The 50,397-nt window shown below is 68.8% G+C and carries 48 protein-coding genes and 3 pseudogenes; 33 read left to right on the top strand and 18 right to left on the bottom strand.

The window, feature by feature from the left end; all coding sequences use genetic code 11:
- Positions 1–63, top strand: a pseudogene (locus NT132_RS13395) (cold-shock protein); the annotation flags it as partial.
- A gap of 56 nt (positions 64–119) precedes the next feature.
- Here the strand turns inward: NT132_RS13395 and NT132_RS13390 are convergent.
- Genes NT132_RS13390 through NT132_RS13375 form a run of 4 tightly spaced genes read right to left on the bottom strand, consistent with a single transcriptional unit; the run spans position 120 to position 4,901 of the window.
- Complete coding sequence (locus NT132_RS13390) at positions 120–2,210, bottom strand: bifunctional lysylphosphatidylglycerol flippase/synthetase MprF (RefSeq protein ID WP_297789871.1); 2,091 nt, start codon at positions 2,208–2,210, stop codon at positions 120–122.
- A gap of 40 nt (positions 2,211–2,250) precedes the next feature.
- The gene (locus tag NT132_RS13385; RefSeq protein WP_297789869.1) at positions 2,251–2,931 is read right to left on the bottom strand and encodes an HAD hydrolase-like protein; all 681 of its coding nucleotides are present in this window, start codon (positions 2,929–2,931) and stop codon (positions 2,251–2,253) included.
- A gap of 19 nt (positions 2,932–2,950) precedes the next feature.
- A complete protein-coding gene (nucS, locus tag NT132_RS13380; protein WP_297789867.1) occupies positions 2,951–3,646 on the bottom strand; it encodes an endonuclease NucS in 696 nt (231 codons plus the stop codon).
- Positions 3,647–3,677: 31 nt separating this feature from the next.
- Positions 3,678–4,901 (bottom strand): MFS transporter, encoded by a 1,224-nt coding sequence (locus NT132_RS13375; RefSeq protein ID WP_297789865.1) that lies wholly within the window; start codon positions 4,899–4,901, stop codon positions 3,678–3,680.
- A 79-nt stretch (positions 4,902–4,980) separates the two neighbouring features.
- Here NT132_RS13375 and NT132_RS13370 point away from each other — a divergent pair, with 79 nt between their 5' ends.
- The 7 genes from NT132_RS13370 (at position 4,981) to mnhG (ending at position 12,309) form a co-directional block, all read left to right on the top strand.
- Positions 4,981–6,033, top strand: a complete 1,053-nt coding sequence (locus tag NT132_RS13370) for a LacI family DNA-binding transcriptional regulator (protein WP_297789863.1) — start codon at positions 4,981–4,983, stop codon at positions 6,031–6,033.
- An 87-nt stretch (positions 6,034–6,120) separates the two neighbouring features.
- Entirely contained in the window at positions 6,121–9,024 is a 2,904-nt protein-coding gene (locus NT132_RS13365; protein ID WP_297789861.1) for a Na+/H+ antiporter subunit A, read from the top strand.
- Positions 9,021–9,545, top strand: a complete 525-nt coding sequence (locus tag NT132_RS13360) for a Na(+)/H(+) antiporter subunit C (protein WP_297789859.1) — start codon at positions 9,021–9,023, stop codon at positions 9,543–9,545. Before NT132_RS13365 ends, NT132_RS13360 begins: the two co-directional genes overlap by 4 nt.
- Positions 9,542–11,101 (top strand): Na+/H+ antiporter subunit D, encoded by a 1,560-nt coding sequence (locus NT132_RS13355; protein ID WP_297789857.1) that lies wholly within the window; start codon positions 9,542–9,544, stop codon positions 11,099–11,101. The genes NT132_RS13360 and NT132_RS13355 overlap by 4 nt, the downstream gene beginning before the upstream one ends.
- Complete coding sequence (locus NT132_RS13350) at positions 11,098–11,652, top strand: Na+/H+ antiporter subunit E (protein WP_297789855.1); 555 nt, start codon at positions 11,098–11,100, stop codon at positions 11,650–11,652. Before NT132_RS13355 ends, NT132_RS13350 begins: the two co-directional genes overlap by 4 nt.
- Positions 11,649–11,909: a monovalent cation/H+ antiporter complex subunit F gene (locus NT132_RS13345; RefSeq protein ID WP_297789853.1), complete on the top strand. Its 261-nt coding sequence runs from the start codon at positions 11,649–11,651 to the stop codon at positions 11,907–11,909. The genes NT132_RS13350 and NT132_RS13345 overlap by 4 nt, the downstream gene beginning before the upstream one ends.
- Before the next feature lie 4 nt (positions 11,910–11,913).
- Complete coding sequence (gene mnhG / locus NT132_RS13340; protein ID WP_297789851.1) at positions 11,914–12,309, top strand: monovalent cation/H(+) antiporter subunit G; 396 nt, start codon at positions 11,914–11,916, stop codon at positions 12,307–12,309.
- 59 nt (positions 12,310–12,368) lie between these two features.
- Here mnhG and NT132_RS13335 read toward each other — a convergent pair whose 3' ends face one another.
- From NT132_RS13335 to NT132_RS13310, 6 genes are all read right to left on the bottom strand, one after another.
- A complete protein-coding gene (locus NT132_RS13335; protein WP_297789848.1) occupies positions 12,369–13,106 on the bottom strand; it encodes a phospholipase in 738 nt (245 codons plus the stop codon).
- A 306-nt stretch (positions 13,107–13,412) separates the two neighbouring features.
- The gene (locus NT132_RS13330) at positions 13,413–15,308 is read right to left on the bottom strand and encodes a YhgE/Pip family protein (RefSeq protein WP_297789846.1); all 1,896 of its coding nucleotides are present in this window, start codon (positions 15,306–15,308) and stop codon (positions 13,413–13,415) included.
- Positions 15,305–15,937 (bottom strand): hypothetical protein, encoded by a 633-nt coding sequence (locus tag NT132_RS13325; protein WP_297789844.1) that lies wholly within the window; start codon positions 15,935–15,937, stop codon positions 15,305–15,307. Before NT132_RS13325 ends, NT132_RS13330 begins: the two co-directional genes overlap by 4 nt.
- Positions 15,937–16,605, bottom strand: coding sequence for a TetR/AcrR family transcriptional regulator (locus NT132_RS13320; RefSeq protein ID WP_297789843.1), 669 nt, complete (start codon positions 16,603–16,605; stop codon positions 15,937–15,939). The genes NT132_RS13325 and NT132_RS13320 overlap by 1 nt, the downstream gene beginning before the upstream one ends.
- 167 nt (positions 16,606–16,772) lie before the next feature.
- Positions 16,773–18,215 (bottom strand): argininosuccinate synthase, encoded by a 1,443-nt coding sequence (gene argG / locus NT132_RS13315; protein WP_297789841.1) that lies wholly within the window; start codon positions 18,213–18,215, stop codon positions 16,773–16,775.
- 149 nt (positions 18,216–18,364) lie between these two features.
- Entirely contained in the window at positions 18,365–19,051 is a 687-nt protein-coding gene (locus NT132_RS13310; protein ID WP_297789839.1) for a DUF1684 domain-containing protein, read from the bottom strand.
- Between the two features lie 150 nt (positions 19,052–19,201).
- Between NT132_RS13310 and NT132_RS13305 the strand changes: the two genes are divergently transcribed.
- Together NT132_RS13305 and NT132_RS13300 are read left to right on the top strand one after the other, a co-directional pair.
- A complete protein-coding gene (locus NT132_RS13305) occupies positions 19,202–20,488 on the top strand; it encodes an adenylosuccinate synthase (protein ID WP_297789838.1) in 1,287 nt (428 codons plus the stop codon).
- Positions 20,488–21,672, top strand: coding sequence for a beta-propeller fold lactonase family protein (locus tag NT132_RS13300; RefSeq protein WP_297789836.1), 1,185 nt, complete (start codon positions 20,488–20,490; stop codon positions 21,670–21,672). Before NT132_RS13305 ends, NT132_RS13300 begins: the two co-directional genes overlap by 1 nt.
- A gap of 42 nt (positions 21,673–21,714) precedes the next feature.
- Here the strand turns inward: NT132_RS13300 and NT132_RS13295 are convergent, their stop codons facing one another.
- Positions 21,715–22,836, bottom strand: a complete 1,122-nt coding sequence (locus NT132_RS13295; protein WP_297789834.1) for an AI-2E family transporter — start codon at positions 22,834–22,836, stop codon at positions 21,715–21,717.
- A gap of 57 nt (positions 22,837–22,893) precedes the next feature.
- Between NT132_RS13295 and NT132_RS13290 the strand changes: the two genes are divergently transcribed.
- Complete coding sequence (locus NT132_RS13290; RefSeq protein WP_297789832.1) at positions 22,894–23,190, top strand: chorismate mutase; 297 nt, start codon at positions 22,894–22,896, stop codon at positions 23,188–23,190.
- 139 nt (positions 23,191–23,329) lie between these two features.
- On the opposite strand, the gene NT132_RS13285 is transcribed toward NT132_RS13290, so the two are convergent.
- The 7 genes and pseudogenes from NT132_RS13285 to purL form a co-directional block, all read right to left on the bottom strand.
- Positions 23,330–24,025, bottom strand: coding sequence for a hypothetical protein (locus NT132_RS13285; RefSeq protein WP_297789830.1), 696 nt, complete (start codon positions 24,023–24,025; stop codon positions 23,330–23,332).
- Positions 24,022–24,930, bottom strand: a pseudogene (locus NT132_RS13280) (ABC transporter ATP-binding protein). The gene NT132_RS13285 and the pseudogene NT132_RS13280 overlap by 4 nt, the downstream one beginning before the upstream one ends.
- Entirely contained in the window at positions 24,927–25,325 is a 399-nt protein-coding gene (locus NT132_RS13275; RefSeq protein ID WP_297789828.1) for a GntR family transcriptional regulator, read from the bottom strand. Before NT132_RS13275 ends, NT132_RS13280 begins: the two are co-directional and overlap by 4 nt.
- A gap of 113 nt (positions 25,326–25,438) precedes the next feature.
- Positions 25,439–26,185, bottom strand: coding sequence for a hypothetical protein (locus tag NT132_RS13270; RefSeq protein WP_297789826.1), 747 nt, complete (start codon positions 26,183–26,185; stop codon positions 25,439–25,441).
- Positions 26,186–26,204: 19 nt separating this feature from the next.
- Positions 26,205–27,008, bottom strand: coding sequence for a hypothetical protein (locus NT132_RS13265; RefSeq protein WP_297789824.1), 804 nt, complete (start codon positions 27,006–27,008; stop codon positions 26,205–26,207).
- Positions 27,009–27,049: 41 nt separating this feature from the next.
- Entirely contained in the window at positions 27,050–27,175 is a 126-nt protein-coding gene (locus NT132_RS13260; protein ID WP_297789822.1) for a hypothetical protein, read from the bottom strand.
- 4 nt (positions 27,176–27,179) lie between these two features.
- Positions 27,180–29,531 carry a phosphoribosylformylglycinamidine synthase subunit PurL gene (gene purL, locus NT132_RS13255; RefSeq protein ID WP_297789820.1) on the bottom strand — a complete coding sequence of 784 codons (2,352 nt, stop codon included), beginning with the start codon at positions 29,529–29,531 and terminating at the stop codon, positions 27,180–27,182.
- A gap of 104 nt (positions 29,532–29,635) precedes the next feature.
- Here purL and NT132_RS13250 point away from each other — a divergent pair, with 104 nt between their 5' ends.
- The 22 genes and pseudogenes from NT132_RS13250 to NT132_RS13145 form a co-directional block, all read left to right on the top strand.
- Entirely contained in the window at positions 29,636–29,989 is a 354-nt protein-coding gene (locus NT132_RS13250; RefSeq protein WP_297789818.1) for a TraR/DksA C4-type zinc finger protein, read from the top strand.
- A 527-nt stretch (positions 29,990–30,516) separates the two neighbouring features.
- Entirely contained in the window at positions 30,517–30,852 is a 336-nt protein-coding gene (locus NT132_RS13245) for a metalloregulator ArsR/SmtB family transcription factor (protein WP_282836805.1), read from the top strand.
- Positions 30,853–30,892: 40 nt separating this feature from the next.
- Complete coding sequence (locus NT132_RS13240; RefSeq protein ID WP_215487091.1) at positions 30,893–33,031, top strand: cation-translocating P-type ATPase; 2,139 nt, start codon at positions 30,893–30,895, stop codon at positions 33,029–33,031.
- Positions 33,032–33,055: 24 nt separating this feature from the next.
- Positions 33,056–33,493, top strand: a complete 438-nt coding sequence (locus NT132_RS13235) for a hypothetical protein (protein ID WP_215487092.1) — start codon at positions 33,056–33,058, stop codon at positions 33,491–33,493.
- Between the two features lie 98 nt (positions 33,494–33,591).
- Positions 33,592–34,254, top strand: coding sequence for a thioredoxin domain-containing protein (locus NT132_RS13230; protein WP_215487093.1), 663 nt, complete (start codon positions 33,592–33,594; stop codon positions 34,252–34,254).
- Positions 34,254–35,273, top strand: a complete 1,020-nt coding sequence (locus NT132_RS13225; protein WP_215487160.1) for an NAD(P)-binding domain-containing protein — start codon at positions 34,254–34,256, stop codon at positions 35,271–35,273. Before NT132_RS13230 ends, NT132_RS13225 begins: the two co-directional genes overlap by 1 nt.
- A gap of 13 nt (positions 35,274–35,286) precedes the next feature.
- On the top strand, positions 35,287–36,198 hold the full coding sequence (locus NT132_RS13220) for a cation diffusion facilitator family transporter (protein WP_215487094.1): 912 nt from the start codon (positions 35,287–35,289) through the stop codon (positions 36,196–36,198).
- The gene (locus NT132_RS13215; RefSeq protein ID WP_215487095.1) at positions 36,191–36,868 is read left to right on the top strand and encodes a copper resistance CopC family protein; all 678 of its coding nucleotides are present in this window, start codon (positions 36,191–36,193) and stop codon (positions 36,866–36,868) included. Before NT132_RS13220 ends, NT132_RS13215 begins: the two co-directional genes overlap by 8 nt.
- Positions 36,858–37,394, top strand: a complete 537-nt coding sequence (locus NT132_RS13210) for a signal peptidase II (protein ID WP_215487096.1) — start codon at positions 36,858–36,860, stop codon at positions 37,392–37,394. The genes NT132_RS13215 and NT132_RS13210 overlap by 11 nt, the downstream gene beginning before the upstream one ends.
- Entirely contained in the window at positions 37,391–37,726 is a 336-nt protein-coding gene (locus NT132_RS13205) for a DUF6804 family protein (protein WP_215487097.1), read from the top strand. The genes NT132_RS13210 and NT132_RS13205 overlap by 4 nt, the downstream gene beginning before the upstream one ends.
- Positions 37,723–38,331 carry a TlpA disulfide reductase family protein gene (locus NT132_RS13200; RefSeq protein ID WP_282836804.1) on the top strand — a complete coding sequence of 203 codons (609 nt, stop codon included), beginning with the start codon at positions 37,723–37,725 and terminating at the stop codon, positions 38,329–38,331. Before NT132_RS13205 ends, NT132_RS13200 begins: the two co-directional genes overlap by 4 nt.
- Positions 38,328–39,095 carry a cytochrome c biogenesis CcdA family protein gene (locus NT132_RS13195; RefSeq protein ID WP_282836803.1) on the top strand — a complete coding sequence of 256 codons (768 nt, stop codon included), beginning with the start codon at positions 38,328–38,330 and terminating at the stop codon, positions 39,093–39,095. Before NT132_RS13200 ends, NT132_RS13195 begins: the two co-directional genes overlap by 4 nt.
- Positions 39,076–40,794 (top strand): cytochrome c biogenesis protein ResB, encoded by a 1,719-nt coding sequence (locus NT132_RS13190; RefSeq protein ID WP_215487099.1) that lies wholly within the window; start codon positions 39,076–39,078, stop codon positions 40,792–40,794. The genes NT132_RS13195 and NT132_RS13190 overlap by 20 nt, the downstream gene beginning before the upstream one ends.
- Positions 40,791–41,072, top strand: a complete 282-nt coding sequence (locus NT132_RS13185; protein WP_215487100.1) for a zf-TFIIB domain-containing protein — start codon at positions 40,791–40,793, stop codon at positions 41,070–41,072. The genes NT132_RS13190 and NT132_RS13185 overlap by 4 nt, the downstream gene beginning before the upstream one ends.
- Positions 41,073–41,093: 21 nt before the next feature.
- Positions 41,094–42,032 carry a cytochrome c oxidase assembly protein gene (locus tag NT132_RS13180; protein WP_282836801.1) on the top strand — a complete coding sequence of 313 codons (939 nt, stop codon included), beginning with the start codon at positions 41,094–41,096 and terminating at the stop codon, positions 42,030–42,032.
- Positions 42,033–42,035: 3 nt separating this feature from the next.
- The gene (gene lnt / locus NT132_RS13175) at positions 42,036–43,652 is read left to right on the top strand and encodes an apolipoprotein N-acyltransferase (protein WP_215487101.1); all 1,617 of its coding nucleotides are present in this window, start codon (positions 42,036–42,038) and stop codon (positions 43,650–43,652) included.
- Positions 43,649–45,055, top strand: coding sequence for a M23 family metallopeptidase (locus NT132_RS13170; RefSeq protein WP_215487102.1), 1,407 nt, complete (start codon positions 43,649–43,651; stop codon positions 45,053–45,055). The genes lnt and NT132_RS13170 overlap by 4 nt, the downstream gene beginning before the upstream one ends.
- Before the next feature lie 192 nt (positions 45,056–45,247).
- Entirely contained in the window at positions 45,248–45,955 is a 708-nt protein-coding gene (locus NT132_RS13165) for a M23 family metallopeptidase (protein WP_215487103.1), read from the top strand.
- Between the two features lie 76 nt (positions 45,956–46,031).
- Entirely contained in the window at positions 46,032–47,045 is a 1,014-nt protein-coding gene (ccsB, locus tag NT132_RS13160) for a c-type cytochrome biogenesis protein CcsB (protein ID WP_215487104.1), read from the top strand.
- 45 nt (positions 47,046–47,090) lie between these two features.
- Positions 47,091–47,783: a DUF3105 domain-containing protein gene (locus NT132_RS13155; protein ID WP_215487105.1), complete on the top strand. Its 693-nt coding sequence runs from the start codon at positions 47,091–47,093 to the stop codon at positions 47,781–47,783.
- A complete protein-coding gene (locus tag NT132_RS13150; RefSeq protein ID WP_246539920.1) occupies positions 47,780–48,466 on the top strand; it encodes a DUF305 domain-containing protein in 687 nt (228 codons plus the stop codon). Before NT132_RS13155 ends, NT132_RS13150 begins: the two co-directional genes overlap by 4 nt.
- A 147-nt stretch (positions 48,467–48,613) precedes the next feature.
- Positions 48,614–50,257, top strand: a pseudogene (locus tag NT132_RS13145) (cytochrome c oxidase assembly protein); the annotation flags it as partial.
- Between the last annotated feature and the right edge of the window lie 140 nt (positions 50,258–50,397).

Below are 50,397 nucleotides of genomic sequence, written 5' to 3'. Positions count from 1 at the left end.
GTGGAGTTCGAGGTCGAGCAGGGCCCCAAGGGTCTGCAGGCCGCGAGCATTCGCCCGCTCTAAAGCCTCCTCACACGAAGGGCCGGGACGCTTCGTCCCGGCCCTTCGTCGCGCCCGGGTCAGTCCGGCGAGCCGCCGCCGCGGACGAGCTCCAGCCCCGCGCCGGCCAGCTGGCCGAGCGTCGCGGTGGGAAGGAACGCCCGGGTCAGCGCGAGCCCGATGCGGGTGAGGTCGCTCTCGTCGCGGTACAGGAGGTACATGGTCTCGTACCGCGGGTGGAACTTCTCCTTGAACCGGTGGAGAGACCGGAACCCGTAGACCGGTTCGAGCGCCTCGGCGAGCTTGCCGCTCAGCCCGGCGATGACGCCGGCGTCCGCCGGATATTCGTGGGTGAGCGGGGCCCCCGAGAGCGACATGATCTCGGCCCCTTCCTCCGAGAACGCCTTCGCCGATGACCCGATGAGGTACTCCATCACCGGCGGGAAGCCGCCGTCGCGACGGCGCATGAGATCCAGCGTCCACCCGCGAACGGTGCCGGCCTCGCCGTAGACCGGCAACCACGACAGGAACCCGTCGACGTCGCCGTTGGGGGCGAGGGCGACCGCGACGCGCACCGCGGGGTCGTCGGCCTCAGCGAGCGTCCCGAGGGTGAACCCCATCTCGGGTAGCCCCTTGTCCCCGACCCAGCCCTCCGAGATGGTGCGCAGCTGCGCACGCACGCCCCAGCTGACATCGCGCAGGTGCGTGAGCAGGAACGTCTCGCCCTCCCGCTCGGCACGGTTGAGGGAGGTGCGGATGCTGGCCCACGCCTTGCCGGTGAACTGCAGGCCCGGGAGGTCCACGATGGTGTCGTCCGCGACGATGAGGCTGCGCCAGCTCTCCGGCACCGCATCCCGGGTCGTCTCACCCGCGCTGAAGAAGCAGGGGACGAGTCCCGCACGCTCGGCGTCCGCGATGAATGCCTGCACCGACTCCGCACGGGTCCCCTCGGGTCCGAGCGGGTCGGCCAGGGCCAGCGCGACGCCGGACCGCCGGGCATACGCCACGATCCCCGCTCCGGTGCGCGCGTACCGGAGGCCGTCCCACGTGGTCATCCACGACAGCGTGCCGCCGCCGTGCCGGCGGAGCAGCTCGCGCACCTCGTCGCGGGTGGGCTCGGGCGCGGTGCCGAGCGCGGCACCCCGATGGGCGCGGAACGCCCGCCGCACCCAGATCAGATAGACCAGCAACGGAACCCACAGGGCGCTCGTCGCGAGGGTCAGCGAGACGTCGCCGTCGATGCCATCCTCGATCGCGGCGACGCCGAGGGTGTTCATCAGCACGATGAGGGTGACGAACGCCGTGATGTTCAGCGCCGTGAGCACCACGGCGAGCACCCAGGCCCACCGGCGACCGCCCCGCAGGCCGTGGGCGAGCAGGGCGATCACGGCGACGTCGATCGCGACGTCCCAGAACGACCCGGAGACGGGGGCGGACGACCCGAAGGGGCCATCGGTGGGCACGAGCAGCACGATGACCTCCATCACGCCCAGGGTCACCAGGACGATGAAGGCGACGAGGCGCTGCTCACGCACGGTGGTGCGCTGGATGCGCAGCGACCGGTCGACGAAGAGGACGAGGAGGACGGCGAGAAGGTGCTCGATGTCGTCGAGGTTCCCCCAGAACACCATCATGACGGTGACGAAGGCCAGCAGCACCAGCCATCCGCGCACCCGCCAGGGCTGCGCGAACAGGGTGATCGCCGCCGCGATGCACGCCATCGCCCCGCCGGAGGGGCCGACGTCCAGCATCGCCGCCTGTGCGACGGCCCACGGCCAGCCGGTCATCGACAGCAGCCACACGCCGAGCGCCGCGGCCAGCACCGCGAACAGCTGCCCGACGGCGTAGTACGCCAGCGCGACGCGGGTGCCGCGGCGGTATTCCAGGTAGGCCATCCCCCAGAATCCCGCGACGACGATGGGGTAGATCCACGGCTTCGCGGCGAGGAACGTCCCGGTGATCGGCGTCCACCAGCGCCCCGCATCGAAGGCCGGCAGGCCGTAGGCGAGGATGTCCCACAGCGGGTTCTGATCGAACGGCGACCACAGCGCGGTCGTGACGACGCCGACCACGAGCAGGAGTGCGACGAGCGACAGCGTCGCCGGGATGCGTCGGATCACGGCGAGCGCGGTCGGGCGCGTGGTGGGGCGCGGGCGCACGGCATCCGTCATGGGCTTCACCCTAGCGACGGGTGTTTTCCGCGATCGTGGGTCAGGCGGGGTCGTCGACGAGGAGGAGCGCGCGCAGCTGGTCGACGTCGTCGACCGCGGCCTGCGCCCCGTCGGCCTCGTAGGGCCAGCTGAACCCCCAGCGCACGAAGATGACGGGCACGTCGTTCGCGGCGCCGCCGTCCACGTCATGGTGACGGTCGCCGATGAGCACCGGCCGGGACACATCGACGCCGGCAGCTTCGAGCCGGCGCAGCGCTTCGGCGACGATGTCGGCCTTGTTCGCCAGCGTCTTCTCGTCCATGGTCGCGCCAGTAATGGCGGTGAGGTGCTCGGCGAGGCCGAAATGCTCCATCAGGGCCGTCACCTGGATCTCCGGCTTCGAGCTCGCGGTGCCCTGCGGCACCCCCGCCGCATCGAGGTCGGCCACCAGCTGTGCGAGGCCCGGGTACATCTTCACGTCGGTGGTGTACCCGTCGGCCTTCCCCAGCACGCGGTAGAAGGCCACCGCCTCGGTCGCCTGCTCCGGGGTCATCCCCGCCTGCCGCTGGAACGACTCGTGCATCGGCGGGCCGATCCAGTGCACCAGCTCGGCGCGGGTCGGTGCCGGCAGGCCGTAGTGGCCGAGTGTGATGGTGAGGCGGCGGAGGATTCCGTCGGAGGCGTCGACGAGAGTGCCGTCCACGTCCCAGAGGATGCAGGAGAAGGGGGAGCGGAGGGTCACTGCTCCACGGTATCGCGAGTCAGAACAGCCGCGGTGCGCCCGAGGCGGTGCCCTTCATGTCGTCGTAGTCGAGCGTGACGCACCGGATGCCGCGGTCGGTGGCCAGCACCTTCGCCTGCGGCTTGATCTCCTGCGCGGCGAACACCCCGCGCACCGGCGCCAGGTGCGGGTCGCGACCGAGCAGCTCGAGGTAGCGGGTCAACTGCTCTACGCCGTCGATGTCGCCGCGGCGCTTCACCTCGACGGCGATCGTGCCGCCGGCCGGGTCGCGCAGCAACAGGTCGACCGGGCCGATCGCGGTGGGGAACTCGCGGCGCACCAGGCTCAGGCCGTCGCCGATGAGCTCCACCTGCCCGGCGAGCAGCCGCTGCAGGTCGGCTTCGACACCGTCCTTCACGAGACCCGGGTCGACGCCGAGTTCGTGGGCCGAGTCGTGCAGGATCTCGTGCAGGTGGACGAGCAGTGCGTCACCGGTCTTCGTGTGCGTCACCCGCCATTGCTCGATGACGCCGATGCTCGCCGCATCCTCGTCCGGCTGCTGCACCTCGAGGCGGCAGGGCGGGCTCATCCAGTTCAGCGGCTTGTACGAACCGCCGTCGGAGTGGACGAGCAGGCTGCCGTCGGCCTTGTGTACCAGGAGTCGTGTCGCGAGGGGGAGGTGCGCGGTGAGTCGACCGGTGTAATCGACGGAGCAACGGGCAATGACAAGACGCACTCGTCGAGCCTACCCGCGCCGGGGGCGCCGCTCAGTGGTGGCCGCTGCCGACGGTCGTGCCGGGCAGCGGGCGTGCGGCGGCGGAGAAGAACCCGGATGCGGCGACCAGCGCGACGACGATGAACAGCGTGTTCAGCAGGCCGATGTGCTCGCTGATGAGCCCGAGGATCGGAGGGCCGGCGAGGAAGGCGACGTAGCCGATGGTTGCGGCGGCGCTGACGCGCGCAGCGGCTCGGGCCGGGTCGTCGCCGGCAGCCGACATGCCGAGGGGGAAGCCGAGCGATGCGCCGATGCCCCACAGCGCCGCGCCGACGCAGACGAGCGGAAGGGTCGGGGCGAGGATGAACAACAGGATGCCGGCGGTCGCGGCGACCGACAGCACGCGCAGCACCGCGACGCGCCCGAAGCGGTCGACGAGCGGCCCGCCAAAGACGCGGACCACCGTCATCGCGACCGAGAACACGGTGAGGCCGAGCGCGCCGAGCTCCTCCGGGGCGGCGTGACCCTCGACCACACCGAGAGCGAGCCAGTCGTTGGCACCGCCTTCGGCGAATGCCATCCCCAGCATGACGACGCCGAGGGCGTAGGTGCGAGGCTCTTTCCAGGCCGACAGGGCGACCGACAAGCGTTCACGCCAGCCGGCATGGGCGACCGGCTCATCCTGAGCGGCCTCCCGCACCGGGACGTGAGCGACGGCGACCACGGCGACCACGGCCATGACGGCGGCGACGATCACGAGGTGGGTGACGACCGAGAGTCCGGCCGAGATGAGCACGACGCCGAGGCCCGCACCCAGGACCGTGCCGAAGCTGAAGAAGGCGTGGAACAGCGGCAGGATCGTCTTCCCCGACTGCGCCTCGATCGCCGCGCCCTCCACGTTCATCATGACGTCGAGGCAGCCGTTGCCGAAGCCCCAGAGGACGAGGCCGAGGAGCACGAGCGGCAGCGACCCGAGCAGGTCCGTGCCGATGCCGATGAGCGCGATGCCGATCGCGAACGTGATCATCATCACGAGCATGCCGCGGCGGGCGCCGAGCCGGGCGAGCACGAGGGAGCTGACCGACAGGCCGAGGATCGAGGCGATGCCGCCGATGAGCAGCAGCACGCCGATCTCGGACCGGTTGATGTCGAGTGCATCCTTGATCGCGGGCACGCGGGAGGCCCAGGTGGCGATGCTGAGCCCGCTCGTCAGGAAGATCGCGAAGATCGCCGAGCGCCAGCGGACGTACTGGGAGCGGGTCAGGGTGGTATCCACCCGACCACTGTACCGAATCGATTCGATTGCACCACCGAAGGCCGAATCGATTCGAGTCGATCCCGGCTACCATCGGACCATGAGCGTGCGCAGAGCCACCATCGCCGACGTGGCGCGCGAGGCAGGCGTCGCGGCCTCGACGGCGTCGGTCGTGTTCAGCGGCAAGACACCGGTGTCGGAGCAGACCCGGCAGCGGGTGATCGAGGCGGCAGCATCCCTCGGGTACACCGGGCCCGACCCGCGGGCGGCGTCCCTGCGCCGCGGTCGATCGGGCATCGTGGGTGTCGTGTTCGGCGACCGGCTCGGCACGGCGTTCCTCGACCCGGTTACCACCGTGATGATGGATGGCCTCGCGGACGCCCTGGCCGACCTCGGCTCCGGGTTGCTCCTCCTGCGCGATGACGCCGCGGAGGGCGAACTGACGCTGAACTCCGCCCCCGTCGACGCCGTCGTCCTCATCGGATGCAGCACCCGGATGCGGGACGCCCTCGATGTGGTCCGTTCGCGCGGCCTCCCGGTCGTCGTCATCGAGGGCGATGCGGGGGAGGGCGTGCCGCAGATCCGCCTCGACAACCGCGAGGGACAGGCGGCCATCGCCCATCACCTCCGCGAGCTCGGACACGAGGACGTCGTGACCGTGACCCTCGCCCTCGACGCCCGGCGCGAGGCGGGCTGGGCGGAGGGCGTCACGGCGGGGGAGATCACCGTGGACGTGACGCGCGACCGGCTCGCGGGGGTCCGCGACGTCTTCCCCGACGCGCGGATCTACGTCACCCGCAGCAGCCTCGTCGACGAGGGCTACGCCGCGGGACAGGCCGTGCTCGCCCAGCAGCCGCGGCCGACCGCCGTCATCGCGCAGAGCGATCTGCTCGCTGTCGGCGTGGTCCGTGCGATCCGCGACGCAGGTCTCCGCGTGCCCGAAGACATCTCGGTGACCGGCTTCGACGGCATCTCGGCCGACGGCATCGCGCCGCTGACTCTCACCACCATGGTGCAGCCGGCGGCGGCGAAGGGGCGCGCCGCGGGCGCCGCGATCACGGCCATGCTGGCCGATGCAATGCCCGCATCCATCCACCTCACCACCACGTTCCGGCGCGGGGACACCTCTGCCCCGCCGCCGCCCCGCTCATAGCCGTCACGTAGACTGGGCCCCGACACCCCGATCGCCTGAGTCCGGTTCGCGCCGCACGTAACCGGCCGACGACCCCGAGGAGGCCCGATGCTGGCCCTCCTCGCCGCGTTCGCCCTCGTCCCGCTGATCGTGCCGTGGCTGGTCGGGCGCCTCGGCTCCCGCGCCTTCCTCGTCGCGGCGATCCTGCCGACGGTCGCGTTCGGCTACACCGCCGCGCAGGGACCCGCCGTCATCGCCGGTGAGACGCCGTTCGAGAGCTTCGCGTGGATCCCCGGCCTCGACATCTCGTTGTCGATGCGGATGGACACGCTCGGATGGGTCCTCGCGCTGATCGTCACCGGCGTCGGTGCCCTCGTCATGATCTACTGCCGCTGGTACTTCGCGGGAAAGAAGACCGGGCTCGGCCAGTTCGCCGCCGTACTGCTCGCCTTCGCCGGGGCGATGTACGGGCTCGTCCTCACCGATGACATCGTGGTGCTGGTCATGTTCTGGGAGATCACGAGCGTGCTCTCGTACCTCCTCATCGGCTTCTACCATGCCCGTGGTGCGAGCAGGCGTGCCGCCCTGCAGGCCCTACTCGTGACGTCGCTCGGCGGGCTCGTCATGCTCATCGGCGTGGTGCTGCTCGTCGTGGAGTCCGGCACGACGAGCCTGTCGACGATCCTCGCCGAGGCGCCGACCGGCCCGGTCGTGGATGCGGCACTGGTGCTGCTCCTCGTGGGGGCGCTCAGCAAGTCCGCCATCTTCCCGTTCCACTTCTGGCTGCCCGGCGCCATGGCAGCCCCCACCCCGGTGAGCGCGTACCTGCACGCGGCGGCCATGGTGAAGGCCGGGATCTACCTCATCGCCCGATTCGCGCCCGTGTACGCGGTGGCCGCGCCCTGGCGCCCGGTCGTCATCACGCTGGGCGTGCTCACGATGCTTCTCGGCGGCATCCAGGCGCTGCGCGAATCCGACCTGAAACGCATTCTCGCCTTCGGCACGGTGAGCCAGCTGGGCCTGCTCACGGTCGTCCTCGGCTTCGGCACCCGCGACGCGGCGCTCGCGGGCCTGGCGCTGCTCCTCAGCCATGCCCTCTTCAAGTCGTCGCTCTTCCTCGTCGTCGGCATCATCGACCACCAGCTCTCCACCCGCAACGTGGGCGAACTGTCGGGCATCGGTCGTCAGGCTCCCGTGCTCGCGGCGTTCGCCATGGTCGCCGTCGCCTCGATGGCCGGGATCCTCCCCACGATCGGTTTCGTCGCGAAAGAAGGCGCGCTCACCGCGCTCCTCGACGAGGGGTCGGCGTGGGGGATCGTCGCGCTCGTCGGCGTCGCCCTGGGGTCGGCTCTCACCGTGGCCTACGGCATCCGGTTCGTCTGGGGAGCCTTCTGGACCAAGCGGGACGCGGACGGCGCGCGCCGCGAGCCCACGCCGTGGCCCCGCCCGCCGAAGGGCTTCGTGGCGGTGCCGGTGCTGCTCGCCGCCCTCACCCTGGTCAGCGGACTCGCTGCGCCGTGGCTCGACACCGCGCTCGCCGGCTACGCCGACACGATCCCCGTTCACGGCGACCACGTCGCGCATCTGGCGCTGTGGCATGGTCTCGAACCCGCGCTCGGCATCTCGGTGCTGACGATCCTGCTCGGGGCCCTCGTCTTCTGGCTCGCCCTGCGGGTGCGCTGGGTCGACCGCGCCCGGATGCTGCCGTTCACCGCGGTCGACGCCTACAACGTCACCATCCGCGGCGTCCTTCGCGCGGCGGTCGCGACGACGAGTTTCACCCAGCGCGGATCGCTGCCGCTGTACGTCGGCACCATCTTCATCGTGTTCGTGGCGTCGCAGGGCACCGCACTGCTCGCCGGCGGTGACTGGCGGACCGACCTCGACGCCTGGCAGTCACCCACGCAGCTCGCGATCGCGCCCATCATGATCATCGCGGGCATCGTCGCGGTGCAGGCCCGGAAGCGGTACACCGGCGTGGTGCTCGTCGCCGTCACCGGCAGCGGCATGGTGCTGCTGTTCGCCACCAGCGGCGCCCCCGACCTCGCTCTCACGCAGATCCTCGTCGAGACGGTCACCCTGGTCGCCTTCGCCCTGGTGCTGCGCCGCATCCCGGCGCGCATGGGGGAGCACAACGAATCGGTGGCCCCGATCGCCCGCGCGGTGCTCGCCGTCGGCGTCGGCCTGACCATGGCGCTGGTCGCGATCGTGGCCACCGGCGCCCGCGTCGCAGAACCCATCTCGGTCGCGTTCCCGGAGCTCGCCTACGACCTCGGTCACGGCAAGAACGTCGTCAACGTCGCCCTCGTGGACCTGCGCGGCTGGGACACCATGGGCGAGCTCTCCGTGCTCATCCTCGCCGCGACCGGCGTCGCCTCGCTCGTGTTCGTCACCCACCGCTCCGACACGCTCTCCGACCTCACCCGGCCGCTGCAGCAGGTGCGGTCCCGTCGGCTGCTCCTGGAGACCGACGACGGCATCCGGCCGCAGGGTGCCGGCGTCACCGGGCAGCGCGCGTGGCTCCTCGGCGGTCAGCGGGTGCGCCCGGAGAACAGATCCATCCTGCTCGAGATCATCGTGCGGGTGCTGTTCCACTCGATCATCATCGTGTCGCTGTACGTGCTGTTCGCCGGACACAACCTGCCCGGCGGCGGGTTCGCCGGCGGGCTCATCGCCGGCATGGCACTGGTCATGCGTTACGTCGCCGGTGGGCGACATGAACTGGGCGCGGCGGCGCCCGCCGATCCGGGGCGCCTCCTGGGCGTCGGGATGATCCTCGCCGTCGGGTGCGCCCTCGTGCCGCTGCTGTTCGGTGCGCCGCCACTCACGAGTGCCTTCTTCGAGGCGGACATCCCGGTGCTCGGTCACATCGAGTTCGTCAGTTCGACGATCTTCGATATCGGCGTGTACCTCGTCGTCATCGGACTCGTCCTCGACGTGCTCCGCAGCCTCGGCGCCGAGGTCGACCGGCAGACGCAGGAACTGCGCGACGAGGGGGTGAGGGTGCCGTGAACGTCTCGCTCGTCCTCATCATCGTCATGGCCGTCCTCTTCGCCTGCGGCGTGTACGCGATGCTGGAACGCAGCCTCACCCGCGTCCTCATCGGCTTCCTGCTGCTCGGGAACGCGGCGAACCTGCTGCTGCTCATCGTCATGGGCCGCCCCGGCCTCGCCCCGTTCTTCGGCGCCGGGGAGAAGGATGCGTTCTCCGACCCGCTGCCGCAGGCGCTCACCCTCACCGCGATCGTCATCACGTTCGCCGTCTCGGCCTTCCTCCTCGCCCTCATCTACCGGTCCTGGCAGCTCGGCCAGGCCGACACCGTCGAGGACGATGTCGAGGACATGGCCGTCCGCGCCCGCGGTGCCGAGGCGGACGAGGCGATCGACGAGGAGATCACCGACGAGGACGACGACGCCACGACCGACTTCGTCGATGTCGACACGTCCCCGATCACCGTGCTCGGCAGCGCGGACGTCGCGGGCATCCGTGACGATGCGCCGACCGATCGCGGCCCCGAGGGAGGCCAGGCATGACCGCCCTCGTCCCGCTGCTGGTCACGCTGCCGCTGCTCGGCGCGGCCGCAACCCTCATCTTCGGCCGCCACCGCCGCATCCAGGTGGGGGTGTCGATCACCACGCTGACCGCCGTCTCGGTCATCGCGGCCGTGCTGCTGGTCACGGTGGACGCCGGCGCGCCGCTCGCCGTGGCGGTCGGCGGCTGGCCGGTGCCGTTCGGGATCGTCCTCTATGTCGACCGGCTCGCCGCTCTCCTCGTGCTCGTCTCGAGCATCGTGCTGCTCGCGGTGCTCCTCTTCTCGGTGGGCCAGGGCGCGGCCGACGGCGACGACGACACTCCGGTCTCGATCTTCCACCCGTCGTACCTGATCCTGTCGGCCGGCATCTTCACCGCCTTCATCGCCGGCGACCTGTTCAACCTGTACGTCGGGTTCGAGATCCTCCTCGTGGCCTCGTACGTGCTCATCACTCTCGGGGGCACGGAAGCGCGCATCCGCTCCGGCATCGTCTACATCGTCGTCTCGCTGGTGTCGTCGGTGCTCTTCCTCGCCGCGATCGCGATGATCTACGGTGCTCTCGGCACCGTCAACATGGCGCAGATCGCCGAGCGGATGACGGAGATCCCGCAGGACGTGCAGCTCGTGCTGCATCTCATGCTGCTGCTCGCTTTCAGCATCAAGGCGGCCGTGTTCCCGCTGTCGTTCTGGCTACCCGACTCGTACCCGACGGCGCCCGCGCCGGTCACCGCGGTGTTCGCGGGGTTGCTGACCAAAGTCGGCGTGTACGCGATGATCCGTACTGAGACGCAGCTGTTCGCCGACAACGACGTGAACACGTTGCTGCTGATCGTCGCGCTCGCGACCATGATCGTCGGCGTCCTCGGTGCGGTCGCGCAGGCCGAACTCAAACGCATCCTGTCGTTCACGCTCGTCAGCCACATCGGCTACATGGTGTTCGGGATCGCGATCGCGACGCCCGCTGCCATCGGCGCCACGATCTACTACATGGTCCACCACATCGTGGTGCAGACCACCCTGTTCCTCGCGGTGGGACTCGTCGAGCGCCGGGCCGGGACCACCTCCATCACGAAGCTCAGGGGTTTGATGCGGACGGCCCCGGTGATCGCCGTGCTGTACTTCATCCCGGCCGTGAACCTCGGCGGGCTGCCGCCGTTCTCCGGCTTCATCGGCAAGTACGCGCTGTTCGACGCCGCCGCGGCCGAAGGCACGCCGCTCATGATCGTGCTGATCGTGGCCGGTGTCATCACCTCCCTCCTCACCCTGTACGCCCTCATGCGGGCCTGGAACATGGGCTTCTGGCGGGAGGACGACGCCCCCGACGAGACGGAGGCCGAGGCGCGGGTCGCCTACCTGCACGACGCTCCGGAGGCTTCGGTGCAGACCGAGCGCCGCGCCATCCCTCGGGTCATGACCGCCGCAACGGCGGGCATGGTCGCGGTGACCGTCGCGCTGACCGTGTTCGCCGGACCCCTCTACGACGTATGCGTGCGCATCGGCGACGCGCTGCAGGACCCCGTCCGCCTCGTGCAGGTGGAAGACGCGGTGGACTCATGAGCCCCACCAAGAAGCGCTTTCTCGTCCAGACCTGGCGACAGCTGCCGTTCTTCCTGTGGCTGATCGCGTTGTGGATGCTGCTGTGGGGGCAATTCACCCTCATCGCCTTCCTCACCGGCCTGATCGCGGCGGTCGTGGTGACACGGGTCTTCCGGCTGCCGCCGGTGGAGTTGTCGGGCCGGGTGAACCTGTGGTTCGGAATCGTCTTCGTCGTCACGTTCCTCGCCGCGGTGGTGCGGGGCTCGCTGACGGTGGCGTGGCAGGTGCTGGATCCGCGCCGCTACCCGGGCACCGCGGTGATCGCGGTTCCGCTGCTCGTCGACGACGACCTGATCCTCGCGCACACTGCGGTGACCGCATCCCTCATCCCGGGCTCGCTCATCGTCGACGTCGACCGTGACCGCCGCATCCTGTACCTGCATGTGATCGGGGTGCACGATGACGAGGACGTGGAGCATCACCGGGCGAGTGTGCTCCGATGGGAGCGACGTATCGTCAAGGCGGTCGGATCCCGCGCCCAGGTGCAGCGGATCCGGGAGGGAGCGCGATGAATCCCCTGCTCGTCGTCATCGCCGTGGTCTTCGCCGCGGCCGCCGTCATCACGGTGTGGCGGATCATCGTGGGCCCGTCGATCCTCGACCGCGCCGTCGCCTCGGATGTGCTGCTGACCGAGGTGATGTGCGTGCTGGGCGCCGACATGGCGCTGAACCACCACACCCGCACCCTTCCGGTGCTGCTGATCATCGCCGCGGTGGGGGTGTTCGGGACCATCTCGATCGCCCGCTTCGTGGCACGAAGGGACCGGTGACGCGATGCGACTGCTCGACGCGATCGACCCCGTCACGACCCCGCTCGACGCGTGGCTCGACGGCGCCGCGCTGGTGCTGATCCTCCTCGGGGCACTGCTGTGCCTGACCGCCGCAATCGGGATGGTGCGGTTCCGCGACGTTCCGACGCGGCTCCACGCCGCCACGAAGCCACAGGTGCTCGGGCTGATCCTGGTGTGCCTGGCGATCGCGCTGTCGCTGCGGTCCTGGCCCGTGGTGGCGTTCCTCATCCCGGTGGTGCTGTTCCAGCTCGCGACCGCCCCGCTGTCGGCGCACATGGTCGGGCGGCAGGCGTACCGCAACGGCACGGTCGACCGCAGCTCGCTGTACGTCGACGAGCTCGCCGACTCCCGCCGCACCCCGCCCGGCGCCGGCGGCTGACGTCCGACGGGCGTTCGTCCGGGCCGGCTGGCGTCACCCGGATGCGGACGGGCGGGGCGTCAATACCAGTTCGTGGACTGGGAGTGGGACCACGCGGAGCAGGGGCTGCCGTAGGCGCGCGAGATGTAGTCGAGGCCCCAGGCGATCTGGGTCGCAGCGACCGTCTGCCAGTCGGCGCCGACGGTCGCCATCTTCGAGCCCGGCAGCGACTGCGGGATGCCGTAGGCGCCGCTGCTGGAGTTCTCGGCCTGGAAGTTCCAGCTCGATTCCTTCTGCCACAGCGAGTTCAGGCAGGAGAACTGGTCGTCGCCCCAGCCGTAGCGCTCCGCGGCCATCGCGCGGGCGGTGGCGCGGGCGCCGTCGGGGGTGTTGGCCTGCGCCAGCGCTTCGGCGGCAGCGGCGGCGGCAGCCTGCTGCTGCTCGTACACCGTCAGGGCGGCGGCGGTCTGTGTGGTCGTGGTGCGCAGCTGGTCGGTCAGCGCGTCGACCGTGAGGGGGTTCAGGGTGTCCGCGTCGTCGAGTTGTGCGATCTGCACCTCGAGCGAGGTGGTGTCGATCTTGCCGGCGGCGGACGCGGCGGTGGCGCGGGCGATGCCGACGAAGAAGTCGGCGTCGGTGTCGACCGCGCGCAAGACGGTGGCGGTCGAGTCGGCGGGTTCGAGGGCGTCGGCGTTGGTGACGCCGAACAGGGTGGCCACGGCGGCGAGGACGGCGGCACCGATGGCGAGGGTGCGGGGGGACGCGGAGGACAGGTGGAGGTGGGGGGATGCGGCGGATGCGGACGTGCGGGGGCGCACAGGGCTCCTCTGTTCGGGCTTCCCCGTGGGCCGGGCCGCCGGGAGGCGGGCGGGCGGGCACGGGTCGGGCGCCCCGGGGCGCGTCGGAACGCACACGATGCGGCGCGGGTCGCCGCATCCGGGGCATCCGCCGGACCTCGGGTCGGTCGCGGTGGACCCGGCCACGCTAGGCGACGATCCTGACCGGTCCCTGGCCGCCCCCTGGCCGCCCGCTGACCGCGACGCTGACCGCGAGACTGCTTCTGCGCGCCGAAGCAGCGGAGTAACCCCGCAGTCTTGGCGCGCAGAAGCAGTCTCGGTGAGCGGTCAGCCCATGAGGCTGGGCGCGAGATCGCGGAGCGTCCGGCGATGTGTCATCCGCGTCACACCGATCGCGGCGACCACCAGCGCTCCCAGCATCCAGGTGAGCAGGACGGTCACGTCACCGCTGATCCGCGCGAGGTCGCCGCCGTACATGAGCTGACGCATCGCGTCGACGACGTAGCCCATCGGCAGCACGTGGTGGAGTGCCGCGAGGGGCGCCGGCAGCGTCTGCCACGGGAAGGTTCCGCCCGCCGTCACGAGTTGCAGCACCATGAGCACGAGGCCGAGGAATTGCCCCACCGATCCCAGCCAGACGTTGAGCGCCAGGATGATCGCGGCGTACACGAACGACGCGAGCACCATGATGCCGAGCGTCGCAAGCGGATTCGCGAACGAGAACCCCAGCGCGAGCGCGAGGACCCCGAAGAGCGCCACCATCTGCACGCCGCCCAGGACCGCGGGCGTCAGCCAGCCGGCGAGCGTCACCCGGAACGGGGAGTGGAGCGCGGTGACGGCGCGGCGCGAGATCGGCTTCACGATGAGGAACAGCGCGTAGATGCCGATCCATCCCGCCAGTGCGGCGAAGAACGGTGCGAGCCCCGCACCGTAGTCGTTTGCGGCCGCCACATTCTTCGACTCGATCGCGACCGGGTCCGAGATGGTGGCCGCCTGATCGCCGCGGAGCTCCGCATCGGATGCGGGAATCTGCGTGACGCCGTCCTCGAGGCCGCTCTGCAACTGGTCCGCCCCCGAGACGAGCTGAGCGAGTCCGTCGTCGAGCGACCGCGCCCCGGTGCTGAGCGCGGCAGCGCCCGTGTGCAGCGCGGCGGAACCGGATGCGGCGGATGCGGCGCCGCTCGCGACCTGGGACGTGCCGGCGGCGAGCTGCGCCGCCCCGCTGGAGACCTGCGCGGCGCCGGAGGCGAGCGCATCGATCTGCCCCGCCGCGGACTGCACCGTCGTGTTGGCCTCGGTGATGCGGGTGCCGAGCGGATCGAGTCGGGCGAGGATGTCGTCGATCTCGGACTGCGCCAGGCCGAGCGTCACCAGCTGCGCGGCGATGGCGGCGCGTGTCTGGGGCAGCGTGTCGACCACGGACTGCGCGGCCGTGGCCGCCTCATCGGCGTAGCCGTCGAGTGTCGAGACGCCGGCCGCGACCTGCGAGGCACCCGAGGAGAGCTGGGACGCACCGCTCGCGGCCTGCGCGGCGCCGTCGGCGAGGGTCGCGGTGCCGGAGGCCAGCTCCGCCGTGCCGCTGTCGAGCTGGGCGGCACCGTCGGCGAGCTGCGTCGCGCCGTCCGCGGCGGTGACGGTGCCGGAGGCGAGCTGCGAGGCGCCGTCGGCCGCGGTGGCGAACCCGGACCGGGCGTCGGCGAGGCCGTCGAGCAGCTGCCGGGCCGCCTGCTCGCCGACGAGCTCCGCCACGGAGCTGCGGATCTTCTCGATGGCCTGGGATCCGATCGTGGTGGCCAGGTAGTTGTTCGCGTCGTTGGTCGCAAGGATCAGGGTCGCCTGGTGGGGTTGCTCGCCGCCGGCGGAGGCGAGCGCGGCGGAGAAGTCCGTCGGGATCGTCACCGCGAAGTCGACCTCGCCTTTGTCGAGCGCGGTCTCCGCCTCGGCCGCATCCATCCGCCGCCAGTCGAAGGCACCGCTGTCGATGAGGTTCTCGGCCACCCGATCGCCGTACGCGGTCGTCTCGCCGTCGACGACGGCACCTTCGTCGGCGACCACGAGAGCCACCGGCACCTGGTCGAGGCGACCGTACGGGTCCTGGTTGGCCCACAGGTAGAGCCCGCCGTAGAGCACCGGGACGATCATCAGCGCGACCAGCGCCAACCGTGACATTCCGCTGGAGGTGAGCCGGCGCAACTCCGCCATCAGCATCGCGGGAACCTTCATCGTGCCGCCTCCGAGGTCTCATCTGCGTCGTCCGCGCGTCGTGCCCGACCATCGAGCACGCTGCCGGACGCGGCGCCGGCGATCACCAGCACCCCGTAGCCGCGATGGGAGAACTCTTCCGCCAGCTCCCACCACACGACAGGGTCGCCGCCGTGGCGGTCGGGAGAGACGAGGACGAGCGCCTCGACCCCCTCGCGCAGCACGGTGAGTTCCAGCAGCAGGCGCAGGCGTTCCGCGGGGGAGACGTCGGCGATGGGGACGCGGGACAGGTCGCTCATGCCGACCTGGGACAGCCAGGTGCGGGCAGCCAGCGGGTTCGCGCCGCGCCCCGCGAACATGAGCTCCTCGGCGACCACACCGTAGACCGAGACGCTCGGATTCGGGTCGCAGACCTCGGGGGCGTCGACGAGGGCGACACGGCGGCGGATGGCGGCGTTGTCCTCGGCGCCGTCGATCAGGACGCGTCCGGTGTCGGGCCGCATCCGTCCGGAGGCGATGAGCCCCAGGACGGTGGGACGCTGTTCCGTCTCGGCGAGGGCCAGGCGCGCCTCGCCGTCGCCGTAGACGAGTGAGGTCTCGGGGAGCGCCAGTTGGCGGCCTTTGGAGACGCCCTGCAGTTCGATGCGCATCAGTGTGCGTCCTGTTCTTCGAGTTCTGCCTCGAGTTCCGGGTGCGCGGCCAGGACCGCGAGGGTCTCGCGCCACGAGAGCCCGGCGATGCCGAGGACGGCCTTGACGGCGATCGCGGGAACGTCGGCGGAGGGGGCGTCGAGCCGGCCGACAGCGGCGCGTGCGGCCTCCTCGATCAGCCGGGCGAGGAGGGTCGCCTCGAGATCGGTGCGGATCGTTCCCGCCTGCTGTCCCGCGCGCACGATCGACAGGATCCGACGGCGCAACGGCCGGAGCGCGGCGGCGGTCGCGGTCACGTGCGCGTCGTCGAGGGCGAGGGAGGCGGCCAGCCGTACCTGCGCCGCTTCCCGCCAGAGTCGTACCGCGAGGCGGGCGAGTGTTGCCGGGGCGTCGCCGTCGTCGAGCTGCTCGGCGATCGCGTTGAAGCGCTCGGCGCCGGAGCGGATGAGCTCGCCCAGCAGTGCATCGCGGTCGGCGAAGTGCCCGTAGACGGCGCGCCGGGAGAGGCCGGCTGCGCGGGCGATGGCGTCCATGGACGCACCAGGGTCGCGCGACACCACGATGCGCGCGGCCTGCAGCAGGGCGGCGCGGTTGGCGACCGCATCCTTCCGCGGACGGGAGGGGAGGGAGGGCAGCAGGGTCTGCGCCGGAGCGGTCAGGGGCGTCACACGAGGAGTCTACGCGCAAAGATGCACAGGCGTGTGCATCTTAGACTCCCACGTCGCCGACACAACGGCGGACATGGTCCCGGACACGCCGAACATCGCCGCACGGATGCGGGGATTCAGACACGATCTCCGCCGTTGTGTCCGCGCGGGCGCGGGGGCGCCCGACCTCAGTCGGTGCCGGAGTCGAACGCGGACGCCTCGTTGGCCGCATCCGTGGCCTCGGCAAGTTCCGCGCCGCGAGCGGACAGCGGTTCGGCGGGCTCGATGATGTCGTCTGCCTCGCCGCGCTCCAGCGCACCGACGAGGGCACCGGTGGGGCCGCCGATGAGACCCATGCCGGCGTACTGCTCCAGGCGGGTGCGGGAGTCGGCGATGTCGAGGTTGCGCATCGTGAGCTGACCGATGCGGTCGGTGGGACCGAACGCCGCATCGCCGACGCGCTCCATCGAGAGCTTGTCCGGGCCGTACGACATGACCGGAGCGGTGGTGTCGAGGATGGTGTAGTCCTCGCCGCGGCGAAGGCGCAGCGTGACGCTACCGGTGATGGTCGACCCCACCCACTTCTGGATCGACTCGCGCAGCATGAGCGACTGGGGGTCCAGCCAGCGGCCCTCGTACATGAGGCGGCCGAGACGGCGGCCCTGCTCGTGGTAGGTCGCGAGGGTGTCCTCGTTGAGGATCGCGTTGATGAGGCGCTCGTAGGCGATGAACAGCAGCGCCATGCCGGGGGCCTCGTAGACGCCGCGGGACTTCGCCTCGATGATGCGGTTCTCGATCTGGTCGCTCATGCCGAGGCCGTGGCGTCCGCCGATGCGGTTGGCCTCGAAGACGAGGTCCACGGGATCGGCGAACTCGACGCCGTTGAGCGCGACCGGGCGGCCACGGTCGAACGTGACGGTGACGTCCTCGGTGGCGATCTCGACGGCCGGGTCCCAGAACCGCACGCCCATGATGGGCTCCACGGTCTCGAGCGAGACGTCCAGGTGCTCGAGCGTCTTCGCCTCGTGCGTGGCGCCCCAGATGTTGGCGTCGGTGGAGTAGGCCTTCTCGGCCGAGTCACGATAGGGGAAGCCGTGCTCGACGAGCCACTCGCTCATCTCCTTGCGACCGCCGAGCTCGGTGACGAAGTCGGCGTCCAGCCACGGCTTGTAGATGCGCAGGGCCGGGTTGGCCAGCAGTCCGTACCGGTAGAACCGCTCGATGTCGTTGCCCTTGTAGGTGGAACCGTCGCCCCAGATATCGACGCCGTCCTCCTTCATGGCCCGCACGAGCAGCGTGCCGGTCACGGCCCGGCCGAGGGGCGTGGTGTTGAAGTAGGTGCGGCCGCCGGAGCGGATGTGGAAGGCGCCGCAGGCGAGAGCGACGAAACCCTCCTCGACCAGAGCGGTCTTGCAGTCCACCAGGCGTGAGACCTCGGCGCCGTACTCGAGCGCGCGGCCCGGGATGGCATCGATGTCGTCCTCGTCGGGCTGACCGAGGTCGCCGGTGTAGGTGCAGGGGACGGCGCCCTTGTCGCGCATCCAGGCGACCGCCACGGAGGTGTCGAGTCCTCCCGAGAAGGCGATACCGACGCGCTCGCCGACGGGAAGGGATTCGAGGACCTTGGACATGGAGTCGATTCTATCGAGCGTCACGGGGTGCCCGTGATTCCGGCGGGAGCGCGGCGCCCGCATCCATGTCCCACTTTCTGTCGGTATGCGCTCGTCAGAGCGACAGAAAGTGGGACATGTTCTGCAGAAAAGGGGACATGGCCGCAGAGTCAGCCCTCGGCGACCGTGAACCCGTCGACGAACACCACGTTCTTCTCCCCGGCACGGATCGGCAGCGGCAACCGGTGGGAGGCAGGCGGGAGCGGGCAGTCGTACTGCGCGGAGAACCCGCAGGGAGGCACGAAAGCGCGGTTGAAGTCCACCACGACGGTCCAGTCGGCATCCGGAGGCGGGATGCGGAGGAAGCGCCCGGATGCGTACGTCTCGGCGCCGGTCGTCTCATCCGCGAACACGAGCAGCAGGGCGTCGCCGTCGTCGATCACCGCGAGCGCGTGCTCGGTGCCGCCGATGGTGACGAGGAGCTCGCCGGCGCAGGGATGGGCGCGGCTGCCCCCACGGTGCGGGAACGTCGAGGTGCGCTCCGGCGCCGTCGGCACCAGTCGGCCCCGCAGCACCCAGTCCGGGTCGAACGGGTAGGTGTCGATGCGGTCGTACGCGCGGATCGCGTCCGAGTCCGCATCCCAGACGCGTAACCCGTACTCCGTCTCGCCGGTTTCCGGGGACCGGCGCTCGACCACGGTCACCGTGACCTGAGGGCCCGCCTCAGCCTGCGCGGCCGCGAGGTCGGGCCGCGTGCCCGTCCAGCGGGTCTCGATCAGGGCGAGGTGCCCGGTCGGCTCGGCGACGGAGGTGAAACGCTCGGCGCGCCAGCGGTGGTGGTCGGCGGGGGTGGACATGAGGGGACCATCCGGGGGAGCGGCCGTCAGGCCGGGCAGGGTGGGGGCGAACGCTGCCCAGTCTGGTGCATCGGGCGGCTCCCGCCGGGGGTTCGGGAGCACCTCGATAGGATGGGGTGTACCGGCCATCACCGAGGGGGAGCTTCCCACATGCCAGGCATCGTCATCATCGGCGTCCAATGGGGCGACGAAGGCAAGGGAAAGGCCACCGATCTCCTCGGTGACCGGACGGATTGGGTCGTCAAGTTCAACGGCGGCAACAACGCCGGCCATACGGTCGTGGTCGGCAACGAGAAGTACGCCCTCCACCTGCTGCCCTCCGGCATCCTGTCGCCCGGCGTGAACGCCGTCATCGGCAACGGCGTCGTCATCGATCTCGAGGTGCTGTTCGGCGAGATCGAGGCGCTCAACGCCCGCGGTCTCGACACGTCGCGCCTGCGCATCAGCGCCAACGCGCACGTCATCACGCAGTACCACCGCACCCTCGACAAGGTCACCGAGCGCTTCCTCGGCAAGCGTCAGATCGGCACCACGGGCCGTGGCATCGGTCCGGCGTACGCCGACAAGATCAACCGCGTCGGCATCCGCATCCAGGACCTCTTCGACGAGAACATCCTGCGCCAGAAGGTCGAGGGCGCCCTCGACCAGAAGAACCACCTGCTGCTCAAGGTCTACAACCGTCGCGCCATCGCCGTCGAGGAGGTCGTCTCCGACCTGCTGTCGTACGTCGACCGGCTGCGCCCCATGGTCGCCGACACCGGGCTGATGCTGAACGACGCGCTGGATGCGGGTGAGGTCGTCGTCTTCGAGGGCGGCCAGGCCACCATGCTCGACGTCGATCACGGCACGTACCCCTTCGTCACGTCCTCCTCGGCGACGGCGGGCGGGGCGGCGACGGGCTCGGGCGTCGGCCCGAACCGTCTCGACCGCATCGTCGGAATCGTGAAGGCTTACACGACGCGCGTGGGCTCGGGTCCGTTCACCACCGAGCTGTTCGACGAACAGGGCGACTGGCTGCGTTCGCGCGGGTTCGAGTTCGGCACCACGACCGGCCGTCCGCGGCGCGTCGGCTGGTACGACGCCCCCGTCACCCGGTACGCCACGCGCATCAACGGGATCACCGACCTCGTGCTCACCAAGCTCGACATCCTCACCGGCCTCGAGCAGATCCCGGTCTGCGTGGCGTACGACGTCGACGGCGAACGGTTCGACGAGGTCCCCGTCAACCAGACCGACTTCCACCACGCCAAGCCGATCTACGAGTACTTCCCCGGCTGGAGCGAAGACATCTCCACGGCCCGGACGTTCGAGGACCTGCCGCAGACCGCACAGGACTACGTGCTGGCGCTGGAAGCGATGAGCAACACCCGCATTTCCGTGATCGGCGTGGGCCCGGCCCGCGACGCGGTGATCGTGCGCCACGACCTCGTGGACTGATGCGCTTCTGGGTGGGCGGCTACACCGCCGACATGGAGGGCGAGGCCGACGGCATCGGTGAGCTGCTCGCCGGTTCGCCGGACGACGTGCTCGCGGGTGGCCCGCTCGGCTACGGCGGGGCGGTCGCGGCGATCCCGTCGCCGTCCTGGCTGACCCCGCATCCCTCTCTCGACGTCGTCTATGCGGCGCTCGAGGGCAAGGGCGCGGTGCAGGCGTTCCGTCGTACCGGGGAAACGTCGTTCGCCCGCCTGGGTGCACCCGTGAAGGTGGGTGACCTCGTCTGCCACCTCGCGGTCGCGCCGGACGGATCGAGCCTCATCGCCAGCTGCTGGGGCGACGGTGCGGTTGTTCGGATGCGACTGGATGCGGCCGGGATCCCCTCCGATCCTGTCTTCGCCCAGCCCGCCACCGACCCGTATGCCGGATCCGGCATGCTCGCGGAGGCGGACGTCGACATCGACCTCGTCGCGGCCGCTCGCGCGCTGCGCGAGGCCGCCGGCGAGGAGTACGCGCACCTGGTGCCCCACCTGCCGGAGCCCGCAGACACTCTCACCGCCGACGTTTCCGCATCGGACGGCGATACCGGTCGCGTGTCTCGCGCGCATCAGGCCGCGTTCCTTTCGGACGGCCGGATCGCGACGACCGACATGGGCCTCGATCAGGTGCGCTTCTGGGCGCCGGCACCGACCGGGCTGCGCCCCGTCGGCCGCGTCGTTCTGCCCCGCGGCACCGGCCCCCGCCACATGGTGGTGCACCCGAGCGGACACCTGTACGTCGTCACCGAGCTGTCTGGCGAGGTCTATGTCCTCGCGCCCACCGAGAGCGGCGGCTGGCACATGATCTCGGCGACCCCGCTGTCGCCGGCGTTCGAGCCCGGTGACACGGCCGCCGAACTCGCATCCTCGCGCGACGGGTACTTCCTCTATGCCGGCGTGCGGGGCAGTAACACGATCGCCTCGGTCCGGGTCACCGGTGCCGGGGAACGGCTCGTTCCGGTCGCGCTCGCGGACAGCGGCGTCGATTGGCCCCGCCACCACGTCGTCGTCCGCGACACCCTGCTCGTCGCCGGTCAGCGCTCCGACGAGGTGGCCTCGATCACGCTGGACGAGCGGACCGGGGTGCCCGGCCGCATCCGTCACCGTACGGCGGTGCCGTCACCGACCTGCCTGCTGCCGGTCCGCTGAGGCGCGCGGCGCGGCGGCCGCCCACCGGCAGTGGTCTGTGGGTCAGCGCGGGACGGTCTTGGCGTCCTGACGCGGGATGATGACCTGCTTGATGATCAGCAGGAGCGATGCCGTGACCGGGATGGCGACGAGCGCTCCGAGCAGGCCCAGCAGGGTGCCGCCGACGAGTGCACCGATGACGACGAGCGACCCGGGGATCGACACGGCCCGGTTCATCACCCGGGGCGTCAGGACGTATGCCTCGACCTGCATGTAGATGAGGTAGATGACGGCGAAGATGAGCGCGGAGACCGGGCTGGAGAACAGCGCGAGCGTGGATCCGATCACCCAGAACAGCACCGACCCGACCAGCGGGATCAGCGTGATGCAGAACGCGACCACCGCCATGAGGAGCGGGAAGGGTAGTCCCAGCGCGAGGTAGAGCACGAACGCCAGCACCGCGTTGCAGAACGCCAGGATGACCATTCCCATGAGATAGCCGCCGATCGAGTCGGTGATCTGCTCGGTGAGGTCGGCGACCCGGGCACGACTGTATGCCGGAGTGAGGCGGTTGAAGGTCTGCTTGATCGAGGGGAGCGTGGCGAGGAAGTACAGGCTCAGCACCAGGATGATGACGAGCCCGGAGATGCCGGTGACGATCGAGACGCCGATCTGCAGCACCCCACCGCCGATCGCGGCGATGTTGCTCGGATTGACGAGGAACTGCTGCACCTGCGTGAGGATGTCGCTGATGGAGTCGCCGAACGTGTTGCTCAGCCAGGCGTAGACGTCGGAGGACTGGAAGTCCCGGATGAGGCTCGGCACATCCTTGAAGAACTGCGCGATCTGGCGCACGACCGTCGGGATGATGAGCATCAGGACGCCGACCAGCACCAGGGCGAACACGAAGTACACGATGACGATGGCCCAGGTGCGGGAGAGCTTCCGCCGCTCCAGCATGCGGACCACGGGGTCGAGCCCGAGCGCGGCGAACAGGGCGAAGACGACGTAGATGATCACCGTCGACAGGTTCGACACGGCGAGGCCGAGGACGACGGCGACGAGCGCCCCGAGGGTGACGAAGAATCCGACCGCGAACGGGGAACGCAGTGCAGTCCAGCGGACCGGGGCCGGACTCTGATCGGCGGGAGGGCTCGAGGTGGTCGCGGCGGAAGGGTCGCTCATGGTCACACTCTAGGGCGACGGGTGGGCCGCGATAGTCTCGATGGCGAGGAGGCCGCCATGACCGAGCCCACGGACCCGACCCAGACGCTGCTGCGCCTGCGCGCCAGCATCGACAACATCGACGCCGCGCTCATCTACATGCTCGCCGAGCGCTTCCGCTGCACCAAGCAGGTGGGTGAGCTGAAGGCCGAGCATCAGATGCCGGCATCCGACCCGACGCGCGAGGAGCAGCAGATCGCGCGGCTGCGGACCCTCGCCGGGCAGGCGGACCTCGATCCCGAGTTCGCGGAGAAGTGGTTCAACTTCGTCGTCGCCGAGGTCATCCAGCACCACACCGCCGCCGCCGGCCGCTGAGCGGCGTCGCTGTGCGCTGTCCCGGCGCTCTCGCCGACCCACCCCTTTCGCATCGAGCCGCCCCTTTCGGTGCGGCACCCAACGGGGTGGCTCGCGCGGAAAGGGGTGGCTCGGCGGGGTATTCAGGGCGCGGTGGTGCTCAGGGGGTCGCGCGGCGCAGTACCGGGAACGAGACGAGGGCGAGCACCACGGTCGCCGCGGCGAGCAGTGCGGTGAGGCCTCCTGCGCCGATTTCGGCGAACCAGGTGAAGGCCTGCACCCAGGCGTTCGCCTGCCCGACCACCCACAGTGCGGCAACCAGCAGCGCCGCCACGGCCAGGATGCTGACGGTCAGCCAGAGCGTCCCGAACCGCTTGAAGATGGTCGCCGCGCAGAAGCCGATGATGAAGAACAGCATCGCGAGGACGAAGAAGAACAACCCGGCGATGACGGGCCCGCCCGCCCAGAGCCAGTCGAGGGCGAAGAAGTACCCGTTCATCCCCCAGCCGCCGGTGACCTGCTCGACGAATCCTCCGACGACGAAGATGATCGCCAGCATCGCGGAGGTCAGCGCGGCAGAGAGCAGGGTGCCGAGGTAGAACTCGCGCCGGGTCACGCTCATCGCCTGCGAGAACGGGAAGGTGAAGGTCAGTGCCTGCGCGCCGAGGCCGATGAGCACCCACAGTGGCGCCTGCGCCCCGCCGCCGTACTTCGGCTCGTGGATCCCCGCGTTCTCCAGGATCGCGTAGATCGCGAGGGTGATGACGAACGCGGAGCCGAGCACGAGCAACGGCACCCAGATGTACGTCTGACGGTTCACCAGCTGCATCCGGACGACCTTCAGCGTGCGATTCATCGGAGTGCTCCTTCCTGGGCAGCAGGGGAGGTCTCCGCCGTATGCTGGGTGAGACGGACGATCAGCTGCTGCAGCGACACCGGCGCGATGTCGAGGCCGCGCGCGGTCAGCTCCTCGCGGTCGGCAGCGGAGAGACGACCCATGACCGTCACGGACGACACATGCCCGAGGCTCTCGCGGTGGATGACCGAGCGGCCGGCGACGAACGCCTCGACCGCAGCACTGTCTCCGACGATGTTCGCGGCACGGTCCCGCGCCGCATCCGTCTCCTCGTCCATGATGAGCCGGCCGCGGTCGACCACGAGCACGCGCTCGATGAGGTTCGACACCTCGTCGATGAGGTGGCTCGACAGCACGATCGTCCGGGGATGCTCGGAGTAGTCCTCCAGCAACCGGTCGTAGAAGATCTGGCGGGCGACGGCATCGAGCCCGAGGTACGGTTCGTCGAAGAACGTGAGTTCGGCCCGGGCGGCCAGACCGATGACCACGCCGACCGCCGATAGCTGACCGCGCGAGAGCTTCTTGATGCGCGTCTTCAGCGGCACCTGGAACTCCTCGATGAGGCGTTCGGCCAGATTCTGATCCCAGTTCGGGAAGAAGAGGCGGGCGGAGCGGAACGCGTGCACGGCCTGCCAGTCGTCCGGATAACGCTAGCTCTCGCGGACGAAGCACAGCCGCGAGAGCACGCGGGCGTTCTCGTACGGGTTCTCGCCGAACACGTGCACCTCGCCCGAGGTGGCGAAGTTCTGCGCGGTGAGGATGGACATGATCGTGGTCTTGCCGGCGCCGTTGCGGCCGAGCAGACCGTAGATCGTGTTCGATTCGATCGTGAAGCTCACGTCGTCGACCGCGACGGTGTCGCCGTAGCGCTTGGTGAGGCCGGTCACCTCGATGACGGAGGTCATAACGGGTTCCCTTCGGAGGAAGCGGATGCGGGATCGGCCACAGCGGCGCGATCGGTGATGAGCCGGACCAGGTCGTCGGGACCCAGTCCGAGCTTGCGGGCCTCGGCGAGCAGCGGAGTCACGAATCGCTCCGTGAAGGCGGTGCGTCGTTCGGCGAGCAGGAGGTCGCGGGCGCCGGGGGCGACGAACATGCCGATCCCGCGCTGCTTGTACAGCACACCCTTCTCGACGAGCATGTTCACTCCTTTGGCGGCGGTGGCGGGGTTGATGCGGTAGAACGCGGCGAGCTCGTTCGTCGACGGCGCCTGGGCTTCGGCCTCGAGGCTGCCGTCGATGATCGAGTCCTCCACACTCTCCGCGATCTGGAGGAAGAGCGCCTTGCCTTCGTCGATCACTCAATCCCCTTGGTTCTCTGGTTCGTTACTTGACTAAATAACCATGCAACGCGAAGAGCACCCGTGTCAAGACCCGGGGTTCCGTGGCGAGCCCTGCCGCGGGGCCGCGGGGATCAGTCCCCCAGCGGGCCGGATGCGGGGGGTTCGGGGCGCGGCGGCCGGTGCGCGTCGGGGTGCGCCGGCAGCTGCAGGGCGACCTTCTGTTCCAGCACATCGATGGCGCCATCGGAGAGCGAGAGGAGGCCGTCCAGTTCCTCCCGCACGCGCCTGTACGCCAGCTGGCGCTCGGCCGGTGTCGCTGCCTCGTCTACGGCTACCGTGAGCAACTGCTGCGCGGTGTCGAGACGCTTGCGCTCGGCCGGGGTGAACGACGAGTCCTTGACGCGTCGCGCATCACGCTCGGCCAGGTCGAAGGCGACGTCGAAATCCGTCACCGCATCCACGTACTCGGCGATCCGCTCGGGGCTCGTGTCACCAGGCGGGTCGGGGCGCAGCCAGTCGGCGACCTTCTTCGCCCGGAGGAAGGCTGCCGTGAGGGGCTGACGCCCGTCGCTCATCGCGGGGTACGCGATCATCTTCGCGACATCGAGTTCATAGTCGAGCCACCGTGCGGTGATCGCGTCGTGATCGGCCAGCGCCCGGGACAGCCGATCCTGCGCGGAGGAGCCCGCGGTCACCGCGGGGGGCGGAGTCGCCCCGGGTGAGGGTTCGAGGCCGCGCTTGATCCGCAGGATCTCGAGGCGGCGCTCGTGCCGGCGCTTCGCCGTCCGCTCCCACGCTCGGCCGACACCGCCGAGGGCGGCGGCCGCCGGGAAGACGAGCCACCAGTAGCTCCCGAAGAACTCGAACAGTGGCTGCACCCCCTCATGCTAGGGCGTGTCAGGGCGCGGTCGGGGGTGGGGGGTTCCGGCGCGGGACGGGCCACACCCGCGGGTGGGCCGCGTCCGGCGGCCGGGCGGTGTCCGGCATCGCGGGTCGCGGCTGCGGCGCCGGCGGAGCGGAGGGCAGCGTGCCCCGGCTGGCCGAGGCGCGGAGGGCGGCGTCTTCGGCGGTGTCGAAGGCGAGGACCGCGGCGTGCACGGCTGCGCGGTAGGCGACGAAGTCCTCGGGCGTCATCCGGGTCGATGCGGATGCGGGCCGGAGGCGCCCCGCATCCCGCTGCGCGTGCAGGAAGGCGGCGGTCGCGGGGTGATGCGGATCCGTCATCTGCGGGAAGGCGAGCGAGGTCTCGAGATCCGTCTCGTACTCGAGCCAACGGGCGAGGAGCTCATCGTGCTCCCGCAGGAGCCGCGCCAGCGGCAGGTCCCCCGTGGCGTGCATGCGGGCCCGCTCCGCCCGCACCTGCGCCCGGCTCGCCTTCAGTGCGAGCGACGCCGCGCGCTGCGCCTGCCGTGCCCGCTGCAGTTCGCGCCGAGCCTCGGACACCGCTGGCCCTGCCGCGAGGAACCGACCGCGCTGGGCGGCCTGCGCCGAGAGTACCTGCGCCTGCGCCGCACGGCTGTCGGCCTGTGCCTGCAGCAGCCGCTGCACCGCTGCTCGCTCCTCATGCCGCGCGGCGTCGACCGCGAGGCGACGGGATCGGCGTCGCCCGGTGGTCAGCCCGGCATAGCCGATCGCCCCGAGACCCGCGGCCGTCGGCGCCGCCCACCACCAGGTGGTGAGGAACACGAGAAGCGGCTCCACCCTGCCATGCTAACCGCGCTGGCGAGCGTGGCGTCCGGCGCTCAGCCGAAGAGCAGGGAGATGACGGTCGCGCCGCCCCCGACGATCACGAGCGCGATGATGACGACCCAGGCCGTCACCTTCATGCGCAGCTGCCGGCGGGTGCGGAACTCGTCGTCGTCGCTCACGCGGTCACTCTCCCATCGCTTCGCTGACCGTGGGGCCGAAGGCGGCCGGGAGCGTCGCCGCCGACACCGCGCGCAACTCGCGCACAGGCAGCGTGAAGACGTCCTGCACCTCGAGCGCAGGCTCATCGCCGTCGGCGGCGGAGTCGGTCACACCGATCCGCAGCACCGGGTAGTCGCGGCCGGCGCAGAGCCCACGGAACTTGACGTCCTCTTCGCGCGGCACGCTGACGATCACGCGTCCCGTCGACTCCGAGAACAGCGCGGATGCGGCATCCACGCCATCGCGCTCCATGATCTCGCGCAGCCACACGCGGGCGCCGACGCCGAAGCGCATGACCGCCTCGGCGAGGGCCTGGCCGAGGCCACCGGCGGACAGGTCGTGGGCGCTCGAGACGAGACCCTGGTCGGATGCGGCGCGAAGCAGCTCACCCAAACGCTTCTCGGCGCCCAGGTCGACGGCCGGCGGCCGGCCGCCGAGGTGGTCGTGCACGACCTGCGACCAGACCGATCCGCTCAGCTCGTTGTCCGTGACGCCCAGCAGGTAGATGTTCTCGCCGGCATCCTGCCATCCGCTCGGGATGCGGCGGGCGACGTCGTCGATGATGCCCATGACCCCGACCACCGGGGTGGGGTGGATCGGCACGTCTCCGGTCTGGTTGTAGAAACTGACGTTGCCGCCGGTGACCGGGATGCCGAGTTCCAGGCACCCGTCGGAGAGGCCCTCGACGGCCTGCGAGAACTGCCACATGACCTCGGGGTTCTCCGGGCTGCCGAAGTTCAGGCAGTCGGTGACCGCGGTGGGCGTGGCGCCCGTGACGGCGACGTTCCGGTAGGCCTCGGCGAGGGCGAGCTTCGCGCCCTGGTAGGGGTCGAGCTGGCAGAAGCGACCGTTGCAATCGGTCGCGATCGCGAACCCGAGGCCGGACTGCTCATCGACACGGATCATGCCGGCGTCGTCCGGGAAGCTGAGGGCGGTGTTACCCAGCACGTAGTAGTCGTACTGGTTCGTGATCCACGAGGTGTCGGCCAGTGCGGGGCTCGACAGCAGGGCGAGGAACTGCTCGCGCAGGGTGTCCGCATCCGTCGGACGGGGGAGGGCCGCTGCGGAGTCCTGCTGCAGCGCGTCGATCCAGGTCGGGTACGCGACCGGGCGGTCGTAGACCGGGCCATCGACCGCGACGGTCGAAGGGTCGACGTCGACGATCTGCTCGCCGTGCCAGAAGATCTGCAGGCGTCCGTCGCCGGTGACCTCACCGAGGACGCTCGTCTCGACGTCCCACTTGCCGACGACGGCGAGGAACGCGTCGAGCTTCTCCGGCGCGACGATCGCCATCATCCGCTCCTGCGACTCGGACATGAGGATCTCTTCGGGCGTGAGCGACGGGTCGCGCAGCAGCACCTTCTCCAGGTCCACCCGCATCCCGGACCCGCCGTTCGCGGCCAACTCGCTGGTCGCGCACGAAATGCCGGCAGCACCGAGGTCCTGGATCGCCTCGACCAGTTCGTCGCGGTACAGCTCGAGGCAGCACTCGATGAGCACCTTCTCGGCGAAGGGGTCGCCGACCTGCACGGCGGGACGCTTCGTGGGGCCGCCGTCCGCGAAGGTGTCGGACGCGAGGATCGACGCGCCTCCGATGCCGTCGCCGCCGGTGCGGGCGCCGAAGAGAACGACCTTGTTGCCGGGGCCGACGGCGTTCGCGAGCTTGAGGTCTTCGTGGCGGAGGACCCCCACCGCGAGGGCGTTGACGAGGGGGTTCCCCTGGTAGACGGAGTCGAACACCGTCTCGCCGCCGATGTTGGGAAGGCCCAGGCAGTTGCCGTAGAACGAGATGCCGCTGGTCACGCCGTGGACGACCCGTGCCGTGTCGGGGTGGTCGATCGCGCCGAAACGCAGCTGGTCCATGATGGCGACCGGGCGCGCGCCCATCGAGATGATGTCGCGGACGATGCCGCCGACGCCGGTCGCCGCGCCCTGGAACGGCTCGATGTAGCTCGGGTGGTTGTGCGACTCGACCTTGAAGGTGACGGCCCAGCCCTCGCCGATGTCGACGACGCCGGCGTTCTGGCCCATGCCCACCATGAGGCGGGTCTTCATCTCGTCGGAGACCTTCTCGCCGAACTTCCGGAGGTAGATCTTGCTCGACTTGTAGGAGCAGTGCTCGCTCCACATGACGGAGTACATCGCCAGCTCGCCGCTCGTGGGGCGGCGGCCGAGGATCTCGCGGATCTGGGCGTACTCGTCGGGCTTGAGACCGAGCGCCGCATAGGGCTGCTCCCGGTCGGGGGTGTGCAGCGCGTTCTCGACGGTGTCGGCGACGGGGCGCGAGGCGATGGCGTTGTCGGTGGGGATGGTCACGCGGCTGAGCTCCAGAGATCGCGGGTGCCGGACCCGTTCAGTCTAGTTGCGTGCCGGACCTGTGCTGCAGGGTGAGCGTCGTGGGTGCGGCGTAGGGTCGGGCCATGTCCGATCCCCGGGAGACGCTGACGGCGCTCGCCGCCGACATCGACGCTCGCTTGCAGCGACTGGATGCCGACGAGCAGAGTCTGCGGCTCGATCGCGCCGACGGCACCGCCGACGACGAGCACGACCCGGAGGGCTCGACGCTTTCCGGGGAGTGGCAGCGCGTGGAAGCGCTCCGCCGTGCCGCGCTCACCGAGCGGGACGAGGTGTCTGCCGCCCTCGCGCGGCTCGCTGCGGGCGAGTACGGCCGCTGCGCCAACTGCGGGCGGCCCATCGGTGAGGCGCGGCTGGAGGCCCGGCCCATGGCGACGCTCTGCATCGCGTGCGCCGATGTCGGTATCGCTACTCGATGACACTAGGTGTCGCGCCGGAAGGACACTTCTGAGGGTTGCGCGGCATCCTTGTCGTGACACTTTCCTGAGACAGGCCGCCTGGCGGACCTTGGGAGGCGCCAGCGCACACGGCGAGGAACAGGGCGATTGATGGCCCCTGCCGCAGGAGGAATCTGGACTGATCATTTTTCGAGTGGCATGTGTTTGCTACTTGTATTCTCGGAGCATCTTCTCCGGTGAATGGATCGTCGTGCCTTCTGCTGTCAAACCTCCGGCCGAGCGTGAACGCTGGTCATCCACTCGATTCGTCCTTTTTGCCTTCACGTTCAACGCGTTGTGTTTGTTGGTGCTCCTGGCGAATCTGCTCACCGGCAATGTCTGGTGGAAGGTCGCGGTGCCGATCGCTGTCGTTTGCCTTCTTTTCGGAGGGCTGGCGGGGTTCCTAGCCAGGAGATTGCGGCTCAAAGAGCGATAGGGGCGAGCTCAGTCGAAGGCACGTCGACCAACGGAGATTCTCAATAGGTCATCCCGGGCTGTATAGTCATCATGTGCTGACTCTTGCTTCTCGTCTTGATGTGATGAACCGGCTGGGTCGGGCGATGGCCGATCCGACGCGTTCACGGATCCTGCTGTCCTTACTGGACGGGCCTGGGTATCCGGCTGAGCTTTCTCGGGACTTGGAGTTGACTCGCACCAACGTTTCCAATCACTTGACCTGCCTTCGAGGGTGTGGCCTGGTGGTGGCAACACCCGAGGGGCGCCGCACGCGATACGAGATCTCCGATCCTCATCTGACCCGAGGGATGCGCGATCTACTCGAGGCTGTGGTTGCTGTCGATCAGGGTGTCCCCTGCGTTGACGACGCGTGCGAGTGCTGCGCATAACCGGCGGGGCATCGGTCTTCGAGCGGACGGAGTGGGCGGGATGAGCGAGGAGTGCTGCGGTCCGGACGAGCCCCTTAAGGTCGGCACGGTACGGCGAATCGAGTTGTCTGCACCTCGGGTAGCCTCGGATTCTTACTGCTCGCCGGGCGAGCCCGCCGCACTGGCCGTTGACGCAACGCCCTTGCACGTCGAGGACGGGGACGCGTGCTGTGGTCCGAGTGTCTCGTCGACGGTGACCGGTACCGCGGGACAGGAGCCGGAGGTGCGGCCGCCGTGGTGGCGGGATCCTGCACTGCTCCCCTCAGTCCTTTCCGGTGTTTTCCTTCTTGCCGGGTACGTTTTCGAGTGGTCCGGGCTCTCCGTTCCCGCGCTGGTGCTGCAGTGGGTGGCGCTCCTGGCGGGTGCCTACACGTTCGTTCCTGGCGCAGTCCGCCGGCTGCTGCGCGGTCGCCTCGGTGTCGGGCTGTTAATGATGATCGCCGCGATAGGAGCGGTGCTACTCGGTCACGTCGGTGAGGCCGCGACGCTCGCGTTCCTGTTCTCCCTCGCCGAGGCCCTCGAGGACCGCGCTATGGATCGTGCGAGAGAAGGTCTGCGCGCGCTTCTGTCGCTGATCCCCGACACGGTACGAGTGTCACGGTTGAACGGCGATGTCACGATACCTGCTGCGGATGTTCGGGAGCTCGACATCCTCGTGGTCGGCGCGGGCGAACGCGTCGCCACCGACGGTGTGGTCGTGGAGGGACGGTCGAGTCTGGACACGTCCGCGGTAACGGGCGAATCCATCCCCGTCGACGTCGCCCCGGGAGAACTAGTGGCAGCCGGTTCCGTGAACGGGGCAGCGACCTTGCGGATCGAGGCGAGCGCCGACGGCCGTGACAATTCCTTGACGCAGATCGTCGCGCTCGTGGAGCAGGCACACGCACGAAAAGGCAACCGGGCGCGGCTTGCTGACCGGATCGCGAGGCCTCTCGTTCCTGCGGTGCTGATTGCGGCCGCCGCAATCGTGTTGTTCGGTTTCTTGATCGGGGACCCCGGGACGTGGACGGAACGTGCTCTCGTCGTTCTGGTCGCCGCGTCCCCCTGCGCTCTGGCGATCGCTGTCCCGGTGACGGTGATCAGCGCCATCGGTGCCGCGTCCAAATTCGGTGTCATCATCAAGTCGGGCGAGGCGTTCGAGCAACTCGGCACTATCCGCGCCATCGCTTTGGACAAGACCGGCACCCTCACCCGAAACCAGCCCGTCGTCGTCGAGGTACACCCGGCGCCGGGCGTCACCCGCGAGGAATTGCTGGCCTGGGCGGCGGCAGTCGAAGCGACCAGCACGCACCCCCTCGCCATGGCCATCACGGCGGCCGCGCCCAGTGCTCCGGCCGCGGTGGATGTGCTGGAGGACGCGGGGCATGGAATTACGGGCCGAGTCGGTGGTCGCACCGTGCGTGTCGGCAACGCACGTTGGTTGGACGTCAGCGAGCAGAGCGACATCGCGGAGCACATGGCCGGGCAGGGAATGACGGTTGTGGTCGTGGAGGTTGACGGGAGGTTCGCCGGCCTGGTCGGAGTGCGCGACGAGTTGCGCCCGGAATCGGCGGAGACCGTTCGGATGCTGCACGCGCAGGGCATTGACACGGTCATGCTCACTGGCGACAACGCCCGCACCGCCCGCGCGATCGCCCGCGAGGCCGGAATCACCGACGTGCAAGCCGAACAGCTGCCGAGAGACAAGGCCGACGCGATCACCGCCCTGGTCGCCACACGGCCCACGGCAATGGTCGGCGATGGCATCAACGACGCCCCCGCTTTGGCCACGGCCACGGTCGGAATCGCGATGGGCGTGAAAGGGTCCGCGGCGGCGATCGAATCCGCCGACGTCGCCTTCACCGGCCACGACCTCCGACTCATCCCCGCCGCGCTTGCTCATGCCAGACGCGGCCGACGGATCATGACCGCCAACATCGCCCTCGCCTTGGCGATCATCGTCGTCCTGTTCCCTCTCGCCTTGTTCGGGATGCTGGGCCTGGCCGGGGTGGTCTTGGTTCACGAGATCGCCGAATTGATCGTCATCGCCAACGGTGTCCGCGCTGCCCGCCGCCCCGCCCTCGCCCGCACCCATGTCCACTCCCGTCACACCTCAGCCCGCGCTGACGGTGGCCTGAATCTGGGCACCGCAACCCGCTGATCCGTGGACGGTAGACTGCGAAGGATGATTTCGGCCGCTCGAACACAGGATGCTGTGATTCTGAGCGAGCGTCTGCTGATAACGAGGATCATTACGAGCGTGGCTCTCGCGCTGCTGCTGATCGTCGGCGCGTGGATGGCGACTCACACCGAGCCTGAGGCAGCCGCACCGACCGCGTCGTCCGTCACGGAGCATGTGGACGCGCACATCGCGCCCCTTGCTGCTGGTACTCCGGTGATCGATCAGGGAACGACGAGTCCCGCACTGCTGGGCGTCGCGGTGTGTGTGCTTGGGGTGTTGTGTGGGCTGCTGCTGGTCGTGGTGACCCGGTGGGTGCATCGCACCTGGCGGCCACAGCCAGAACGAGGACTGCTGCCGCTGCTGAGAGCGCTGTTGCCCGCGCCAGCACCGCCCCGCGCTGCGGCGTTCACCCTGACACAGTTGAGCATTTCCCGAACCTGACACCTGGCACGCCACCCGTCTGTGGTGGTGACCTTCTCCGGCGCCTGCCGGGGAGATTTCTCTTATGCCCACGTGTCGTGACCGTTCGGAGTGCCTCCATGAAAACCCCTGTGAAAGTGACGTTGATCACTGTCGCTGTTGTCGTCGCCTTGATCCTGGCGGCGGTCATCTATGTCCTTGTCAATCAACGCTCGACGCCTTCCCCGGGAGGGGAGGGGGAGCCCGCATCGGTGGTGCGACCGAACTCGCATGTCTTGGAGGACGGGGGTGAGGGTGCGGTCACGGTGGTGGAGTTCCTCGACTTCGAGTGTGAGGCGTGTGGGGCGTTCTACCCGATCGTTGAAGACATTCGGGAAAAGTTCGCGGGGCAGATCACCTATGTCGTCCGCTACTTCCCGCTACCCGGTCACACCAACTCCACCAACGCGGCCCTGGCTGCGGAGGCCGCTGCCGGGCAGGACCGGTTCGAGGACATGTATCACCGGCTGTTCGAGACGCAGGCCGAGTGGGGCGAGTCGCAGGAATCCCGTGCTGATTTGTTCCGCGGATTCGCGGAAGAGCTCGGGCTGGACATGGCTGCCTACGACGCGGCGATTGCGGACCCGGAAACGCTGGCACGGGTGGAGATGGACCTCAACGAGGGTCAGGCGCTGGGTGTTTCCAGCACCCCGACGTTCTTCCTCGACGGCGAACCGCTCGAGCTGCAGCAGTGGAACGACCTCGAGGACGCCATCACACAAGCGCTGAGCACGGCCCCGTGATGCCTGCCAGTCTTGCGCGCCGCCGGGCGATCATCGTTGGCGCCGGCCAATCAGGCCTTGCTGTCGCCGCGGCGCTGAGCGCGGAAGGGCTGCGGCCGCAACAGGATTTCGTCGTGATCGATGCGGCAGCTCCGGGTCAGCGTAGCTGGTCGTCAAGGTGGCACTCGATGGTGCTGCTCAGTGACGCCCGACACAGCGCTCTCCCGACTCGGCGGCATCCTGGGGATCAACGGCTGCACCCCCGGGTGGATGAGATGGTCGACTACCTCAAGGTGGTCGAGGCCGGGATCGGCGTCGAAACAGCCTGGAATATCCACGTCACCGGGGTCGAGCGACGTGGCGACGGAACCACCCTGCACCTGTCCACCACCGTGGGTGAGGTGCAGACCCGCAACATCGTCTGCGCCACGGGCGCTGCTGCCCACCCCCGACTTCCCGAATGGGCCACCGCATTGAGCGTCCCCGGTGTCGCGATCCATACCAGCAGCTACCAATACCCCCGCCAGATTCCCACCCGGGATGTGCTGATCGTCGGCGGCGGCAACAGCGGTTTGCAGATCGCACGGGAACTTGCCGCTTCCCACACAGTGACCGTGGCGGTGCGTACCCGCCGCGCGCACCGGCCGTTAGCGAGCTACCCGTTGGCCGCCGGCGGGCGTCGGCCGTTGTTCGGCGGGGATTTTCGTCCCGAGCCGGTGTTCGGTGACAGCTACGAACGGCTGCAACAGGTCGGGGTGCGAGTCGTCCCCGGGGTAACCGACGCGCGGGGCGGTGCGGTGACCTTCGCGGACGGGACGACGGCATCACCGGGCTCGGTGATCTTCGCGACCGGCTACCTCCCCGGAGACGACTGGCTCCCCGATGAGGCACGCATCCGTGGGCCGCGGCGCACAACGACCCCCGTACCGGGCCTGTTCGTCGCGGGATTCCCGCAATACAGCCGCAGCGGTGTCGACACCATCGCCGGGGTCTCCGCGGACGCGACAGCGATCGCACACCATATCATCAACCGGCCGTAAGAGAGGGACCAACATGGGCGCTGGACACAGCCACGACACGGGCGAGGCCACCCCCCGGAACAGATTGCTGATCGCGTTCTCGATCACCGCATCGGTGTTCGTGATCGAAGTCATCGGCGCAGTCATCACCGGCAGCCTCGCGCTGCTCGTGGACGCCGCGCACATGCTGACCGACGTGATCGGCCTCGCGATGGCGGTCACCGCCGCGCATCTGATGAACCGGCCCCCGTCTGACCGGTACACGTTCGGGCTGCGGCGTGCGGAAGTGCTCGCCGCTCTCGCCCAGGCCGCCCTCCTCCTCGGTGTGGGGATCTTCGCGCTGGTTGAGGGCATACGGCGACTATTTGAGCCGCCCGAGATCGCGTCCGGCAGCCTGTTGTTCTTCGGGATCGTCGGCCTGGTCGCGAACATCGCGTCCCTGCTGGTGCTGATGAGCGGTCGCACACGCAACCTGAACATGCGCGCCGCGTTCCTCGAGGTGTTCAATGACGCACTTGGCTCCGTCGGCGTCATCGTCAGCGCCATCCTGATCGCCACCCTCGGCTGGTACCAGGCAGACGCGGTCGCCGGCATCCTGATCGCTCTCCTGATCATCCCGCGCACCTTCATCCTGCTCCGCGCATCCGGCAGCGTCCTGCTCGAATCCACCCCTCCCGGCCTTGACCTGGCGGAGGTACGCCGACACATCCTCGAGCTCCCGCAGGTGGTCGCGGTGCACGACCTGCACGCCTCCCAAGTCTCCACGGACCTCCCCACTCTGACCGCGCACGTCGTCGTCGACGACACCCTCACCCCGGAACAGTCCGCCCGGCTCCTGCAAGAACTCCAGGAATGTGTCGCCGACCACTTCCCGGTGAGCATCGAGCACGCCACGTTCCAGATCGAACCGCAATCCCACCCCGGAGAACACACCACCCATGCGTAATCCCCGCCGCTCACTCATCACCACCCTGGCCACCCTCCTCCTCGGAGCGGGACTAACCCTGGCTGTGGCGGCCCCCGCCCAAGCACACGACGAACTGGTCTCCTCCTATCCCCAAGCGGACTCCACCATCACCTCATCGCCCGCGGAAATCACTCTCTCCTTCAGCGGTGAACTCATCGCGGGAATGCAATCCGCCGCCGTCGAGGTGATCGCCTCAGATGGGCAAAACATTGCCACCGATGCACCGGCAGAGGATGGCACCTCCATCACGCAGCACCTCACCCCGGACCCGCCGGCAGGCATGTTCACGGTCCGGTGGAAGGTCGTCTCCAGTGACGGCCACCCGATCAGCGGCGAATACACCTACACCGTCGCACCCACCGCCGCCGTCCCGAGCAGCCCCGCCGCCACACCAAGCACGGCTCCGCAAACTCCCCAACCGTCACCGACCGCGACCGAAACATCCGCTGACAACGGATACGGAGGCGAGACCTCCGGCGGCGGCGACGCCTTCCCGATCGTCGCCGTGGTCGGGGGAGTGATCATCCTCGGGGGCGCCCTTGTCATCGTGTTGATGGTCGGCAGGGAACGGCGACGCCGCGACCGAGCCGACGCCGCGCGAGCCGCCCGGGACACGACCGCCGGGAAGGACTCGACGGATGAGTCCTGACCAGGCACGCAGGTTCGCTCTCGCCTGCATCGCGGCAGCAGGAGTGGTGCTGATTGATCAGGCCAGCAAGGCGGCCGCGTTTTCCACGCTGACTGAGGATGAGCGGATCCCGCTGCTGGGCGATCTGCTCGGCCTGCAGCTGGCTTTCAACCCTGGAGCCCTCCTCTCCCTCGGGTCCGGGGCGACATGGCTGCTCACCCTGCTGGGGGTCGCCGCGACCGCCGTGCTCATCGTCGCCGCCACTCGCGCCCGCACCACCGGCTGGGCGGTCGGGATCGGGCTGATCCTGGGCGGCGCGATCGGCAACCTGATCGACCGGCTTTTCGCCCCGCCCGCGTTCGGCCGCGGCCATGTCACCGACTTCCTCGCATACGGCAACTGGTTCATCGGCAACCTCGCCGACGTCGCTCTCGGCGCCGGCGTGATAATCCTGGGCGGAAGTCTGTGGATCCGTCACCGCCGCACCCACACAACGGCAACGGACGATCCCACGGCCCCGGCAACCTCCGTGGAGGCGGGTCGATGATGGCGAAGCAACGAACCCCCCCGACCTACCAGCGCAACGCGTTCGCGCCGAGCCTGCTCGCTGCGGCCGCCCTGTTCGTTGCCCCCGCGCTCATCGGCAACGACTGGTTTTTGGCGGTGCTGTTCCTGACCGCCATCCTGGGCGTGATCGTGGCGTGGTTCGCCGTGCAGGCGCGGCAGTGGTGGTGGGTGCCCGTGTTCGCGGTGATCGTGGTGATCTGGAATCCGGTATTCCCGTTCCCATTCGCAGGGCCTGTCTGGACGGCCGCGCAACCGGTCGCAGCCGTGGTGTTCCTCGTCGCCGGTGCGCTGATCAAAGTGCGCCGCCCATGACCACCCGCAGAGTCCGGACCCGGACTGCTGTCGCCCTGCTCCTCGCGGCGACGTTGCTCACCGGATGCGCAGCAGATGACTCCCTCGCGCAGCAGTACCGCGACGGCACCGATAAGGGCTACATCTCCGGCGATTTCCAGGTCGTGGAGATCCCGCAAGCTGAGCGGGGTGATCCTGTCGTGTTCGAGGGTGTCACCGAGACCGGTGACAGGGTGACCAGCGACGACTACCGGGGCGGGGTGCTGGTGGTGAACTTCTGGTACGCCGCGTGCGGGCCGTGCATCGTGGAAGCGCCGCTCCTGGAAGAGGTGTGGCAGGACTATCAGGACCAGGGTGTCGCGTTCCTCGGGGTGAACACCTACGACCAGCCCGCCACCGCGCTCTCCTTCGCCCGCGACAACAACATCACCTACCCGAGCGTGATCGATGTGAACGACGGGCGGGTCAAACTGGCGTTCGCGCAGCTCACCCCCATCCAAGCCACCCCCACCACCCTCGTCATCGACCGTGACGGGAGAGTCGCCGCCCGGATCATCGGACAGCTGGCCGCCGCGTCGATCCTCTCCACCCTCGTCGCCGACACCCTCGTAGAGGATGCCCCGTGAACCCGGGGGCGGCGATCGTCGACGGAGCCCTGTGGGTGGCTGTCCCGGTGGCGGTGCTTGCCGGGCTGGTGTCGTTCCTCTCCCCGTGCGTGCTGCCACTCGTGCCCGGCTACCTCGGTTACCTCGGCAGCACCACCACCGACACCCGAACAGTCGGAACCGGGTCAGGGGTCGCGGTGCGGACGGAGCGTGCACGGCTGTTGCTGGGGGTGGCCCTGTTCATCGCCGGCTTCACGGTGGTATTCGTGGCGGTCACCATCCTTGGGGGCGCTTTCGGGTTTCTGCTGTTGCAGTACGCGAACATCCTCACCCGGGTGTTTGGGGTTGTCATCATCGTTCTCGGTCTGGTTTTCCTCGGCCTGTTCGGGCTCGCCCAACGCACCCTCCGCCCCCGTATCCGAGGTCGCGCGGGGTTGATCGGCGCGCCGTTGCTCGGCTTCGCGCTCGGTGTCGGCTGGACGCCGTGCATCGGCCCGACCCTCGCGGCGATCATCTCCATGTCGTGGAACCTGGGCGACCCGGCTCGCGCCGGCCTCCTCGGCCTGGCCTACTCTCTCGGCCTGGGGATCCCGTTCCTGATCCTCGCTGCCGGCTGGGGATGGGCATCCCGGTCCGTGACATTCCTGCGCCGCCACATCCGCGCTCTGAACATCATCGGCGGAGTGATGCTCATCCTCCTCGGGCTGCTGATGGTCACCGGACTGTGGACGGCGCTGATGTCGTCACTGCAACAGGTGGTGATCAATGTCCCCCTCCCGCTCTGAGACCGACGAGGCGAACGAGGCCGTCGACCCGCTCCGACCCCGCGACCACGCCGACAGCGACGACGGTGACAATGCCGCGGACGTGACCTCCCCGGCGCTCGGCATCGTGGGCTGGGGGAGGTGGGCATGGCGGCAGCTGACCAGTATGCGTACCGCCCTGGTGCTGCTGCTGTTCCTTGCGATCGCCGCCGTACCGGGGTCGCTGTTCCCACAGCGCACCGCCGACCCCAACGGCGTCATCCAATGGGAACGCGATAACCCGGACGTGTTCCCCGTCGCGGACGCGATCGGGTTGTTCGACGTGTACCAATCGCCTTGGTTCTCCGCGATCTACCTGCTGCTGTTCACCTCCCTCATCGGCTGCGTCATTCCCCGCGCAAAGCACCACTACAAAGCCCTCCGGTCACAGCCGCCCCGCACCCCCGCCCGCCTCTCTCGCCTCCCCGACTACCGGGAGGTCACCGTATCCGCAGGGGCGGCGGCCCAGAACGCGGCGGAAGAGGCCGTTGAGCTCGCGGAGCGGCAACTGCGCCGCGCTGGCTACCGGGTGCACAGGTACGACGGCCGCGGATGGGCATCCGTCTCGGCGGAGCGCGGCTACCTGCGAGAAACCGGGAACCTTGTCTTCCACATCGCTCTGATCGGGGTGCTGGTCTCCGTCGGCATCGGCGGCGGGTTCGCTTACACCGGGCAGCGGGTCGTGGTGGAGGGCACCACGTTCGTCAACGCCCTCAGCGACTACTCCTCCTTCAACCCGGGCCGATTCGTCGACGGAACCGGCCTCGCCCCGTACTCGATGACCCTCGACGAGTTCGAGGTCACCTATCAGCTGCCCGGTACCCCCGGCGCGGGGCAAGCAGGGGACTTCTCCGCCAATGTGACTATCCGCCAACCCGGGCAGGACGACCGCAGCGAGAGCGTCATCGTCAACTATCCGATCACCGTCGAAGGTGACCGGATCTACCTGCTCGGAAACGGGTACGCGCCCACCCTCACTATCCGGAACCCGGAGGGGGAAGTTGTGTACAGCGAATCGCAGCCGTTCCTGCCGCAGGACTCATTCATGACCTCCTTGGGGGTCATCAAGATCCCGGACGGGATGCCGGAGCAGCTCGGTCTGGTTGGATTTTTCTACCCCACTCAGGGTGTGCTGCCGTCCGGCGCGTACACGTCGGTGTACCCGGATGCGATTAACCCGGTGCTCACTCTCAACGTGTTCAGCGGTGACCTCGGGATCGATGACGGCACCCCCCGGTCCGTCTACACCCTCGATGTCGACGGGCTCACCCAGCACACCGGCGCCGACACCGGCGCGGAGTCGCTCGAGCTCACCCCCGGCGCGAGCGCTGACCTTCCCAACGGGTGGGGGACGATCACCTGGGAGGACGACACAGCGGTGGTCGGTGAACCGGTGAAACGGTTCGCGTCGCTGCAGATCCAAAACGACCCCTCCGGTACCTGGGTGCTCGCCTTCGCCACCCTGGCCACATTGGGACTGATTGCCGGGATGTTCGTCCCCCGCCGCCGCGTGTGGATCAAAGCCCACACCACCCCGGGGGGCGTCCGGGTCGAGTACGCCGGCCTCGCGCGCGGCGAGGACCCAACCCTGAACAAAGCCGTCCGCGACATCGCGGACACTCATTCCGCCGCGCTGACCGGCACGACAAGCCACATCCCTCCCGAAGGAGAAAACCGATGAAATGTCCCATTGACGATGCCCTGCTCGTGGTGACCGAGCGTTCCGGTGTCGAGATTGACTACTGCCCGCAATGCCGCGGCGTCTGGCTGGACCGCGGCGAACTGGACAAGATCATCGACCGCACCTCCGACTCCCGCTCGCCCGGATACCCCGCACCACCATCACGCGACTCCCACCACGGCCGTGGTGACTCCTCCCGAGGCAGAGACGATTCCAGGGACGTCCGAGGAGGGAAGCGCCGCCGGGAGGGTTTCCTCGGCGACCTCTTCGACTTCTGATCACTCAACCGAGATGAGACCGTGAACGACTGGATCCCCGGGGCACCGCCGACACTGCTCGGCTTCCTCAGCCCTGGGCCGTTACCGCTGCCGCTGCTGCCAGTAGTGGCCGGCGTGCTCGCCGTCGCCTACCTGGCCGGCGCGGTGCGGCTGTGGTCGCTGGGGCGTCGGTGGCCGGTGTGGCGCACGGTCAGCTTCCTGCTTGGCTGCGTCGCCCTCGCCGCGGTCACAGGGCTCGGAGTCGAGGGGTACGGGTACGCGCTGTTCTCGGTGTTCATGTTCCAGCAGCTCACCCTAATGATGACAATCCCGCCGCTGCTGGTTCTCGGCTCTCCCGGCACCCTGCTGCTGCGCGCCACCCCCCACCACGGCACCGGCCTCATGATCCTCCGCGCGGCACATGCGGGGCTGCGCAGCCGGACCGCCCGGTGGCTGCTCAGCCCGTGGCTGGCGGTCCCTTTGTACCTGGCCGCGTTCTACGGCCTCTACCTGGCGGATTTCGCCGACCCGATCCTGTCCACCGTCACGGGCCACACTCTCCTCGAGGTCGGGTTCCTGGTTGCCGGGATGCTGTTCACGATCCCGATTCTGTCCTCAGACCCGCTCCCGGTGCGGATGAGCCACGGTGGACGCGCTCTGGATGCGTTCGCCGAAGCCGCCCTGCACGCGTTCTTCGGCGTGTTCCTGATGATGGCCACCAGCATCCTCGTGCAAGGGTTCGCCGGTCCGACGAGCGCGCTGGGAATGGACCCGATCGAGGACCAACGCCTCGCCGGTGGCCTGGCCTGGTCCTACGGCGAAGCTCCCACCCTGCTGATGCTCATCTACGTGATGCACCGCTGGTTCCGCGAGGACACCGCCCAGGCCGTTGCCGCCGACCGCCGCGCCGACGCTCACGGTGACCCCGAACTCGACGCGTACAACGACTACCTGACCCGACTGCACCAGAAAGACACCTGACCGATGCCCACGACCCTGCCCCCTCCTGCCCCGGCTGCTGCGCCGGAGCGCGGGACGCCACAGCGTGCGCCGTCATGGTCGATGCCGCTCTGGGCAGCGGTAGCGGCGGCCGCCGCTGCCGGGTTCTTCCTGGATGTGGCGTCCGCGCCGGTTGGGTGGTGGCCACTGACTTTCGTGAGCGTCACGGTCGCCCTGCTGAGCCTGATCCGGCGGAGTCTCGGCGGGGCGCTGCTGGTCGGCACCGTGTTCGGGGCAGTGTTCTACACCACCCACTTGGTATGGGTGGGGGAGTTCCTCGGCCCGGTGCCGTGGCTTGCCCTCGCCGGGCTGGAAACGATCTTGTTCGGCGTAGGCGCGGTGCCGATCGCCCTCGCCTACCGGTGGACTGCCCACTACCGGCCACGCGGCGCCGTGCAGCTGTTCGCGGTGCCGCTGCTGGTCGGGGGGCTGTGGGCGGCCCGCGAGGTGGTGATGGGAACATGGCCATACTCCGGTTTCCCGTGGGCACGGATCGGGATGACCCAGGTCGGCGGGCCGTTCGTCGAGGCCGCATCGTGGACAGGCGTGACCGGCTTGTCGTTCCTGATCGTGACGGTATGCGCCGCCGTGGTGCAGTGGCTGCGTGCGGGTGGGATCCGATTCCTCCGCGGCCTGCTCCCCGTCGTCGCCGTCGTGGTTCTCCTGGTCATCACCCCGCAGTTCCCCACCATTGCGGCCGGGACATTCCGGGTCGGGTGGGTGCAGGGCAACGGCCCGACCGGGTACTTCGACGAAAAGGCGCCCGGCGACGTCCTCGCCGCGCAGACCACCGCGACGCGCCCCCTGTACGGGCAGCCGATGGATCTGCTGGCCTGGCCGGAAGGCGGCGTCGACGCCGACCCGCTCAGCGACCCCGCCGCCGCTGCGGCGCTGGACCGTGTCGTGAAGGCAGCGGGAGCACCGTTGTTGATGAACGCCGCCACTACCCGCGGCGACAGGATCTTCAACACGTCTCTGCTGTGGACCGCAGATCCCGCGGACCGGCAGTGGCATGACAAGGTCAACCCGGTCCCGTTCGGGGAATACGTGCCCGACCGGTGGTTCTACGAACTGATCGTCCCTGACCTGGTCGGTCTCATCCAACGCGAATACACCCCCGGCACCAACCCCCCGCTCGTGCAGGTTGGAGACGTCGGTGTCGGGCTGGCGATCTGCTTCGACGTGATCTACGACACCGTCATCTGGGACGGCGCCCAGCAGGGTGCGGAGCTGTTCGTGTTTCAGACCAACAACGCCGACTTCCGTGGCACCGACGAGAACCTCCAGCAACTCGCGTTCGCCCGCATGCGCGCCATCGAAACGAGTCGCGCGGTCGTTAACGTCTCGACGGTGGGCACCAGTCAGGTGATCGCCCCAGACGGCACCACCCTCGACAGTGTCGGCGTCGACACCGCTGGCGCCGCGGTCAGCACCGTCCCGCTGCGCACGGGGCTCACCCCGTCAATCGTGCTCGGCCCCTGGCTCACCGGTTTCATCGTCCTCGCCTCCGGTGTTGCTCTCGCGGCGGCCGGCATCTCCCACCGTGCCCGCACGCGCGCGGGCGCCACGAATCATCCGACCGGCCGAAGGAGTCTTCAATGAACGCGGCACGGACGGAACATACCGGATACCAACACGACCACGCGCGCCGAACGCTACAGGTGATCCCGACCAAGGCCGCGCGGGAAGATCCGCGGAGGGCAGAGGAATGCGGGTGCGCACCTACTCCCGCCGAGAGCCGAGCGCTGCGGGCAGGTGTCAGCCGACGCACCCTGCTGGGCGCGGGGACCGCTGGCCTGGTCGCTGCGATCGTGGCTGGCCCGCTGCTGCCCTCAGCGTTCGCGGCCACCTATCCGTCCTGGGACGACGTGCAGGCAGCCAAAGCGAACGAAGCGACAAAGGCTGCCGAGGTGCAGCGGATCCAGGGTTTCATCCAAAGCCTCACCGGCGAGGTGGCGCGCACCCGCACCGCCGCTGAGCAGGCCGCGGGTGCGTTCTACACCGCCCAGCAGGCGCACTTCGAGGCGGCCGTCCGAGCGGACACGCTGCAATCCCAGGCCGACGCGGAAGCAGCCAACGCCACCGACGCGGCGAACAAAGCCGGCCGTGTTGCCGCACAGCTGTATCGAGACGGCGGCGACCAGACCTCTCTCGAGCTGTTCTTCTCGGGCTCCGCCGCCACCGCGGACGACCTGCTCACCCGCCTGGGCGTGATGGACAAACTGCTGGAACGCAACCAGACGGTGTATGCCACCGCGATCACCGCGCGCGACGCTGCGCAAAGTCTGACCGATCAGGCGATCGTGGCCAGAGATGAGCGCGACCGGCTGCAGACGGTAGCGGAGCAGAAGATGTCCGAATCGCAGCAGGCCGCCGATGCCGCGCAGGCAGCCCTCGACGCCCAGACACTCAACCTTGGTCAGCTGCAAGCCCAACTCGCCGCTCTCCAAGACACCACGACGAAGACCATCGCCGATTATCAGGCCGGGGTCGAAGCTGCCCGCATCGCCGAGGAGCAACGCCGAGCAGCAGAACGAGCAGAGGCTGAACGTCTCGCCGCCGCAGGCAACGGAGGGGGAGTGGTCAGTTCCGGGTGGGCACGGCCCACATCCGGGCGCCGCACATCGGACTTCGGGCCACGCAGCTCGCAATGCGGCAACGGATACTGCTCGACCAGTTACCACTACGGCGCCGACCTGAGCGGTGGCTGCAGCGCCGGGATCTACTCCGCCGCGGCCGGCACCGTCGTCTACGCCGGATACAACGGCGGCTACGGCAACTACATCAAAATCGACCACGGCGGCGGGATCGGCACCGGATACGCCCACATCCGCAACGGCGGGTTCAACGTGGGATACGGCCAGCGCGTGAACGCCGGCGACCTCATCGGCAGCGAAGGCAACACCGGAAACGCGTTCGGCTGCAACCTGCACTTCGAGGCCTACGTCAACGGGTCACCCGTCAACCCCATCAACTTCCTCGTCGCCCGCGGCGTCTCCATCTGACCCGAAACGAAGGAGGACATCATGAATGACCAGCCCACCTCACCCGCCGGCGATCACCCCCAGACGCCCCCCACCAGGCGCAGCCTGCGCCACACCGCACCCCTGCCACACGCCGGTATCCTGACGCCACCACCCCTACGCCGCACGACCGCAGGTAAGTCCGCTCCCCGCGGGTCCAATGCGCTCCGCCCGATGCGGTCCCTTGCTGTCCTGACGATGGTCACCGGCCTGGTCGCCACCGTCGCGCTACCCGCATACGCTGCCTGGCAGCCGGCAGACGCAGAGATCTCCACGCTGCAGCAGGTTGCCTCGGACGACGCACAATCCCTCGTCGTGGCCTCCGACTCAGCGGCAGAACAGCTCTCCCGAGAAAGCTACGCCGCAACCACCCAGGCGGAGATCGACCAGAAGAAGGCGGCAGAAGCAGCCGCGGCCCGCGCCCGCGACGCGGCCCGCGTCGCCTCGGTGCCGTTCGACTACAGCATGGTGACCCCCGGCAGCGGGACCGTGCGCTGGCCGGTCGGCGGTCCCTTCACCGTGACCGACAGGTTCGGCGCCCGAGGCGGCGCGCACATGGGCACCGACATGGTCGCCGCCGGTGGTACTCCCGTTTACGCATCCCTCGACGGCGTCGTGCGGATCTCGCAAGACAGCTACAACGCCTACGGCGTCACCGTCGTGCTGGAATCCGTCCTGAACGGGCAGCAGATCAGCACGGTGTACCCGCACATGCAGACCGGAAGCCGACAGGTCACCGCCGGCCAGTCGGTCTCCGCCGGCCAGCTGGTCGGTCTCGTCGGCAGCACCGGCCGCTCCACCGCGAACCACCTGCACTTCGAGGTCTACCTCGACGGAACCGCCGTCGATTCGCTGGCCTGGCTGGAAGCGAACGCAGGCTGACCCGTGCCCCCATACCCGTCGCGTCGCCACGCTTCGCCCACACCTTGACCGCAACGATGAACAGGATGACCCTGCCATGACCGGAACCGACGCGCTCTCCCTCGACGGCATCTCACTGCTGTTGGTGTGGACGGCGATCGCCACCTACCTGCTCGCCTTCATCGCGTACACCGTCGACCTCGCCCAGCGTTCCGTCCCCGCCAACATCCCGCAGCGGGAGCCGCTCCTGGTCAGCGGGTCCACAGTCGACAGTTCGCAGAAGGAGACCGCTCAAGCTGGCCCGGTCGACGCGGTTCACCCACCGCCCGCGCAGCAGCAACGACTGCTGTGGGCGCGGATCGGGACATCGCTGACGGTGCTTGCGTTCCTGTTTCACGTCGCTGGCACCATCCTGCGCGGAATCGCCGCCGAACGGGTGCCGTGGGCGAACATGTACGAGTTCGCGCTGACCGGCACCGCCCTGATCGTCGCGGTGTACCTGCTGGTGCTCCGCCGCTCCGACCTCCGGTTCCTGGGCGCCTTCCTCATCGGCATGGTGGTGCTGCTCCTTGGCGGGGCGACGATCACGTTCTACGTCGACGTCGTCCCCCTGATGGACCCACTCAAGAGCGTGTGGCTGGTCATCCACGTCTTCGTCGCCTCGCTCGCCACCGCCCTGTTCGCAATCGCATGCGGCCTCTCCATCACCCAGCTCATGCAAGCGCGCCGTGAACGCCGCGCCCAAGCATCGGAAACCGCCCGCCCCTCCGGCCCCGGGTTTCTGCGCACTCTGCCCCCCGCCGACGCGCTCGAATCACTCGCCTACCGGTTCGCGATCGTGGGATTCATGTTCTGGACATTCACTCTCATCGCCGGCTCGATCTGGGCGAACGACTCCTGGGGTCGTTACTGGGGCTTTGACACCAAGGAAGTGTGGACATTCGTGATCTGGGTGCTCTACGCCGGCTACATCCACGCCCGCGCGACCAGGGGCTGGCGTGGCAACCGCTCCGCGTGGCTGTCCATCATCGGGTTCGTCGCAGTGCTGTTCAACTTCACGATCGTCAACATGTTCTTCAAAGGACTCCACGCCTACTCCGGGCTCAGCTGAGTCTTCTTCCGTGAGTCCGCTCGACCCCAAACCGAAAGCACGCACATGACTTCGAATCGCTCGAATCCGGCCAACAAACCTCAGCACGGTCAGATGACCGTCAAGCAACAGCGCGAGCACAAGCGCCAGGAGAAATTGGTCGAGTATCAGAAGCAGCTCGCCAAACGCCGTCGGAGCAAACTCGTCTGGTGGGTCGTTGGTTCGACGGCGGCTGTGGTGATCGTTGGCCTCGTTGTCGCGTCAGTAGTGCTCGCGCCGTCCCCGCCAAGACAGTACGAGGCCGGTAGTGAGGGGGCCACCATCGAAGGTGTCGAGACCTTCGAGAATACGGCTGAGCACGTCGAGGGTGTTGTGGGATACGAGCAAAGCCCCCCGGCGGGCGGGCCGCACAATGCTGTCTGGCTGAACTGCGGCTTCTATGACCAACCGGTGCCGAATGAGAACGCGGTCCACTCCATGGAGCACAGTGCCGTGTGGGTGACATACAACCCCGACGAAGTCGCGGGCGATGAACTCGCAGCGCTCAAGAGCCAATTGCCCTCGACCTATGTCGTGCTTTCCCCCTATGAGGGTCTGGATGCGCCGATAGTGATGTCCAACTGGAACCAGCAGCTCAAGATCGACTCGGCCGACGACGAGCGAATAGGTGAGTTCTTCGAAGAGTACTGGCGCAGCCAGAACGCCCCCGAACCGAACGCCGCTTGCACTGGCGCGTACGACGCCCCCGGCAAGCAATGAACCGCAGTAAGAACATGCACGCGGCCCGACCTCGAGGATGGCGTCGGTGGTGGAAAGTCATCCTTGTACTGCTCGCGATCGGCGCGCTGGCGTTCGCCGCAGGACGCTTCTCGACCTTCGGGTCGCAGGACGCCGGTACTCCTGGTGCGGACTCTCCCGAAGCCGGCTTCTCACGTGATATGCAGGTGCATCACGCACAGGCCATCCAGATGGCCATGGAGATCTACCAAAAGACTGCCGACGACGAACTGAGGATCCTCGCCTACGACATCGCCACCGGGCAGGCGGGCCAGCGCGGCGAGATGTTCGACTGGCTCGTGCAGTGGGGCCTGTCGCAGTCCGGTGGTCCGATGATGAAGTGGATGGATGCCTCTCCGGTCGGGAGCGGCCACACCATGATGTCAGACGGTGCGGCCATGACGGAGGAAGAGGCACGCATTGAAATGGGAATGGCTTCAGCTGACGAGATCACCGCTCTCCAGGGCGCGACAGGGCAGCAGGCAGATTGTCTCTTCCTCGAGCTGCTCATTCGCCACCACGAAGGCGCCATCCCTATGGCCGAGGCGCTCATCGAACTCGGCTCAGATCCGCGTGCCCTGACCGTTGCGGAGAACATCAAGAACGGACAGACCGCCGAGATCAGCGCGATGCAGTCCATGCAGGCGCGAATCGGCTGCGGATAACACACGATGGCGCCCAGCGGCGGCTGGTGTAGCGACCGCTCCGCCTGGTTGCGCATCATCCGAACCGAAAGAATCCCCATGACCCTCACGCCCAAAGAGCCGCGCAGGAGAGCGCCCCCGCAGTCCTGTGCGCGCGAGGGAAAACTGATGCCGCGCCCCGAAGATGTGAGGTACCGAGGATTGCGGGCCGTCGGGCCGGCGATCCTTGTCGCGGTCGCACTCATCGTCATGGTCTGGGCGCTGGGGTTCGGTGGCGGTGCCGCGGAGCTCTCATTGGATGACGCCGGCCCGATCGTACGCTGGGGACTTCCGGCCGCAAAGCTGTTCGTGAACCTCGCTGCCGCTGGCATGGTCGGTGCCCTCGTGACCGCGCTGTTTACGTTGCGAACTGGTGAGCGTGAGTTCGATGTCGCCCTCGATGTCGCCTCGATCTCCGCTGCCGTGTTCACCGTTGCCGCCGGCGCAACGGGGTTTCTCACGTTTCTCAGCGTGTTCAACCCCGCGCTCGACGCAGGACCGCAGTTCGGTGCCCAGCTCGGTCGGTTCCTCGTCGAGCTCGAGGTTGGACGCACGTGGCTGATCACGACGGTTGCCGGCGCCGCACTTACTGTGCTGACGTTCGCTGTACGGTCCTGGCTCGGCACGCTTCTGGTCGCACTGCTGGCGGTGGCATCTCTCGTCCCGATGGGGACACAGGGACACTCCGGCGATGACGCTTTTCACCATGAGGCGATGATGGCGGTCATTCTGCACATCATCGGCGCCGCGGTCTGGCTCGGCGGGCTGCTCCTGCTCGTCGCGGTCCGGCCCGTCCTGGATCGGCGCCGCATCCCGGATGTCGTCGCCCGGTACTCGAGCCTCGCCCTGGCCGCGTTCGTGCTCGTCTCCGTGTCCGGCACGGTCCGTGCGGCTATCGGATTGCAAGAGTGGTCTGCGTTGTTCTCTCCCTACGGCGCGATCCTTGGCGTCAAGGTCATCGCACTTATCGGGCTGGGGCTCTTCGGGGTGTGGTATCGCGCTCGCCTGGTCGGCAGGATGCGGGACTCCGACGCGGCATCCCGCGCCTTCTGGATACTGGTCGCGTTCGAGCTGGGATTGATGGGCGTGGCCAGCGGTGCCGCAGCGGCGTTGGCACGCACCCCGCCTCCGAACCCGGTCCCGCTTCCCGAGATTCCCTCACCGGCAGAACGCCTCACCGGTGCACCATTGCCCCCGGAGCTCACGATCGAACGGTGGGTCACCGCATGGAACGTAGACCTGTTGTGGGCGGTGGTCGCTGGCTTCGCGGTCTTCTTCTACCTCGCTGGGGTGTGGCGGTTACGCCGCCGAGGTGACGCATGGCCGGTCTACCGCACGATCATGTGGGTCGCGGGAATGGTGCTGCTGGTGTGGGTCACCGGTGGGGTCATCAACGTCTACCAGGACTACCTGTTCAGCATGCACATGGTCGGGCACATGCTCCTCACCATGGCGATACCGGTACTTCTGGTCGCCGGAGCCCCCGTAACCCTCGCCGCCCGAGCGATCCGCAAGCGCGACGACGGCACCCGCGGGGGCCGGGAGTGGATCCTGTGGGCCGTGCACTCCCCAGTCGCGCGCGTGCTGACCAACCCATTTGTCGCGGCAGGCCTCTTCATCGGGTCGTTGTGGATCTTCTACTACACCGACCTGTTCCGGTGGTCGCTGTATGACCACCTCGGCCACCAGTGGATGATCGCGCACTTCCTCATCACCGGCTACCTCTTCGTACAGTCGCTGATCGGCATCGACCCAGTGCAGTGGCGGCTGCCGTGAAGCGCCCCAGGTTTGATGCCGCATCCTTTTGAGTTGGAAGGATGTATGTCATGCCGAAGAAGATCGATCCCGCGCTCCGTGACCGTGCGGTCCGGCTCGTGCGTGAGCACAGGTCGGAGTATCCGTCGCTCACGGCC

This window comes from Microbacterium sp. (genome assembly GCF_026393345.1).
Classification (GTDB): domain Bacteria; phylum Actinomycetota; class Actinomycetes; order Actinomycetales; family Microbacteriaceae; genus Microbacterium.
The sequence above is the reverse complement of the archived record's forward strand: the minus strand, read 5'-3'. Positions and strand labels throughout refer to the sequence as shown.

What these genes read in the sequence shown, in the direction of transcription:
- NT132_RS13225 (WP_215487160.1), top strand. Translation starts at nt 34,254, where the DNA reads ATGCCTGCCAGTCTTGCGCGCCGCCGGGCGATCATCGTTGGCGCCGGC.
- NT132_RS13250 (WP_297789818.1), top strand. Translation starts at nt 29,636, where the DNA reads ATGTCCGATCCCCGGGAGACGCTGACGGCGCTCGCCGCCGACATCGAC.
- NT132_RS13300 (WP_297789836.1), top strand. Translation starts at nt 20,488, where the DNA reads ATGCGCTTCTGGGTGGGCGGCTACACCGCCGACATGGAGGGCGAGGCC.
- NT132_RS13370 (WP_297789863.1), top strand. Translation starts at nt 4,981, where the DNA reads ATGAGCGTGCGCAGAGCCACCATCGCCGACGTGGCGCGCGAGGCAGGC.
- NT132_RS13325 (WP_297789844.1), bottom strand. Translation starts at nt 15,937, where the DNA reads ATGCGCATCGAACTGCAGGGCGTCTCCAAAGGCCGCCAACTGGCGCTC.
- NT132_RS13190 (WP_215487099.1), top strand. Translation starts at nt 39,076, where the DNA reads ATGTCCCCCTCCCGCTCTGAGACCGACGAGGCGAACGAGGCCGTCGAC.
- NT132_RS13220 (WP_215487094.1), top strand. Translation starts at nt 35,287, where the DNA reads ATGGGCGCTGGACACAGCCACGACACGGGCGAGGCCACCCCCCGGAAC.
- lnt (WP_215487101.1), top strand. Translation starts at nt 42,036, where the DNA reads ATGCCCACGACCCTGCCCCCTCCTGCCCCGGCTGCTGCGCCGGAGCGC.
- NT132_RS13365 (WP_297789861.1), top strand. Translation starts at nt 6,121, where the DNA reads ATGCTGGCCCTCCTCGCCGCGTTCGCCCTCGTCCCGCTGATCGTGCCG.
- NT132_RS13305 (WP_297789838.1), top strand. Translation starts at nt 19,202, where the DNA reads ATGCCAGGCATCGTCATCATCGGCGTCCAATGGGGCGACGAAGGCAAG.
- NT132_RS13330 (WP_297789846.1), bottom strand. Translation starts at nt 15,308, where the DNA reads ATGAAGGTTCCCGCGATGCTGATGGCGGAGTTGCGCCGGCTCACCTCC.
- NT132_RS13210 (WP_215487096.1), top strand. Translation starts at nt 36,858, where the DNA reads ATGAGTCCTGACCAGGCACGCAGGTTCGCTCTCGCCTGCATCGCGGCA.
- NT132_RS13165 (WP_215487103.1), top strand. Translation starts at nt 45,248, where the DNA reads ATGCGGTCCCTTGCTGTCCTGACGATGGTCACCGGCCTGGTCGCCACC.
- NT132_RS13200 (WP_282836804.1), top strand. Translation starts at nt 37,723, where the DNA reads ATGACCACCCGCAGAGTCCGGACCCGGACTGCTGTCGCCCTGCTCCTC.
- ccsB (WP_215487104.1), top strand. Translation starts at nt 46,032, where the DNA reads ATGACCGGAACCGACGCGCTCTCCCTCGACGGCATCTCACTGCTGTTG.
- NT132_RS13285 (WP_297789830.1), bottom strand. Translation starts at nt 24,025, where the DNA reads ATGAATCGCACGCTGAAGGTCGTCCGGATGCAGCTGGTGAACCGTCAG.
- NT132_RS13290 (WP_297789832.1), top strand. Translation starts at nt 22,894, where the DNA reads ATGACCGAGCCCACGGACCCGACCCAGACGCTGCTGCGCCTGCGCGCC.
- NT132_RS13295 (WP_297789834.1), bottom strand. Translation starts at nt 22,836, where the DNA reads ATGAGCGACCCTTCCGCCGCGACCACCTCGAGCCCTCCCGCCGATCAG.
- NT132_RS13185 (WP_215487100.1), top strand. Translation starts at nt 40,791, where the DNA reads ATGAAATGTCCCATTGACGATGCCCTGCTCGTGGTGACCGAGCGTTCC.
- NT132_RS13355 (WP_297789857.1), top strand. Translation starts at nt 9,542, where the DNA reads ATGACCGCCCTCGTCCCGCTGCTGGTCACGCTGCCGCTGCTCGGCGCG.
- NT132_RS13240 (WP_215487091.1), top strand. Translation starts at nt 30,893, where the DNA reads ATGAGCGAGGAGTGCTGCGGTCCGGACGAGCCCCTTAAGGTCGGCACG.
- NT132_RS13230 (WP_215487093.1), top strand. Translation starts at nt 33,592, where the DNA reads ATGAAAACCCCTGTGAAAGTGACGTTGATCACTGTCGCTGTTGTCGTC.
- NT132_RS13390 (WP_297789871.1), bottom strand. Translation starts at nt 2,210, where the DNA reads ATGACGGATGCCGTGCGCCCGCGCCCCACCACGCGCCCGACCGCGCTC.
- NT132_RS13170 (WP_215487102.1), top strand. Translation starts at nt 43,649, where the DNA reads ATGAACGCGGCACGGACGGAACATACCGGATACCAACACGACCACGCG.
- NT132_RS13215 (WP_215487095.1), top strand. Translation starts at nt 36,191, where the DNA reads ATGCGTAATCCCCGCCGCTCACTCATCACCACCCTGGCCACCCTCCTC.
- argG (WP_297789841.1), bottom strand. Translation starts at nt 18,215, where the DNA reads ATGTCCAAGGTCCTCGAATCCCTTCCCGTCGGCGAGCGCGTCGGTATC.
- NT132_RS13235 (WP_215487092.1), top strand. Translation starts at nt 33,056, where the DNA reads ATGATTTCGGCCGCTCGAACACAGGATGCTGTGATTCTGAGCGAGCGT.
- NT132_RS13345 (WP_297789853.1), top strand. Translation starts at nt 11,649, where the DNA reads ATGAATCCCCTGCTCGTCGTCATCGCCGTGGTCTTCGCCGCGGCCGCC.
- NT132_RS13150 (WP_246539920.1), top strand. Translation starts at nt 47,780, where the DNA reads ATGAACCGCAGTAAGAACATGCACGCGGCCCGACCTCGAGGATGGCGT.
- mnhG (WP_297789851.1), top strand. Translation starts at nt 11,914, where the DNA reads ATGCGACTGCTCGACGCGATCGACCCCGTCACGACCCCGCTCGACGCG.
- NT132_RS13310 (WP_297789839.1), bottom strand. Translation starts at nt 19,051, where the DNA reads ATGTCCACCCCCGCCGACCACCACCGCTGGCGCGCCGAGCGTTTCACC.
- NT132_RS13350 (WP_297789855.1), top strand. Translation starts at nt 11,098, where the DNA reads ATGAGCCCCACCAAGAAGCGCTTTCTCGTCCAGACCTGGCGACAGCTG.
- NT132_RS13155 (WP_215487105.1), top strand. Translation starts at nt 47,091, where the DNA reads ATGACTTCGAATCGCTCGAATCCGGCCAACAAACCTCAGCACGGTCAG.
- NT132_RS13205 (WP_215487097.1), top strand. Translation starts at nt 37,391, where the DNA reads ATGATGGCGAAGCAACGAACCCCCCCGACCTACCAGCGCAACGCGTTC.